The organism is Thiorhodococcus minor, from assembly GCF_010820565.1.
GTDB lineage: Bacteria > Pseudomonadota > Gammaproteobacteria > Chromatiales > Chromatiaceae > Thiorhodococcus > Thiorhodococcus minor.
The window spans coordinates 1-56744 of sequence record NZ_JAAIJQ010000030.1 but is presented as its reverse complement, the minus strand read 5'-3'; the positions used below and the strand labels follow the sequence as shown (position 1 = coordinate 56744).

Below are 56744 nucleotides of genomic sequence, written 5' to 3'. Positions count from 1 at the left end.
CCCTCAACCCCGGCTCCTGATAGCCGGTCTTCCCCGGCGAGTGTGCGCCCGGATTGCCCGAGGCTTCCGCGCTCCTTGCATCCTTCTGAAGCCCTGATTCGGGGATAATCCCGAGAAATTGCGCTTGAGCCGATAGCGTCGAGGTCAAGGGCGCCCCTGGCCTCGACGCTCGGGTCTTTGCGGTGCGAATTGCCGATGCTAGCTCAGGAGGTCCAGCTCACCAGATGACAGAGATTGGGGTCCCAGACCGGCGCCAGGACGCGGCGCAGCCCCTCTCCGCCCGCTCCGAAGGTCGCGAAGACGAGGGCGCGGCCAGCGAGCTTCCATCTCAGGAGTCTCCGGTCGAGGGCGAGAAGACCAATGCCAGGAAGGCGGCTTCTCCGCCACCAACCTGGGCCGCCATCGGCCGCCCTCTGTTGAGCTGGCTGTCGGCAGTCTTCGTCGCCCTCGTTCTGGGGAGCGCCATGCTCGTGGCCGTCATCCGCTGGGTCGATCCGCCGGCCTCGGCCTTCATGGCGCAGCACGCGCTGAACGTTTGGCGGCTGGATCAGACGCCGCCCTACTATCGGCACCAGTGGATCGAATGGGCGCGGATCCCGCAGAGCATTCAGCTCGCGGCCATCGCGGGAGAGGATCAGAGATTTCCCAGCCATCTCGGCTTCGACCTGATCGAGATTCGCCATGCGGTCGCGGACTACCTCAGGGGCGGTCATCTACGGGGTGCGAGCACCATCACTCAGCAAACGGCGAAGAACCTCTTTCTTTGGCCTGGATCTGGATGGTGGCGCAAGCTCGCGGAGGGCTGGCTGACGCTCCTGATGGAGACGCTGTGGCCGAAGGAGCGTATCCTGGAGGTCTATCTGAACATCGCGCAGTTCAGTCCGAGCACCTATGGAATCGAGGCGAGCGCGCAGCGCTACTTCCATCACTCGGCGAGCGATCTGACGCCCGAGGAGGCCGCTCTCTTGATCGCAGTCCTGCCGGCGCCGGGCAACTTCTCGCTGGAGCACCCCTCGGAGCGGCTGCTGCGGCGCGCGGCCTGGATTCGGGATCAAAGCAGCAGACTGGGGGGGGCGCGGTATCTCGGACGGCTGTGATCTGGGCCACCACGCGCGACCTTGGATGCGAATGCGGCTGGGCTTCCGTGTCCCCGACGCTTGGCCGTCAACGGCGGCAGCCGGTTGCTCCGGGCTCAGTCGCAATACTGGTCGACCAGTGCCTGATGGTGCTCGAGCTTGTTCTCGTTGTAGACCTTTTCGGTGCGCTCATGGTAGCCATTCAGGAGCTTCTGCTTCCATTTGGCGACTTCGGCACGATGCTTCGCGCATTTCGACCGATTGGGGGTCTTGCTCGGGCTCCCGGTCACGCGCCTTGCCGCGGCTGCGGCCCGAGCCCTAGCCTGTCGACGGGCCTTGCTCAGGCGCTCGCGCTGGGTGCGCATCGCCTTGGCTTGACTGCCAACCGAGTAATCTCTCGAGGATTTCCCGGACTTGGAGCCGTCCGGTCCGCGGATATCGACCTCGAATGGATCGACGTCCGCATGACCGCCGCAAGCCGTCTGCTGGTAGATCACGCGGCCATCCGGCTGTTTGCACTTGAAGAGCCCGGCATGAGCGTCCGCGGCGATCAGCAGTGCGAGGCTTAGCGCAGTGGCCGACGCCGGGACCTGAAGTAGGCGCGAAGTATCCATGGCCTGTCTCCTCCCCGTGCTCGATCATCGAGAGAAAACGCCTTTGAGATGCACTTCAATAGGCGTTATCCGAGGATTGGACCATAGCGCAAAACACGTTTAGTGTTCAAGCGGCGGGCTGCTCAGCAGCACTCGCGGCGTCTTGCGCATGCCTGAGCGAGCTCGCGAAGAACGGGCTCGGTATCGTCCCAGCCCAGGCAGGCATCGGTAATGCTCTGACCGAAGATGAGGTCGTCCGGGGCCCCGGCGTTCTGCCGTCCGCCCACCAAGTGACTCTCGATCATGGTGCCGATGATGCGTCGATCGCCGCGGGCGATCTGGCCGGAGACGTCCTGCGAGATGCGCACCTGTTTCTCCGGCTTCTTGCCGCTGTTGGCATGGCTGAAGTCGATCATGATCTTCGGCGTGAGGCCGGAGTCGGCGATCTGCTCCGCCGCGATGCTCACGCTCTCCGTATCATAGTTGGGGCGCTGGCCGCCGCGCAGGATGACATGCGTATCCACGTTGCCCGTGGTGCTGAAGATCGCGGAGCGTCCCGCCTTGGTCACGGACATGAAGACATGTGGGCGGGCCGCGGCATGGATGGCGTCGATGGCCACTTTGACGTCTCCATTGGTCGCGTTCTTGAAGCCGATCGGGCAGGACAGGCCGGACGTCAGCTCACGATGGCCCTGGCTCTCCGTGGTGCGGGCGCCGATTGCACCCCAGCTCACTTGGTCTGCGATGTATTGCGGGCTGATGAGGTCTAGGAACTCGGTGCCTGAAGGCATGCCCATTTCGTTGAGATCCAGCAACAGCTTGCGGGCGATGCTCAGACCCTTGTTGATCTCGAAGCTGCCGTCGAGGCTGGGGTCATTGATGAGCCCTTTCCAGCCAACCGTCGTTCGCGGTTTTTCGAAATAGACGCGCATCACCAGCAGCAGTTCAGGACTCAGCTCTTCGCGCAGCGGCTGGAGACGCTTTGCATATTCCAGCGCCGCCTCGGGATCGTGCACCGAGCAGGGGCCGACCACGACCAGCAGCCGATCGTCGCTGCCATGCAGGATGCGCTGGATCTCATGGCGCGTGTTGTAGACCGTATCGGCCGCTGCCTCGGACAGCGGAGACTCACGATGGAGCTCTTCGGGTGAGCGAACTTCGGTGATTTCGCGGATGCGCAGGTCGTCGGTTCGATGCATGGAGTGGCGCCGCAGCGTGTCGGAAAACCGAAAAGTATAAACGAACTACCGAGCTTTCTGGTCAGCCGGGAGGGAGGCCGATTCGCCGGATCTCCTGGGCTCACCTCAGGCGTCGCCGGTTGACGAACTCGACCCCAGGGCCGAAGCCGTCGTCTCGCACGCGACTGAGGCCGGCATAGTCGATGCGCATCCGGTACCAGGCGCTCGGCTTGGCCCCGAGGACATGGCCGATCAGGGCGCGCGTGACGCCCGCGTGGCAAACGATGAGCAGGCGCCGACCAGGATAGGCCGCCATCTGTCGATCAAAGGCGGTCGCGATGCGCGCCGAGAAGGCATTCAGGGGCTCAGCTCCCGGCGGGCGGTGGCCGACCGGGTCGCGGTAGAAGGCCGCGAAGGCCTCCGGCTCCCTGGCTGCGACCTCGGCGTGGGCGCGGCCCTCCCAGGCACCCATGCCGATCTCCACGAAGCCGGGGTCGGCCGCCAAGGGGAGTGCGTGACGCCCGGCGAGCGCGCGCGCGAAGGCCAGGCAGCGTTGCATCGGCGAGCTGATGATCTGGTCCCAGTCGCCCTCATTGCCGATGGCTGCCCACATCTGCCGCCAGCCGGCCTCGGAAAGCGGGTCGTCGATGCCGCCACCGCGATATCGCCGGCCGCCGACGGGCTCGCCATGACGGATGATGTCGAATTGCGTCTGTCTCATGGTGCTTTCTGCTTGAGCCTGGGCTGAAACGCCTGTATTAAACTGAGCCAATGATCGCCCAACAAGTCACAGCCATGGCCAAGTCGCTATCGATCTGGAGCAAGTCATCCGCATGAAACCGAAAATCTACGAGGGCATCCACAAGCAGGAAAAGGGCGGGATGACGCCGACCGCCAACATCATCCGGGATGCCTGGGTGTTTGGCATCATTCCCGAGGACGAGACCTGCGAGGGCTGGACGATACAGGGCATCGACGCCCTCTACGACAAGGTCAGTGCGGCCTGGGAGCCCTACGGCCAACTGGCGTCGAAGCTTCCGCCGGAGCTGCGCGAGCGCCATGCGCGCATCTATGCCGAGGCCGTCGAGCGCGCCCGCGCTCAGGGCTGGAGCCCCGAGCTTGGAGACGACGACTAAGGCCCGAGAGCGGTTGAGCGGCGTTCGGCGTCAATCCACCATCATCTGTCCGCTGCGGCTGGCGGGTCCGTGTCGTGGCGCAGGGCACGGGGCGCGTCATGGTTAGCTACCACGTCAAAGAGACCTTCTTCCGTCCTGATCGCGAGGAGGTGCGCGAGTCGAGCAGCATCTCGGCGGATCTCTACAATCGGCTGCAGCGGCTGCTGCGTGCCGCTGGCGGCGTCAGCGTCTTCCTCCCCGTCCGCTCCATGCAGTATCTCGCCGTGGTGGAGCGCCAGGAGATCGTCTTCGTCGACGGGCAAGGCGGCTATGCCCATCAAAACGGCGAGGGCGGGCGCCTCATCCGTCTCGCCTGGCAGCCGGCGGGCAGCCGGGATTCTCTCAGCGCCCCAGTTCCCTGTGAAATGGTCTACTATTTTAGGGATCTGCGTGGGGTGCAGTTGAGGCTCCTCGCGGAGATCGGACCGGCACTGGACCGCATGCTGGAACGGCAGCGCGATCAAGGTATCCAGCCATGGGTGGGTCGCGTGCTTCCCTTCCGGCAACCGCCAGGGTCGAGATAGCCCATCTCGATACCCTGCCTCGGAGCTCGGCGGGCTGCCGCCAGCGACCAAGCCGTCCAGGAGCCACTGAAGAACATCGAGCGCAAGGCCGCGCCTTTCTGTCTGACCGAGCCAGCCCGGCACCCGAGCGGGTGTCAAAACCAGAATCATCGGACCGCAAGAGTCCGGGAGATGGAGGATTTCATGCCCAAGTTATTGACCTGGCGCGAGGATTGGTCTCTCCGTATCGAGGCATTGGATAGAGACCACCGCGCTCTGATCGATCAGCTCGCCGATATTTGTATCCGGTTCTGCCCGGAGGCGTCGAGCGGCCGATCCGGAGATGCCAACGCCCTCATCGACGCCCTGACGCAGCTCGGGGAGTCGATGCGCGAGCATTTCCGTCGCGAGGAAGACTTCATGAGGGCGTTCGACTACGAGGGCATCGGCGAGCATCAGAGCGAGCATGCCCTTCTGATGGCCGAATTCACGGCAATGCTGCGTGAGTGGCGCGCCAACGGGCTGCATGTCTTCGACGAGGCGACTCAAGGCCTGGTGCGCGATTGGCTCCTGGCCCACATCTTGGGTGCGGATCGCGCCTTCGCCGAGACCTATTTCAGGCTCTGCGGCCGCGAGGAGGACGCCGATCAGCAGCGGGTCATGTCGCTCTATCAGTCCAGCTATCGCACCTCGTTGGGGCGGCGCTGACGCATCGCTGCCGCGAGGCTCGGCCTGCCGCTATCCTTGCTCCATCGAGTGAGTCGCGACGCTTCCATTGGCCGAGCGGCTGATGGATAGCGGGGCGCAGCGTCCCACCATCTCGTCAGCGGACTGGCTGCTTCAACTACCCAAGCAAGTCCCTCAGCGCCTGAAGCGTCGCCTGCCGGCCCAGCTCCCCAATCGCGCTCGTCAGCGGGATCGCCTTCGGGCAGACCCTCACGCAGTTCTGCGCGTTTCCGCAATCGCTCAATCCGCCCTCGGCCACGATGGCGTGGAGCCGATCGGCCTTGTCGTAGCGGCCGGTGGGGTGGGCGTTCATCAAGCGGACCTGGGCCAGTGGCGCTGGGCCCATGAAGTCCGCGTGCGGGCCGAATTGCGGGCAGGCGGCCATGCAGCAGCCGCAGCTCATGCAGCGGCTGTAGAGGTAGCTCTCCGACCACTGACGCTGCGAGATGCGCGGCGCGCCTTCGTGAATGTCCCAAGGGCCGTCGATGTCGATCCAGGCCTTGACGCGCCGGAATCCGTCGTCGATGCGTGAGCGATCGACGATCAAGTCCCGCACCACCGGGAATTTCGGCAGGGGCTCCAGCACGATGGGCTGCGCGAGCTGGTCCACCAGGGCCGAGCACGCGGGTTTGGGAACGCCATTGATGAGCATGGCGCAAGCGCCGCAGACCTCCTCCATGCAGTTGTGCTCCCAGGCGACCGGCTCGACGCGCGCACCAGCGACCGTGACCGGGTCGGCGCGCAAGGCCAGCAGCGCCGAGACGACATTGTGGTCCGGCTCGTAGCCAAGCTTGAAGTCTTGCCAATAGTGCGTGCTGTCGGGCCTGTCCTGACGGCGGATCCTCAGATGGATGGCCTTCGCGGCCGGCGTATTGCCTGGGATGGCGCTCATCGGTAGTCGCGTGGGTTGACGGGGGGGTAGAGGCTGGTGTCCACGGGCTCGAAGTCGATCTTGGGACCTTCGGGGCGATGCTCGGCGATGGTCGTCTTCAGCCAGCGCGCGTTGTTCGCCTGCCAGCGGGCGCGGTAGTCCTCGAACTCGGGATCGCCCGGAAACTTGCCCTCGGGGATGCTGAGCTTGAACTCTGGCTTGTAGTGCGCGCCGCGGCACTCGTCGCGTGCGAGCGCGCTCTGCGTCACGACCGTCCCGAGCCGGATCATGTCGCGCAGCTGCCGGGCGAAGGACAGGGGCTGATTGGCCCAATCCTTGGTGTCTCCGAGCCGGATCCGACCGAGGCGCGCGTCGAGCTCCCTCAGCTCTTCCAGGGCGACCTCGAGCTCCGGATTGGCGCGCACCACACCCACCTTGGCCGTCATCAGCTCGCCGAGCGCGCGGTGGATCTCGAAAGGGCTCTCTGGGCCGTCGCTGCGCATGAGTCGCTCATTCTGCGACGCCTGGCGTGCGATCGCTCGGTCGATGTCGTGCTGTCTCAGCCTCGCATGGCCAGACCCGAGGCCACGCAGATAGCAGACCGCGGAGGTGCCCGCGACACGCCCCGAGAAGCTGGCCGAGAGGAGCGAGTTGGCGCCCAGGCGATTGGCGCCGTGATAGGCGTAGTCGCACTCGCCGCAGGCGTAGAGGCCGGGGATGCTCGTCGCGTGGTTGCGCGGGCTTTCGGACACCATGCCGCCGTCTGGGTCGCGCTCGAAGTCCACCCAGAGTCCCCCCATGGGATAGTGGGCCGCGGGGAAGATCTCCATGGGCTCGTCGAGCGGGTCCACGCCGGCGAACTTGCGGTAGATGTCCAGAATGGCCCCGAGCCGCGTCGAGACTAAGGCGCGATCCAGATGGGTCAGGTCGAGGTAGACCCTGTCGGTGCCGCGCAGGCCCAGTCCCATCTGCCTGGTAACGCGCCAGATGGCGCGCGAGGCCTCGTCGCGTGCCACGGTGTTGCCATAGGAGGGAAACATCTCTTCGAGGAAATAGAAGCGCTCAGCCTCCGGAATGCGCCTGGCGGCACGCTGGTCGTCCGGGGTGCGCGGTACCCAGATGCGCCCGCCCTCGCCGCGTGCGGCCTCGCTCATGAGACGGGTCTTGTCGCGCCCGATCATCGCGGTCGGATGGAACTGGAAGAGCTCGGCGTTGGCGAAGCGCGCGCCCTGCTGGTAACAGCGGCTCGCGGCGGCGCCCGTGCAGTTGGTGGACGTGGTGGTGTTGGGGGCGTAGATCTGGCCGAAGCCCCCCGTGGCCAGCACGACGACTTCGGCCGCAAAGGCGCGGACTTCCAAACTGCGGAGGTTCATGGCGAGGATGCCGCGGCAGCAGCCCGCGTCGTCCTTGAGCAGCTCGAGAAACTCCCACCACTCGCGCTTGGTGACCTGGCCGAGGGACTCCAGCCGGCGCACCTGCTGATCCACCCCGTAGAGCAATTGCTGGCCCGTGCTGGCGCCGGCGAAGCAGGTCCGCTTGTTCTTGACCCCGCCGAAGAGGCGCTGGTCCAGGAGACCTTCCGCCGTGCGCGAGAAGGTCACGCCCATGCGGTCGAAGGTGCGGATGAGTCCGGGTGCGCTCTCGCACATGCTCTTGATCGGTGGCTGATTGGCCAGGTACTCGCCGCCCTTGATGGTGTCGATGATGTGCTGTTGGACCGAGTCGTGCTGCCCCTTGGTGTCGAGCACGGCATTGATGCCGCCCTGGGCGCAGACCGAATGGCTGCGGCGCACCTCGAAGAGCGAGAACAGCTGCACCGGGAAACTGGCGTTCGCAATGGTCAGCGTCGCCCAGAGGCCGCCGAGCCCGCCGCCGATGACGATGGCACCGCCGCGCTCCGTCATGGCAGGAACCCCAGCAGGCCCTGGATCCCGATCACGGCGAGCAGCACGCCAAGACCGGCGCAGACGTAGCCGAAACGCCGTTGCGCCTCGGCCGAGGCGGTCAGCCCCCAGACGATCCCCATGGTGGCGAGGCCGTTTGCGAGGTGGAAGACGGAGAGCAGGAGTCCGATCAGGTAGAGCCAGAAGATCGCGGGCTGTGTGAGCAGGTGCTGCATGTGTCCATAGAGGTCGGCGCGAACCGTCGGCTCCCACAGCCCTTGGACGCGTGTCATGCCGACGTGCAGGACGAGAAAGAGCAGGATGCCGATGCCGGAGATGCGCTGCAGTCCGTAGGCCCAGTTTCTGAGGTAGGCATGGCGCCTGGGCGCCCAGCGCATTTGGGTCGAGATCAGCAGCCCGTACCCGGCATGAAGGACGAGCGGCAAGGCGATGACGACGATCTCGATGACCGTCAGATAGTTCGTGCCCTGCAGAAAGGCGACGACTTCGCCGTTGTAATGCGATGCGCCGAGCCGGGACTGGGAGTTCTCCCAAAGGTGGAAGCTCAGGAAGGCGCCGATCGGCAACAGGCCGAGCAGCGAGTGCAGTCTACGCAGCAAAAAATGCGAATTCTGGATCGACTCGGCCATGGCTCACTACTCGCCGTGCGATTCCTCCAGCATAGACCGGGCTCCAAGCCCTGTCCGTGATCCTGCTCATTCGCGCGGGTGATGGTGAGTCAGGCATCTGGGCGCTCAGGATCTGGCCGCCTGCGGAGCTCACGCACGCATGACTTGTCCGAAACATCAACCATACTTGATACTTGGCCGAAACATAGGGTGCCTCGCCTCAGCCGGCTCTTGGCGATTCGAGGCGTACCGCGCCAGATGTTTCGGCATCTGCTGGCCGACGAGTCTTCCGACGAGCTGGTGATTGAACAGTGGCATCACGCGGCAACAATATCCTGTCTTCCGAGGAGCTGGAGTACATCCAGCAGCTCTTCGCTCAGCCCGAGCAGGAGTCCGAGGACGAGGTCGGCGGCTGGCTTCGTGTCTCGGAGGACGCCGCCGGTCTGCTCGAGGCATTCTCGGAGAGCCCTCGCATCGAGCTGCAGGCGGGCTGGCAAGGCCATCGGCTGCGCTTCCCGCTGAAGCCGCGCGCGCGCATGGATACCGGCGAGATGACGCTCGAGGTGGGAGTGCCTGAGATCCTGGAGGGGGGCGAGCGCTCGCGCAGCTGGCGGGTGCCCTTGGAGAGCGAGCAGGAGATGCGGCTCGTCGACCAGAGCGGGCGCCTCGAGCGGCCGCGGGTGGTCAACCTCTCCTACACAGGCATGGCCATCGAGCAGTCCGCGGAGCACCTGCCCGAGCTGGACCAGCCCCTCACAGATCTGCGTCTGGTGCTCCCCGGCGAGGCGGAGTTCGTGCGTTTGCTCGGCTATGTCGTGAGACACACCCGGCTCGACGACAAAAAGGTCCAGCTCGGTATTCGTTTCGAGCCCCTGGAGGATGAGACGCGCGACATGCTCGGCCGCTACATCCTGCGTCGGCACAAAGAGCTGCAGGCTTCGACGCGATAGGCAAGGCGCCCAGCTCTCGCTTAGGTAAAGGCGGCGGCGATCATCTCCCGCAACCTTGCCTCCTTCCGCTCGATGTCCGCGGCCAAGGCGAGCTGGATCTCTGCCTTGCGCAGATTCTGCTCGGGAAACTCGACGCGAAAGTAGCGGTTTCCCTCGAGGTAATCCGTCAAGAAGCGGATTCCCAGCTCGAGCGGGATAAGGGCGATCGCCGCGTAGAGCGTTTCCACCTCCGCCGGGGACAGCACTCCCCCCATCTGCTCTGCGTACCCGGCGAGGATGGCCTCGCAGGTCTCGAGATCGAAGCAGGCCGTCCCGGCCTCGCCGCTCCTGTTGCAGCAGGAGCGCAGGCAGTCGCCGAGATCGTGCTGAACCAGGCCAGGCTGTACCGTGTCCAGGTCGATGATGGCGACGGCCTTGGCTCCGTCTTGGGCAAAGAGGATGTTGTCCAGCTTGGGATCCCCATGGGTGATCCTTGTTGTGGCGCGGCCATCGCGCCTTGCGGACTCCAGCGCTTCCACCAGGTGCTCGCGCTGACCGATCAGCTTGACCAGCGTCTCGACGGCAGCGCAGCGCGCGGCCTCATGGGCGGCAAGGGCTCGGCGCAGCCGCTCCAGATAGCTCCCAGTCTCATGGAGCCCGGGCAGCGAAAGCCCGAACTGCTCCAGCGGCAGCCTGGCGGCAGTTCTGTGGAATGTCCCCAGGACGTGCCCGACCGCTTCGGCCTCTTCGGCAGTCTCCAATCTGGTCAGCGTCTTGGTGTTGGTAATCAGCTCCATCATCCGCCATGGCTCGCCAGTCTCGTCGCGCGTCAAGGGGGCGCCATCCCAAGTCAGGATGAGGCGGGGGATGCGGACATCCGAGCCGTCGGCTTGGTCCAGGAGCTCGGTCAGGGCGAGCAGATTCGCCATGATCTGCTCGGGACGCGGGAAGACATGGGTGTTGATGCGCTGCAGAACGTAGCCTTGGCGAGACGTCAGGACCGCGAAGGTGTCGTTGATCAGACCGCGTCCCAAGGGGCGAATCGCGAGCACCTCGGCTTCGATCTCGAAGCGACGCGCAATCCTCTCCGGCGCGGATGCTGGCAGTCCTCGCGATGTGCTCATGGCCGCCGTGCCCTCACAGTGACCGTCGCACGCTCAGCACCTCCGGCAGCTGTTGCAGCTTGCCCGTGAGACGCGCGACTTGCCGCATATCCCTGACCTCGATGGTGAAACGCATGGACGCGGTGTCCGTGCTGCGCTCGGAGTGGGTGTTGACACCCAACACATCCACATCGTCGTCGGAGAAGATCGAGGTGACATCGCGCAACAGGCCTTTGCGGTCGGAGGCGATGACCAGCAGATCGACGGGGTAGGTCGTTTCCGCCGGTTGGTCCGCCCAGCGGACATCGATCAAGCGCTCGGCCTCCTCCGGCGGCAGGTGGCGGACGTTGTTGCAGCTCTTGCGGTGGATGCTCACGCCCCGGCCACGGGTGACGAAGCCGACGATGGGGTCATGGGGCACGGGCTTGCAGCATTGCGCCATGTGCGTCATGAGGTCGTCGACCCCTTCGACGACGACGTCGCCAGTCGGTGACGCCCTGTGCCTGGCTGGCGCGCGCGGCTTGGGCGCGGGCTCCTTGGCCTTTGCCTCTTCGGCCTTGGGCTCGCCGACCTTGCGCGCGACGAGGCCCACGGCCAGATCGCCGCGCCCGATGGCGGCGAGCATGTCCTCGCCACGCTTGAAGTTGAAGCGTGGCGCAAGCTCGTCAGGATGGGGCTTCTCGACGATGCCGAGTCGAGCGATCTCGCGCTCCAAGGCGGTGCGACCGTTCTGCAGGTGCTGGTCGAAGCTCTGCTGCTTGAACCACTGACGCACCCGGTTGCGTGCCCGCGCCGTGGTGAGATAGCCGTGGTGGGGGCTGAGCCAATCGCGGCTCGGTGCGGCGTTCTTCTGCGTCAGAATCTCGACCATGTCGCCGCTATTGAGCCTGTAGTTCAGCGGGACGATGCGGTCGTTGACACGGGCGCCGCGGCAGCGGTTGCCGACCTCCGAGTGGATGGCGTAGGCGAAATCCAGTGGCGTCGACCCCTTGGGAAGCTCGACCACCTTGGACTGGGGCGTGAGCACATAGATATGGACGGGCTCGAGCTCCGCCTTGAAGCGCTCCATGACGTTCGCCACGTTATCGCTCTCGTTCTTGAGCTCGAGCCAGTTGCGCATCCAGACGACGCGCCGCTGGAACTCGGCGTCGTGGCCCTTGGCTTCTTTGTAGGCCCAGTGCGCGGCGACACCGTATTCGGCATGGCGATGCATGTCGTAGGTACGGATCTGCACCTCGAGCGATTTGTCCTCGGGCCCGATGACCGCGGTGTGCAGCGACCGATACATGTTTCCCTTGGGCGTGGCGATGTAGTCGTCGAACTCCTTGGGGATGTGCTTCCAGAGTCCGTGCACCACGCCGAGCGCGGCATAACAGTCGGCCACCGTGTGGACCATGATGCGCACCGCGCGCAAGTCGAAGATCTCGGCGATGTCGACCCCCTTGCGCTGCATCTTCTTCCAGATGCTGAAGATGTGCTTGGGGCGCCCTGTGATCTCGGCCTCGATCTTGGCTTCTGCGAACTTCTCGCGCAGGGTCTGGATGACGCCGGCGATGTATTGCTCGCGCTCCCCGCGGCGCTCGGAAAGGAGCTTGGCAATGCGCTTGTACTCCCCGGGCTGGAGGTAGCGCAGGGTCAAATCCTCCAGCTCCCACTTGATCTGCCAGATACCCAGGCGATTGGCGAGGGGGGCGTAGACGCGCTGGGTGTCGCGCGCGAGCTTGGTCCGGCGGCCCGGCTCCAGGTCCTTGATGGCGCGCATCAGGTGCACGCGCTCGGCCAGGACCACCAGCACGACGCGCACGTCCTCGGCGATGCCGAGCAGGAGCCGACGCAGGTTCTCCTCATGCTGGGGCTGATCCTTCTCCGCGATCACGGCGTCGATGCTCGCAATCTGGCCGATGCGGGCGAGGTCGCCGACCATGCGGGCGATGCCGGGCCCGAAGCGCTCGCCGAGCTGGGCCTCGGTGATGTCTCCGCGGGCCAAACAGCCGTTGAGCAGCGCGGCGATCAGGGTCTCGTCGTCCATGCGCAAGCCGAGCAGGATGTCCGCGGTCGAGACGGCGTGGCGCACATGGGTCTCGCCTGTGTCCACGTGGCGGTCGCCATGGCACTCGGCCATGGCCTGGCAGGCCTCCGCGATCCGCGCGCTCTCCTCCTCCGAGTAGTGCGCCTGGATGCTTCGCAGCCAGTGCGCGATGGCGGTGCCGTCGTCCGCGTCTTGATCCGGGAGGTTGTAGGTGGGCTTGACCATGATGGGGCCTTGCTGGTCGGCCTCTAGCTGCGAGGCCGGTTCGGTTCCGTGCGATTCTTGGCGGTTCTCGGCCCTAGTCGAGGACTAGGCTGACGAGACCGTCGGCGAGCTTGGGCTCGAACCATGTGGACTTGGGTGGCATGACCTCGCCAGCGTCGGCGACTGCCATGAGATCCTCCATGCGCGTCGGATGGAGCGCGAAGGCTACGGCCATTTCACCCGAATCGACACGCGCGGCGAGCCCTTCCAGCCCGCGGATTCCACCCACGAAATCGATGCGGTCGTCGCGCCTGGGGTCGCCGATGTCGAGGATGGGCGCGATCAGGTGCTCCTGCAGCAGACTGACGTCCAGCCTGGCAACCGGATCCTCGGCAGGGATGTGTCGGGGATCCAGTCTCAGCAGGTACCACTGCCCTTTCAGGTACATCCCGAAGTCTGCCGGCGCGGCCGGTTTCACGGGCGTGCCCGAAGGCTTGACCTCGAAGGCGCTGCGGATTCGGTCGAGAAAGTCCGCGACGCTTTGACCATTGAGATCGCGAACGACCCTGTTGTAGTCGAGGATCTGCATCTGGTCGTGCGGGAAGATGACGGCGAGAAAGCCTTGCTCCTGGTCCTTGGCGCGACCCTCCTGCCGACCTTGAGCCGCGACCCGCGAGGCGGCCGCGGAGCGGTGGTGCCCATCGGCCACGTAGAGGGCGTCCAGCGCGTCGAATGCGCGGGTCAGGAGGTCGATCTCCCCCGCATCGGTGAGCGTCCAGAGCTCGTGACGCACCCCGTCTGGCGCAGTGATGTCGACCTCCGGCTCGGCGCCGCTCACGCGGGCAAGGCAGGCGTCGATCTCGGCGTGGGCGCGATAGACCAGAAAGACAGGCCCGGTCTGGGCGCCAAGGGCCTGGATCTGGCGTACGCGGTCATCTTCCTTGGCTGGGCGGGTGTGCTCGTGCTTCTTGATCCGGTCGGTGTCATAGGCCTCCACGGACGCGGCGGCGACCAGCCCGGTTTGCCGATGCCCGCCCATGGTGAGCCGATAGACGTAATAGCTTGGCTGTGGATCGCGGATCAGCAAGCCCTGGTCGAGCATGCGGCCGAGGTTTTCGTGCGCCTTGGCGTAGACCTCGGGCGCGTAGGGGTCTGTCCCGGGCGGGAGATCGACTTCGGGCCGTGAAATGTGCAGGAAGCTCCACGGCCGTCCCTCGACCATTCGTCTTGCTTCGGCCGCGCTCATGACGTCATAGGGCGGGGCGGCGACCTCGCCCGCTTGGTCTGGCGCGGGGCGCAGGCCTGAGAAGGGTTGGATCAGAGTCATCGGAGAGTTGCTCATCTGTGGATGCCTGGAGCGCGTCCGGGGAAGGTGACCGCATGCTTGGAAGCGTCCAGGTGCGGCCCAACCTCACCTGCGATCGGCGCGGGATTTGGTCCGACGGCCATCGCCGCTCGCGCTGAGAAGCCCGATCAGTCCCGATCTCATTGTCGACGACGTGAGCGCCGATGTTACCAGCTTGCCCCGGCGGACCGGAAAACTTTGGCAGCCATCGTCGGCGCGACCCAGTCCGCGCTCGCGGCGCTCAGCGCCTTCCTCAGGGCATGGCTGACCCAAGGATTCATCCTAGAAAGAGCTGCCAGCCACCAGCAGCCAGCTCAAAGCTCTGTTTTGGCGCTGCTTTCAGGTCTTCTTCTGAGTCACCCAAGGGGTGGGCGGCTAGAAAATCCGGCAACTGTATGATTTTCCGCCGCTGGCCGCTGGCCGCTGGCCGCTGGCCGCTCGAACTAGGTTCATGTTCTTCCCAGGAGAAACCTCGATGACCAGCAGCGCTTACCTGAAGGATCTCGTGCTTCTCCGCAACGACCCCGCGATGGTGCCGCGCATTCAAGAGGCCGCCGAGCGCGGCGAGGTGGATGCCCAGTATGCCATGGGCTTGGTGTGCGCCGAGGGGCGGGGCGTCCCCGTCGATCTCGCGCTCGCGCATTATTGGCTCTCGCTCGCCGTCGCGCAGGGAGATCGGGATGCGGAGCGCTTGCGCGAGGTCGTGGGCATGCAGATGACGGACGCGCAGTACGAGACCGCGAAACGGCTGCGCGCGGCCGATCTGCATGCCTCGCGCCCTGCGGCGGCTCGGCATTGAGCATCGCGGCGATGCCCTTGGTCTGAGCCGTGGGCGGCGCGGGGTGCCGCCGACGGCGGTCTCGACGAAGCGTGCCGAGCGCGGACGAGGCGATGTACCCTGGGAAAGAGGTCGGCTGCGCACTTCTCGTGTCCGCGAGGCGCTTCGGGCGGGCTGAGCCGGATTCCAATCCGCGTCCCGCCGACTGCGCCGATCTCGGGCGATCCGCGCCGAGGCGCCTGAGCATCAAAGGCGTCACTGCGCGAATGCGCCAATTCCGATCCGTGCCGGCGGCATGGTGTATCATCCCTCGTCCGGTTGAGACTGGGTCCGATACCCCGAAGACAGCGAGCCGCTGCGCCCCGCATGAGCAGTCCTGGAAACGAGCACAATGGAAGCCTGCCGTCCCTCGCACTGGAGAGCGGTCCCGTTCTGGCGTTGGCGGCACGCCCAGGCGATGAGGTCTGCGCCTGTGGTGGCGTCTTGGCGCGGCACGCAGCGCGTGACCATGATGTCTTCGTCATGGTGCTGCCGGAGCTGGCCGCCGAGGACGATGCGCAGGCGCTTGCGGGCTGGGCGGGGCTAGCGCGCGCCGCTGGCGAATGTCTTGGCTGCAAGGAGGTGCGCCTCAGGTCACGCCTCGAGCAGCCGTTCGGCTATGACGAGGCGAGTGTGCGCTGGCTCATCGATCAGCTCGCCGAGCTGGCGGTCGTGCGCATTTACGCCCCCGCATTCGACGACCCCGACCCAGCGCGCGCGCGGCTCGGGCTGATCGCGCGCGAGGCGGTGCGTCGCTCCCCGGCTGGTCCTGAGCTGGCCACCTACGAGCTGAGTGCGCCCATGGCGCCGACTCACCTGGCCGACATCACGGAGACGGTGGAAGCCAAGTCGCGTGCCATGCAGTGCCTGGCCGAGCTTCCGGACGCGGCCGCGCGGATGCGTCAGGCGAGCGCGATGAGCGTCATCCGTGCCGCCGGGCTGGATGAGGACGTTACGGCCGCGGAAGGCTTTCGTCTCGTCGGCGCGGCGGAGATTCAGGATTGGATCTCAGGTCTCGGCCGGATCCCGAGCGCAGAGGGCTCGGCGGCAGGCGCCGAGTCGGGCTCGCTTGTTTCCGTCATCGTCCGAACGACGGCTAGAGCGACGCTGGATCAGGCGCTGGATTCCATTGCGGCCCAGACCTACAGACGCCTCGAAGTGGTCCTCGTGGATGTCGCCGGTCAGGGGAGCCTCGGCCATCCGAGCCATTGCGGCGAGTTTCCCATGCGCACGGCTTCGACGGGCGCGCAGCTGGGGCGGGGCGCGGCCGCCAACCTCGGGCTCGACCGGGCGCTGGGCGACTATGCCCTTTTTCTGGATGACGATGATTGGCTGCTGCCAGAGCATATCGCCAGCCTGGTCTCGGCGATCGCGGGCAGAGGTGAGGCTCGGGCGGCCTATGCCGGGGTCGCATGTCGTCGCGAGGAGGCGGACGGCGAGTGGAGCACCCTGCACGTCTTCAATGAGCCCTACGACCCGCTGCGCCTGCTGATCGAGAACTATCTGCCCATCCATGCCGTCCTCTTCGCGCGTGATCTGGTTGGCGCCTCGCTGCGATTCGACGAGACCCTGGACGTCTACGAGGATTGGGATTTTTGGATCCAGCTCAGTGCGCTGACACCCCTGGCCCATGTCGATCAGGTGAGTGCGGTCTACCGCATCGCCAGCGAGAGCGGGTTTGGGCTGCGTCAGCAGGACCAGGCCATCGACCCAGGGCTGGCACGGATCTTTGGCAAATGGCGCTCCCGCTGGAGCCTCGAGCAGCTGCTCGGATTGGTGGACTACGCCAAGCATCGCAGCATGTACGAGGAGCTGCGCGAAGAGAGCGCGCGCAAGCATCTGGCGGTCTGGGAGAAGCTGAATGCGGCCAAGCTCGATCTGGAGCAGTGGAAGGTTCGCCACTCGCTCCTGGCTGCCGAGAAGCGCACCGTCGAGCAGGAGGTCGCCACGCTCCACGAGCGTATCCTCGCCGCCGATGCCAGGCAGCGCATCCTGGAGTCGGCGCGCGAGGCGGATCGCGAGCTCCTCGACATCCTCGGAATTCAGAGCCTCACGGACGCGCTCTGGTGCCGGGAAGAGCTGGCGCGCTACCGCTCCTTCCACGGACGCATCCTGAGCACGGTCGCAGTCCTCACCAAGCCGCTGCTGCGGCCATACCGGCAGGGCAAGTCGGTACTGCTGCGCGTCAAGCGTCCCTTGGTGCGCCTTGCCGCTCATGCCGGGCATATCGCCGATACCGCCAAGGCCTATGGCGTGGCTGTGGTCGCGCGCTCGCTGTTGTGTAGGCTACGTCGATCGCGAGCCTGCGCGGAGCCGAGCATCCGGGATCTCTGGCAGGCGCTCGAGCTCTCCTCGATCGATCTCAAGCCGCACCCGCGGCCGCTCGTCATGATCCTCATGGATCCGAGCCGCGTCGCGCCCGATACGATCAGACTCCTCAAGGGCCTCGCGGAGGGGCAGCATGTCCCGCCGTTCGAGCTGCTGCTGCATTACCCGGAGGGCCATCCGATCGCCGGGGTCCTCGAGGCGCGCTTGCCCGCGCTGCGCCGAGTCGCGGTCGGCAGGGAGGTCGACACCCGCAAGCTGCTCGCGGAGGCCCTGAGTCTGGGCGCGGGCGAGTGGCTGCTGCTGCTCTCGGCCATCAATATCCAGCCGAACGATTGGCTGTCGCGGATGGTGCAGTGCGCGCAGGACGCCCGGCTCAGCGGGGCGCCGGCGGGTGCGGTCTGCGTGAAGGTCATGGGCACGGACGGCCGCTTGGTCGCAGCCGGCGGGGTGCGTACTCCAGATGGGCTGGTGCACATGATGGGTGCGGGGCAGGACCCGCTGGCCCCGGAATTCAACTTCTTCCGTGAGGTGGACGCTGGCTCCGACGCCTGCCTCTTGGTAAGCCGGCAGGCGCTCGCTACGCCCGATGTCCCGCAAGGCGGCGAAGGCGGTTTGGAAGGACTCTGCGCGGCGCTTCAGGCGGCCGGCAAGGCCATCCTCTATCAGCCGGAGGTGACGGCAGTGGTGCCGATGGCCGCGTCCGGCCGTGCGCTTAACGGGAATGAATTCAGCCGCTTGCGCCGCCGCGTCCTGGTGGTCGACGCCGTCATGCTGACCCCGGACCAGGATTCCGGATCGCTGCGGATGTTCCATCTGCTGGAGACCTTTCTCGAGCAGGGCTGGCACGTGACCTTCGCGCCCTCGAACCTGGAGTATTGCGAGCCCTATGGTGGGCATCTGCAGCGGCGTGGTGTCGAGGTGCTGCACGCACCGCAAACGGTCTCGATCGCGGATTTCCTCCATCGCCGCGGCGCCGAGTGCGACCTGGTGATCCTGAGTCGCGTCATGGTCGCCAGCGCCCTCTTGGACGATGTGCGCCTGCACGCCCCCCAGGCCTGGCTGTGGTTCGATACCGTGGATCTGCATTTCCTCCGCGAGCAGCGCGAGGCGGACCTGCGCGCCGACCCGGCCGCGTGCAAGCTGGCCGAGCAGCGCAAGCGCCAGGAGCTCGATCTCATGCAGCGCTCGGATTTGACCCTGGTCGTCAGTCACATCGAGCGGGAGATGCTCGCGGTCGAGGCGCCGGAGGTGCGGGTGGAGATCCTGAGCAACATCCACGACCTGCATCCCACGCAGACGCCCTTCGAGGCGCGCGATGCCATCCTCTTCATCGGCGGATTCAATCACGACCCCAATGTGGATGCGGTCCGCTATTACGTCCATGAGGTCTTGCCCCTGGTCTGGGCGGAGATCGGCCAGGTGCCGACCTACATCATCGGCAGTCGGCCGACGCTCGACGTCCTGGCCTTGCACGATCCCGAGCGCAACCTGCATGTCACTGGCTATGTGGAAGAGGTTGCGCCCTACTTCGAGCGTGCCCGCCTGTCCATCGCGCCATTGCGCTATGGTGCCGGCGTGAAGGGAAAGATCAATATGAGCATGGCCTATGGCGTGCCCGTGGTGGCGACCCCCTGCGCGGCGGAGGGCATGTTCCTCGAGGACGGCGCGGACATTCTGATCGGCGATGATCCGGAGGCATTTGCGAAGGCAGTGGTGCGCCTCTACTCCGACCAGGGGATCTGGCAAGACTTGGCTCGGAAGGGTCTGGCGAACATCGAGCGGCACTTTTCGCGGCGAACCGCCCGCGAGACCCTCGACCGGCTGTTGTGCGAGCGCTGGGCATGAAGGTCCTGCTCATCACCCACGGCAAGTATCTGGCGGCGGACGGCGTTGCCTCGGGCAACAGCGTTCGCGCCTATTTTCTGGCGCGCGGTCTCGTGGATGCAGGCATCGAGGTCGTCCATGCCTATCCGTCGGGGCTCGGAGCGCCCACGACGCCAGAGCCGCGCCCGGGCATTCGGGTCCTTGTCTATGATGACGAGGCTGGGCTGGCGAGCTTGATCCAGGAAGAGACGCCGGACGCCCTCATCGTCGGCTACTGGGAGCTCATCGAGGCGCTGCCCCAAGACCTCGATCTACCCATCGTCCTGGACGTCGTTGCGCCCAGGATCCTCGAGGCCATGTATCAGGAGCACCTCGACCTCTCGAGCGAGGTGCGCCGAGCCCTGGCTTGCTATCGCCGCGCGGATCGCTTTCTGGTCGGCAGCCAGCGTCAGGCCAGCTTCCTCCTCTCCTGGCTCATCCTCGCCGGCGCCGAATGCCTTGCCGAATCGCCGATCGACGTCCTCCCGATCTCGGTCGAGCCCGCGGCCGAGGCGCCTCCAGGAGACATCCAAGACGACTGTTTGCGCCTCGTCTCCGGCGGTGTGTTCTGGCCTTGGCGGAGGACCGAGGATTGGTTCGATAGTCTGATCGCCGCACTTCAACGCCACGGGGGTGGCCAGGCGGAGCTCGCCCTCTTCTCGGGCGGCTATGTCTACGCGGCCGATGCGGCCGCGCCGACCCTTTCCGAGCGCGAGGCGGCTTGGCCAGAGCAGCTGGTCAAGCGCTATGGTCTCCTTCCCTACCAAGAGATGCAGACATTCCTGCGCACACGCTGCCGGATCGGTGTCGAGCTCGCGGACGAGAATCCCGAGCGTCGACACAGCCAGTCGTTTCGCGCCATGGAATTCTTGCGCAACGGCTTGCCATTGCTCTGCAACGGTTATACCGAGCTCGCCGAGCAGGTCCGCGCCTATGATGCCGGCTGGGTCGTGGACGGGATGGACGACCTGGATGCGGCCGTTGCCGAGATCCTTGGCAGCCCCGATCTGGTCGCGGTGAAATCGCGCAATGCCTTGCGGCTGGTGGAAGCGCGTTTTCACTATCGCAAGACGACCGCGCCACTGGTGCGTTTCCTGCGCGAGCCGCGTAAGGCGGTCTGGGGCGAGCCCCTCATTTCGCTCCATCCTGGCTCCGAAGCGACCGAGCCGGTCGCAACACTGCCTCCGGCTCAAGAGTCCGAGGCGGTTGCTGGGGGCGCAGAGGCTCCGTCGGGTGGTCGGCGTGCGCCTAGGCAGGTTGTCGCGGCGGTATCAGGACCGCTCAAGACCGCGATTCGGCAGGCGGGGAAGCCGCTGCTCAAAGGGCTCGCGCGAGCGGCCGGGCGCCTGGGGCGCAGCGATGCCGTCATCATGGTGTCGCGCTCGGACATCCGCCCCGCGAACCATGGCGCCGCGGTCAAGATCGACCGCACCGCCTGGGGGCTTTCGCACGCCGTCAGCGCCGTCTATCTGGTCAGCGACGACCGCAGGCATTATTGGGAGGTGCGTGAGGGTGTCTTTCGGCAGCGCAGCTTCCCGCGCTGGCTCGCGCGGCTCGGACCGGAGCCGGAGCGCGTCAGGCGCTTCCTCATCGAGTCCGGGATGCCGGCCGACGACGCCTTCCTCTACACCCCAGTCGCCGATTGGAGCTTCCTGCTCCGAGCCCTCTACCTTGCACTCAAGTCCGGTGCGCGCCTCTATCAGGCGGAGTTTCCCGCCTATGGTCGCGCGACTGTGTGGGCGCGCGACCTCCTCGGTGGCCGCGCGCTGCTCGTCGAGCACAATGTCGAGTATCAGCGCCTTGCCGATCAGGTCGACGATCTTCCGCATCATGGCTACGAGATGCTCCGCAAGGTGGAGCTTGGCTGGTGTCGTCGTTCCGATGCGGTGATCACGGTCTCGGAGGCCGACCGGCAGCGGCTGGTCGAGGATGGCGTCGACTCGGCGCGCGTCCATGTGATTCCGCATGGCGTGGATCTCGAGCAGTTCGAGCGCGCGGAGCCCCTGGATCTGCACGCCCGCTACGGCATTCCGCGAGAGCGGTCGGTGCTGGTCTACCACGGCATCTACATGTATCCGCCAAACCTCGAGGCCATGCAGGTCATGGCGCGCGAGATTCTGCCGCGCCTCGAGCGGGCAGGCGTCAGCGCGACCCTGCTCGCCATCGGCGCCTATCCGCCCGAGCAGTCCTTGCATCCGAATCTCGTCTTCACGGGGCCGGTCGAGTCGGTCGCGCCCTACTTGAAGGCGGCCGATCTCGCGGTCGTTCCGCTTCAGAAGGGCGGTGGCACCCGGATGAAGATCCTGGACTATTTTGCCGCGGGCCTGGCCGTGGTCAGCACTGCCAAGGGCGCTGAGGGCATTCCCATTCAGTCAGGTGTCCAGGCCATGGTCGTCGAAGGGCAGGATGCCTTTGCCGAGGCGGTTGCGGCGCTGCTGCGGGATCCAGATGCACGCGAGCGGCTTGGGCGGGCGGCGCGCACCTTCGTCGAGCCACTGGACTGGAGGGCCATCGCAGCCCGCTATCTGGAGCTCGTCTAGGCCGCCTCGGAACGGGCCGGCTTGCGGTCCTAAGGGTGCGACTTGGGGAGGTGGCGCCGGTCTCTCGCGATGATGAAGTCCGAGGCGCTGCTTGCGACTCCAGACGCGACCGAGCCCGATCGAAACCGCCTTCCGGGCGAGTGGAATCGTCGCCTCACTTGGCCTAGCCTAGACGCGCCAAGAAACCCCAGCCAATAAGGATGCCTCCCCATGCGCACAGCCTTGGGCGCGCTCGCGCTGCTCGTCTCCGCAAATGCCTGGAGCGCGATTCCCGCGACTCCGGTGATGACGGTCTACAAGTTCAATGGGCCGATGGAAGTGCCCTATTACGATGCCGATCGCTTCGCTCGCTCCGGCACGACGGCGCGAGCGGGAGCCCTGGTCCAAGGGACCTCCGTCATCCCCTGTTTGGTGGTTCGCAACGGCAAGCCGCTGACGGATGCCAAGGGGACGCCCTACGTCGGTTTCGAGATCGTCGTCGATCCGCGGCGCGCAACGCCCGCGGCGACGGACGTCTTCAAGCGCGCCGTTGCCAAGCGCAAGGGCCTGAAGGTGCGTAATCACCATTGTCCGGCGGGCACTCGAAACGTCATCAATGTGCGCAATCTCTACGCCCTGGAGAAGGCGCCTTTCTTCGATCCTCCGGCCTCGGGGCGGCGCTCGCCCGATTCCGGGCAGACCCAGCTCGACCGGATCGTACGTGCCTTTCATGCCTCCAGCGAGTGCGCGGACGTCAACCGACGCCTCATGCGGCGCCGTCAGGCCTTGGAGCAGGCCTGGGACAGGTTCATTCGCAAGCGCTCCGATCTCGGCTCGCCGACCACCTTGGCCCGCGCAAAGCATTTGGACTATGCCATGCGGACCGCGCTCTACGAAGGTCACCTGGGGCGCGGATGCAGCGCCTATGGTGCCTGCGAGCGCAACGTCGTGGTGCTCTCCATTCGCAATCGCGCCGTCGGGCAGTGCCAGCGCGGGCAGGGGTGCGGCTTTCCGGGCGATTTCCAGGGCGTCTCGTCTGCCGTCTCTCAGTACAACATCTGGGACGAGTACCTGGCCCAGATCTCGGGTCTGACCTCCTGCTATCTGCGGCCCGACCTCGCGAGCAACGACTACTACGCCAAGATTCAGACGATGTACGCACAGACGGCCCCGGACGCCGAGCGGATTCTCTATGGCGGCGATGCCGGTCTGCGCGCGGTGTTCCCAGGCAACAGCCTGTCCGACCTGACCGAGACGCGGCATTACTATCATGCGCCGGCGATGGGCAAGTGCTTTCCCAAGCACAACCGGGTCGAGTACATGACGGGCGCCGTGGCGCGGAATGGCAGTGACTATGCCCTCATTGCCAATACCCGGATCCAGGTCGGCGCCAAGTCGGGAAGCGGCTATGCCTTCGAAGAGTTCTTGTTCGAGGAGGCGCCCGATCGAGACATTGTCAGTATCCGCGAAAATTACCCCGGCTTCCTGGTCGACGCGCGCAAGGTCTCCCTGCGCAAGCCTGGGTATTGCCCCGCATACGGCATACCCGTTGGCTGCCGATCCGCGGGCAGCGGGCGCTATCGCAAGGTGCCGAGCTGGCTGAGCGCCGGCAAGCCGGTCGAGATCCGCTGCCGCGTCGTCGATCGCGGCGAGTCCTGCCGCGGGGGCGGCTCCAAGCGGTCGGTGAGCGTTGGCGGCACCTGCGATAAGGAGATGCGTCCGGTGGCGCGCGTTCCCTGAGCGCCGTCTTCGATCGAGGCTCGGGAATTCGAGCCGTAAGGCGATTTCCGAGAATCTTCGTACCAAAGGTGCTTCGAGACGCGTCGCCTGGCGGGCCTTGCGTGGGAGCGCCGCCCCGCGGGGCGAAGCCCGCTTCGACCGCCCCGGTTGCGGCTGGGCGCCGCTCCCACGGGTCGAGCCCCTGACCCGGGACCGCCGGTTTTCCGGTCGGCCTCACATGCAGGTGGCTCCTTGCCCCGTGACTGTGATCTACGCCGGCTCTGCCATGCTCGAGCGCTCGGTGGCATGCTAACGGCGAGCCGGCTAGAAAGCCGGCGCTCCCAGTGTGGGCTGTCATTGCCTTGGTGCTTCGATCACGCCGCGTCAGGCAGGTCTTGCGTGGGAGCGCCGCCCCCGGCGCGACGAAGCCTGCTCCGACCGCGCTAGTCGCGGCTGGGCGCCGCTCCGACGGATCGAGCCTGTTTCTGGTACGCGCATTCCTGGAAATCGTCTAAAGGCGCGAAGGACGCGAAGCGAAATCAGGGCTTGCTCAGCATGCGCCCTTCACTCGCTCAGGTGGAGGGCGCTGCCTGGCTAGCCTCTTGGCAGGCTCGGCGCTCCGTGCCGCCTATGCTGAGGTGGCGCCGAAACAATGCTCGTCAAATGCTCGCCCTCCGTTGGTATGTATTCTGCTTGAGGGTCGGCTCCGTGCGACACATCCAGCTTGCAACTTGGGAAATCTCCGCGAATCAGCGAGATAGCTGAACGCCAGGGAAGGTGTCTCTGTCGAGATGCGCGCAGTTCGGATAAGGGTGTCGGCTCCCTGACAATCCAGCGTTTGAAAGAGGTGTGAGAAGTGCCCTGCAATGCCGCGAAAACCGACCGCTACCTGAGCTTCGAGGGTATCGAGTGTGATGCCTATGCCGAGCGTGTCGTCGGCTATATCCGTGACTGTATCGGCGATGTTGAAAACCCATCGGACTGGCAGTCCTACTTCGAGCGCAAGCTCGTCGAGAATGCGGGCATGGGCCAGGACGACCTCTTCCTCGTCGGTAGCCAGATCAACTATATCCGTATGCTCTTCGAGCACTACGAGCACTACGAGCACTACGAGCACGGTGCGGGCCTGGAGCTGCTCGATCAGATCGAGGAAGACTGCTGCTGAGCCTGGTCCGGGGCACTCTCTCAGGGGTGTGCGGGGTCGTCGATCTGGCGTGATGGCTCGAGGTCGAGCGCGGCGCTCAATGTCCTCGCCATGGCGCTGCCCGCCTCCGCGACCGAGATGCTCGAGATGAAGCTCGACAGCTGCGTCATGGCGAGCCCGGCGTAGCCGCAGGGATTGATGCGCTGGAAGGGCTCCAGGTCCATCGCCACGTTGAGGGCGAGGCCGTGATAACAGCAGCCATTGCGCACGCGCAGCCCCAGTGACGCGATCTTGGCGCCGTCGACGTAGACGCCTGGGGCGTCCGTGCGCCGTGTCGCCTGGATGCCGTAGCTGTCGAGCAGGTCGATGACGGCCTGCTCCAGTAGGCTGACGAGGCGCTTGATGCCGATGCCGAAGCGGCGCAGGTCGAGCAGCAGATAGGCGATCAGCTGGCCGGGGCCGTGGTAGGTCACCTGGCCGCCCCGATCGACGTGAACCACCGGGATGTCTCCCGGGTCGAGCAGGTGCTCGCGCCGTCCCGCTTGGCCGAGGGTGAAGACCGGAGGGTGCTCCAATAGCCACAGCTCGTCCGGGGTGTCTTGCCCGCGGCGATCAGTGAAGGCGCGCATCGCCTCCAGAGTGGGGAGGTAATCCTGCAGCCCCGAAAAGCTGCGCAGCAGCAAGGGGCGCAATTCTGCGGCGCACTCGGTGCTCACAGCGCCCAGGCGATCAGCTTATGGGCGCTGAGGTCGCGATAGATGGCGTCCAGCTGGGGCTTGCTCTGCGCCTCGATCACGACGGTGACCGAGATCCACTTGCCGCCGCGGCTCGGCCGCACGCTGACGGCGCCCGCATGGACCCCTGGCGCATGGCGCTCGACGATCTCGACGACCAGGGTCTCGAGTCCGTCCTCGGCGCGCCCCATGGCCTTGATCGGAAAGCGGCAAGGGAACTCGAGCAGGGTCTCTTGCGTGTCAGACATCGCCGTTTCTCACCTTTTCCTTATGGGCCTGGTAGAGCCGGTCCATGTGCTGCCAGAGCGGGCCTGGGCGGCCGTCGCCGACGGGCGCCCCGTCGAGACGGGTTACGGGGAGCACCTCGCGGGTCGAGCTGCTGAGCCAGATCTCGTCGGCGTTGCGAAGGGTCTCCAATGGAACCGGCTCCTCCAAATAGCGAATGCCGTGCTCTTCGGCGAGCAGCAGCGTGAGCTCGCGCGTGATTCCCGGCAGCAGCAGGTGGCTGTTCGGTGGCGTCATGATGGTGTTGGATGCGACCATGAGCACATTGGATACCGCCCCCTCGGTCACCACGCCATCGCGATGCATGATGGTCTCCAAGGCGCTGGCGTCCTCGGCTTCTCTGCGCATCATCACCGCCGCGATGAGCGAGGTCGACTTGATCTCGCAGTGCAGCCAGCGAATGTCCGGACGCGTAATGCAGGCGACACCCTCCGTGGCGATCTCCGGGCGCCGGGGCTTGATCGGGCTCGCGCAGGCGAAGACCGTGGGCGCGACGTCGGCCGGGCAGAGGTGGTCGCGGCTCGCCGGGGCGCCCCGGGTGACCTGCAGATAGACGGACTGGTCGGGTGCGGGCGGCGCGCCGACGAGACGACGCAGCACGCTGCGCCATTCGTCGCGGGCCAGCGGATTGTCCAAACGGATGGCCGCGAGGCTGGCGTCCAGTCGGTCGAGGTGCTGCTCGAGCCGGAGGAAATAGCCGCCATAGCTGGGGATGACCTCGTAGACGCCGTCGCCGAAGATGAAGCCCCGATCCATGACCGACACCCTGGCCTCGGTCATGGGGACGAAGGCGCCGTTCAGATAGGCCTCGCTCAATGCGGACTCCAGGATCGATCGGTGAGGGGGGTGTCGAGCGGCAGCATGCTCAGAATATCTGCAGGAGGCTGTCCTTCGCCTTGCGCCACAGTCCTCCCTCGGGGACGTCCTGCAGGGCGACCAGCGGAGCCCGGGTGACTTCCTCGTCGCCCATGGTGACGATGACGTCGCCGAGGCGCGCTCCCTTGGCGATCGGGGCCGTCAGGTCCGAGGTCTTCTCCAATCGAGCGCTCAGCTTGTCATAAGTTCCGCGCGGGATGGTCGCGACCACGTCGATGCTCGGTCCGACCGGCAAGTTTTCTTGCTCGCCATACCAGACACGCAGGCTCTCGATGGGCTGGTCGGCGGCGAATAGCTGATGGCTTTCATAGAAGCGGAATCCCCAGTTCAGGAGGGCGAGGCTGGCCTCGGCGCGGGCGCTCGGGCTCGCCGCACCCATGACCACAGAAATGAGCCGCATGTCATCGCGCTTGGCCGAGCCGACGAGACAGTAGCCGGCCGCCTTGGTGTGCCCCGTCTTGACGCCGTCCGCTGTCGCGTCACGCTTGAGCAGCGGGTTGCGATTGGCTTGGGTGATGTCGTTGTAGGTGAACTCCGTCTGCCCGTACCACTTGTAGTATTCCGGGAACTCCCGGATCAGGGCTACGGTGAGGCGTGCCATATCGCGTGCGGTCGTGTATAGCTCGGGGTCGGGCAGGCCGTTGGGATTGGTGAAATGCGTGCTCGACATCCCGAGTCGCTTGGCGTTGGCGTTCATCATGTTGGCGAACGAGTCCAGGCTGCCGGCGACGTATTCGGCCAAGGCGACGCTGGCGTCGTTCCCTGACTGGATGATCATGCCCTTGAGCAGGTCCTCGACGCTGACCTGGCTGCCGACCTCGATGAACATGCGCGAGCCGCCGGTTCGCCAGGCCTTCTCGCTCACAGTGACGATGTCGCTCAGGGCGATGTGGCCAGCGGTCAGCTCTCGAAAGACCACGTAGGCGGTCATGATCTTGGTGAGACTGGCAGGCTCCAGGGGCTCGTCGGCGTTCTTTTCGGTCAGGGCCGTGCCGCTGTTGAAGTCGACCAGCAGGAATCCCTTTGCCCCAAGCTCAGGGGCGGCCGGGATCGGCTGCGCCGCCATGGACAGGAGCGGGGCGGCGCAGAGCAGGAGCCACAGGAGCGATAGCTTCAATGCAGACTTCATGAGGGGAGCTCCAGGAGGTCGAGATGAGGGGGCAGGATTACCCTCATTCTAACCCTCTTGTTTTCGATTTGGCAGCGGGTCTCAGTTCCACACTCGGTGTGGAGTGCCGACCCCGAGACCGGCGATCTCCCGGGAGATGCGCTCCGCATCCTGGTCCGACGCGAGCGGGCCCACGCGGACCTTGTAGAGCGGTGGGGCGGCGGCGTCCGCGTCCGGCTGGAGGATGCTCACCCGTCCTTGCTCGATGCGATTGCTGAGGCGCTCACGCAGCTGCTCGGCATTTGCCGGGCTGCCAAAGGCGCCGACCTGCAGATAGAGCCTGCGTCCCGAAGCCTGCGCGTGCCGGTTCGTGCCCTGCGCCTGGGGCGGGCGCGCCGCCGGCGCCGTCTCCGCGAGGCGCTGCGGCTGCTGCAGTCGCGTCTCGTCGCCCTTGGTCGGGCTGTGCGCGACGGTTGCTCGACTGGAGGCGGAGCTTGCCGAGGGCGGTCTCGGCGTGGCGCCGGCGGACGAGCCAGTACCCGTAGCGGCACCGGCTAGGAAGGGTCCTGGGTCGGAGCCGCGCCCTTTGGTGGGGTCGATCGCCCGCACCTCGACTGCCGCCGTCCCCTTCCTGTGCACGCCGAGCTTGACTGCGGCCGTGTAGGACAGATCGATGATTCGCGGGCCGTGGAAGGGGCCGCGGTCGTTGACGCGGACGACGACGCTGCGCCCGTTCTCCAGGTTGGTGACGCGCGCGTAAGTGGGTAGCGGCAGCGTTTTGTGTGCGGCCGTCATGGCATGCATGTCGTAGATATCGCCCGAGCTGGTCTTGCGGCCGTGGAAGGGCTCGCCGTACCAGGAGGCCAATCCGCGCTCGACATGGCCGCGGCTGCTCTTCTTCGGGTAATAGCGCTTGCCGAAGACGACGTAGGAATCGGGGTTGCCGGACCTCGATAGCGGCTCGACCTTGGGCGCCGCGTCCGGGATGCGTGCGATCTCGGGCGGGATCTCATCGCCGTCGACCAGGTGCTTCTGACTGGCGCAGCCGGTCAGCAGGAGCAGCACGCTGGCGATCACCGGCCAGCACGGGCAGTGCATTCCGAGCATGGATCGGCCCAGGGCGCACTTCGGCAGTTCGGTCCGAGCATCTGAGCTGCGCATCTGCAATGCCTCCTACCAGGCAATCCTGTGACCAGGCAATCCTGGGGCTCAGCCAGCCTCGGCGAAGGCCGCGCGAATGGCCTCGCTCAATTGGTAGACAGCCATGGCGTATAGATTGCTGTGGTTGTATCTGGTGATGACGTAGAAGTTGTCGAGGCCGACCCAGTATTCGTCCTCGACGCCGTCGAGGCGGAGCAAGCTCGCGGGCGTTGCCGAGTCGAGCGCGCGCGGTGCCCAGCTCACGCCGGCCTCCTGCAGTGCCTCCAGGGTGAGCCGGGGCTCGATCGGCCGCTTCTCGGCGACCTCCAAGCCATTGATGCGAGCGGCCGCCATCTCGGCCGGGAAGGCGACGGGGACGCCGGGGCGCCAGCCGTGCTCTTGGAAGTAGTTGGCCACGCTACCGATCACATCGGCCTTGCTGCCCCAGAGGTCGCGCCGTCCGTCGGCATCGAAGTCGACGGCGTAGGCGCGATAGCTGGATGGGATGAACTGGGGCAGGCCCATTGCGCCCGCGTAGGATCCGCGCAGCTCGGCCGGCTCGATGTCCTCCTCGCGTGCCAGCAGGAGCAGCTCCGCGAGCTGGGCGCGGAAGAAGTCTGCGCGCCGCGGATAGGAGAATCCGAGCGTCGTCAGGGCGTCGAGCACGGGATAGCTGCCCAAGTTGGCGCCATAGCTGGTCTCGACGCCAACGATGGCCGCGATGACCTCCGGCTTGACGCCGAAGCCGGCCTCCGCTCGCGCCAGGGTCTCGCGGTTGGCGCGCCAGAAGGCCACGCCGCCGCGGATGCGCTCGGGCGTGAGGAAGAGCTTGCGGTAATCGCGCCAGGGCTTGGCCTCATAGGGGCGATTCATGGCGTCGATGATGCTCTGGCGGTAGCTCGCCTGTGCCAGCAGCGACTCCAGGGCGCTGGCTTCGAAGCCATGCCGCTCGACCATGTCGGCGATGAATTGCTGACTTCCGTCCCGATAGGAGTCCGGCTCGGCGGTGGCCGCCGAAGCGGCGAGCACAAGGGCGGCGAGAAAGGGGCGAAGGGGCGGCATTGCGGCTCCGCAGATGAGGCTGAATCTCAGGAGTTACCTGCAGTCTATGTCCAAAGCGACTAAGTTTCCAGGCTATTTCTTGCGCCTGTGCGTCTCGATCGCCATGAGTATCCCGAAGCCTGCCATGAGCGTCACCATGGAGGTTCCGCCATAACTGATGAGCGGCAAGGGCACGCCGACGACCGGCAGCAGCCCCGTGACCATGCCGGTGTTGACGAAGAGATAGACGAAGAAGACCAGCGTCAGCCCGCCGGCGAGGAGTCGGTCATAGTTGCTCTCGGCGCGCGCGGCGATCATGAGGCCGCGGACGATGATGAAGAGATAGAGGCCGAGGAGGGCGACGATGCCGGTGAAGCCGAGCTCTTCGCCGATGACGGCGAAGATGAAGTCCGTGTGGCGCTCCGGTAGGAACTCGAGATGGGACTGGGTGCCGTTCAGCCAGCCCTTGCCCGAGATACCGCCCGAGCCGATGGCGATCTGCGACTGGATGATATGGTAGCCGGTCCCGAGCGGGTCCGACTCGGGATTGAGAAAGGTCATGACGCGGGCGCGCTGGTAATCGTGCATCCCCATCCACAGCAGGGGGGCGAGCGCGGCGGCGGCGGCGGCCAGGCCGATGATCATGCGCCAGCTGAGTCCGGCGATGAAGAGCACCAGGATGCCGGCGCTGGCGACTAGCAGCGAGGTCCCGAGATCGGGCTGCTTGGCGATAAGCACTACCGGGATGAGGGTCAGCGTCATCGCCAGCAGAATACTGAGCAGGCTCGGCGGCAGCGGGCGTCGCGAGAGCAGCCAGGCGACCGTCATGGGGACGGCGAGCTTGAGCAGCTCCGAGGGCTGGAAGCGCACGACGCCGAGGTCGAGCCAGCGCTGCGCGCCCTTGCCGATCTCGCCGATGACGAGTACGGCGATCAGCATCAAGACGCCGGCCCCGTAGATCCCGAGCGACCACCGCCGCAGGCTCGCCGGCGGGACTTGGGCGATGGCGAGCATGAATCCGAAGGCGATGCCCAGCCGGACGAGCTGGCGCTTCACCGTGGCGATGTCCTGGTCGCCCGCGCTGTAGAGCATCACGAGCCCGAAGCCGCAGAGCACCAAGAGGCCCAGCAGCAGGGGGACATCGATGTGGATGCGCCGCAGCCAGCCGGGCTCGGCCGGCCTCACCTCCCAGTCGAGGTGCGTCCAAAAGGGGCTAGTTGCCATGCGGGTCCTCCCCGTCTTGACTCAGCTGGGCCCCGCCGAGGTGCGCGTCGATGACCCGGCGCGCCACGGGCGCGGCCGTCGAGCCGCCGTGGCCGCCATTCTCCACGATGACGGCAACCGCGATGCGCGGGTCCTCCACCGGCGCGAAGGCGACGAAGAGGGCGTGATCGCGCATGCGCTCCGGGGTCGTCGCGGCGTTGTAGGTCTCCTTCTGGCCGACGCTGAAGACCTGTGCGGTGCCCGTCTTGCCCGCGATGCGGTAGTCCTTGGAGCGAATGCGCTTGGCGGTTCCGCGCGCACCCTCGACGACTTGCGCCATGTCTTCCACGATGGTGTCCCAATAGCTCGCGTTGCCGACATCGAGCGTGCGGCTGACCATCGGGAGCTTGTGCGCCGTCGGCGCGCCCGGGACCCTGCTGGCATAGCCCAGGCGCGGCTGGATGAAGTGCCCGCGGTTGGCCGCAGCAGCCGTGGCTGCGGCCAGCTGGATCGGCGTGGCGAGGAAGGAGCCCTGCCCGATGCCGACGATCAAGGTCTCTCCGGGGTACCAGGGCTGCTTGCGCACGCGCTCCTTCCACTCCCGCGAGGGCAGCAGTCCGGGCAGCTCGCCGGAGATGTCGACCCCGGTGCGCGCGCCAAAGCCGAAGGTCGCCATGAAATCGTGGAGCTTTTCGATGCCCATCTGGTTGGCGAGCGAGTAGAAGTAGACATCGCAGGACTGCACGATGGCCTGGCGCATGTTGACCGTGCCGTGCCCGCCGCGCCGCCAGCAGCGGAAGCGATGACTTTGGCCCGGAAGGCTGAAATAGCCCGGGCAGTAGATCCCCTTGCGGCTGTTGATCGTGCCGGTCGCCAGGCCGCCGAGGGCGATGAAGGGCTTGACCGTCGATCCGGGCGGATACTGGCCGCGGACCGCGCGGTTGTAGAGCGGCTTGTCCGGGGAGTAGAGCAGGGCGTCGTAGTCGGTCTGGCTGATACCCTCGACGAAGAGGTTGGGGTCGAAGCTCGGTTGGCTGACCAGCGCCAGGACGCCGCCGTTGCGCGGATCGATGGCCACCACGGCGCCGCGGCGATCGCCGAGCGCCTCCGTGGCGGCCTGCTGCACGGCGACGTCGAGGTAGAGGTAGAGGTCTTGGCCGGGCTCGGGCGGTGTGCTTTCCAGCGTGCGGAGGATGCGGCCACGGGCGTTGACCTCCACTTGCTGGTAGCCGACGCGCCCGTGGAGCAGATCCTCGTGCGCCTTTTCGACGCCCCCCTTGCCGATGAAGTTGGTCCCCGCGTAGTTGCCCTTGTCGATGCTCGCCAGCTCGCGCTCGTTGATGCGGCCGACGTAGCCCAGCACATGCGCCGTCAGCGCTGCCTTGGGGTAGGTCCTGATGAGCTCGGCATGCACGTCGACGCCTGGGAAGCGATAGCCGTCTACCGCGAAGCGTGCGACCTCGGCGGCGGTCAGGTTGAGCCGAATCGGAACGGCCTGGAAGCGCATCCGCTGCCGTTTGAGCCGCGCGAAGCGGGCGCGGTCCTTCTCCGTGATCGGGATTAGCTTGGCGAGCTCGGCGATGGTCGCCTCGAGATCGTCGATCTTCTCGATCGTCAGCTCGAGCGAGAACGACGGGTGGTTCTCCGCCAGCAGCAGGCCCTTGGCGTCGTAGATGAGTCCGCGGGTCGGCGGGACCGGCTGGATCTTGACGCGGTTGTCCTGGGAGAGCACGGAGAAGTGCTCGTGCATCTCGACCTGGAGGTGGGCGAGCCGGATCAGGATGAGACCGAGCCCAAGCAGGACGAAGCCGGCCGCGACGATGGCCCGCACGGTGACCAGGCGCTGCTCTCGCCGGCGGTCTTCGAGACTGTCCTCCAACATGGCTCAGCGCGGTCCTACGCGGCGCTCCATTGGGGTCAGGAGCAAGGACATGAAGGGCCAGAGGAAGAGGCCGATGAGCGATGGGGTCCAGTAGGTGAGCGGCGGCATGGGCTGACCGGTGGCGCCGATGGCCCAGAGCGTGAGCAGGCGCTCCACCAGCAAGATGAGCCAGACGAAGAAGGTCTGCTGCCAGAGCGGAAAGATCCGGATGCGCGCGCGTAGCATGATGGCCAGATAGGCCGTCACCGACAGGCTGAGGGCGTGCTGGCCGAGCAGGGCGCCGGTCAGCACGTCCACCATGAGTCCGACGCAGAAGCCGACCAGCACCCCGACGCGGCTGGGTGCGGCGAAGCACCAGAACAGCAGGGCGAGCACGACCCAGGGCGGCTGATAGTCGAATGGCCAGCCTGGGATTGGCAGAATGGTCAGGTACATGGCGAGCACCAAGGTCAGCAGCGCGAGCCAGAGGGAGCCGCCGCGCCGGCGTTGCGCCGAGCTGAGCCTGGATGGCCTCACTGGCTGCCTCGCGCCTTGGTCGCGTCGCCAGCGAGCGCCTGCTGACGCGATGTCTCGCTCAGATTCCAGACCAGCAGCACCTCGCGGCTACGGTCGAGTCGGGCCGTGGGGGCGGCGATGACCGTCGTGAAGGGATTGTCCGGATCCTGGCGGACCGTCGTCACCCGGGCGACCGGGTAGCCGGCCGGGAAGCGCCCATCCATGCCGGAGGTCACGAGCAGGTCGCCAGCCCGCACGTCCGCGTTCTTCGGGATGTAGAGCAGCTCGAGCTCCTGGCTCAGCCCGGTGCCCGCGGCGATGGTCCTGAGTCCGTTGCGGTTGATCTCGACCGGCAGTGCGTGATCGGCGTCCGTGATGAGCAGCACCACGGACGAGAATGGGCTGGCGCGCACCACTTGGCCCATGACGGCGTTGGCGTCGAGCACGGGCTGTCCGATGAAGACGCCCGACTTGGTTCCCTTGTTGACCATGACCTGCTGACGGTAGGGAGCCAGCTCGATCGACATGATCTCGGCGATGACGACGCGCTCGCCGAGGTCGAGCGAGGATCCGAGCAGGTCGCGCAGACGGATGTTCTCCGCCTCTAGGGCCTCAAACTGCTGCAGCCTCGCCTTCAGGAGCAGGTTCTCGCGATGGAGCTCTGCATTCTCCACGCGCAGCTCATGGGTGCTGGCGAGCTGCTCGCGTGTGGTGCGCACCAGCTCGGTGGGCTGATTGGCCGCGTACTGGACCGGATAGGTGAGAAATGCGAGCGCGGAGCGGACCATCTCCAAGTGCTGGTGGCGATGATCCGCGACGATGAGTCCCAGCGCCGTGAGGGCGGCGAAGAAGACGCGGAAGGTGGGCGAGGGTCCACGTGCGAACAGGGGTTTGATAGCGGCGCTCCTCAGCAAGATCTTGGCAGCGAGTGGATCTCGTGAGACCGCATAGGGTCACGAGTCGGCGCCGAGCGACGGCGCGGTCATTCCGTCGTGAAGAGCCCGATCTCCTGGGCGTCCAGCGTCTCCAGCGCCTTGCCGCCACCGCGCGCGACACAGGTGAGCGGATCTTCGGCGACGATGACCGGCAGGCCGGTCTCTTCCTCGATGAGTCGGTCGAAGTCCCGCAGCAGCGATCCGCCGCCGGTGAGAACGATGCCGCGCTCGGCAACGTCCGCCCCGAGCTCGGGCGGGGTCTGCTCCAGGGCCATCTTCACCGCCTGGACGATCATCGCGAGCGGCTCCTGAAGCGCCTCTAGGATCTCGTTGCTGTTGAGCGTGAAGCTCCTCGGGACACCCTCGGCGAGGCTACGTCCCTTGATGTCGATCTCCAGCACCTCGCTGCCCGGGAAGGCCGAGCCGATGTGATGCTTGATCCGCTCGGCAGTGACCTCGCCGATCTGGGTGCCATAGTTGCGCCGCACATAGTTGACGATGGCGTCGTCGAAGGTGTCTCCGCCGACCCGCACGGACTCCGCGTAGACGATGCCGTTGAGCGAGATGACGGCCACTTCCGAAGTCCCGCCGCCAATGTCGATCACCATGCACCCGCGCGGCTCGTGGACGGCCAGGCCAGCCCCGATCGCCGCCGAGATGGGCTCCTCGATCAAATAGACCTCGCGGGCGCCCGCGCCGGCCGCCGACTCCTTGATAGCGCGCCGCTCGACCTGAGTCGAGCCGCAGGGCACGCAGACCAGCACGCGCGGGCTCGGCTTGAAGACGCTCGTCTCATGCACCTTGTGGATGAAGTATTGAAGCATCTTTTCCGTGACCGTAAAGTCGGCGATGACGCCGTCCTTCAGCGGGCGGATTGCGGTGACGTTCTGAGGCGTGCGGCCAAGCATCAGCTTGGCCTCCTCGCCGACCGCGACCACCGACTTGCCGCCGCCGCTCTTCTCGTGGCGAATGGCCACCACAGAAGGCTCGTTGAGGACGATTCCCTGGCCGCTGACGTAGATCAGGGTGTTGGCGGTCCCGAGATCGATCGAGAGATCGTTGGAGAACATCCCGCGAATGCTTCTGAACATCGAAATAGCTACCTTCCGGGTGGTACGGAGCGCCAAGGGTTAGGGAGGTCCAGGGGAGGGGGCCGGCGCGAAGTCCGGTGGAGCGGTCCCTGAATGATTGGGCGGCTAATCTAGCAACGCCTTGGTTAATCGGCAAGGTTTGGGGGGTTAGGCCTCGATTCGCACGACTTTAGGCGGGTGCGGCGAGTTTCACCGCACGCGCCCCTATGCTATTTTTCGCCGCTTTAACCTCACGGCGGATAGGCAATGTCACTGGACTCCTCCGATGTCGAAAAGATCGCTCACCTCGCCAGGCTAGCGATCGCGCCTGAGCAGACCGAGCGCTATGCCGCTGATCTCTCCAACATCCTGGACCTGGTCGCGCAGATGGACGCGGTGGATACCACTGACGTCGAGCCCATGGCCCATCCGCTGCATATGGCGCAGCGCCTGCGCGCGGATGCGCCCAGCGAGCCGAATCAGCGTGAGCGCTTCCAGGCGAACGCCCCCCTGGCCGAGGCCGGGCTCTACCTGGTCCCCAAGGTCATCGAATAATGCAGAACAAATCCATTGCCCAGCTCGCGGCCGATCTGCGGTTGCGTACCTATTCCAGCGTCGAGCTGACCAAGCACTATCTGGAGCGGATCGCGCGGCTCGACCCCGGGCTCAACAGTTTCATCACGGTCGCCGAAGAATCCGCGCTGGCCGCCGCCGCGCGCGCCGACCAGGCCTTGAAGGCCGGTGATGCCGGTCCCCTGACCGGCATTCCGATCGCGCACAAGGACATCTTCTGCACCCAGGGAGTCAAGACGACCTGTGGCTCCCGCATGCTCGAGAATTTCGTCGCCCCCTACGACGCGACCGTCGTCGAGAAGCTGGCGGCCGCCGGGGCCGTGGTGCTCGGCAAGACCAACATGGACGAGTTCGCCATGGGGTCGAGCAACGAGACCAGCTACTACGGCGCGGTGAAGAACCCCTGGAATCCCGACCTGGTGCCTGGCGGCTCCTCCGGCGGCTCGGCCGCGGCCGTGGCCGCGCGTCTCTGCGCCGCCGCCACTGGGACGGACACCGGGGGCTCCATCCGGCAGCCGGCGGCGCTGTGCGGCATCACCGGGATCAAGCCGACCTACGGGCGCTGCTCGCGCTGGGGCATGATCGCCTTCGCATCGTCATTGGATCAGGCCGGCGTTATGGCGCGCTCGGCGGCCGATGCGGCCTTCGTGCTCGACGAGATGGCAGGCTTCGACCGGCGTGACTCGACCAGCGCCGACGTGCCGGTTCCGGACTATGTCGACGCCCTCGACAACGACCTCAAGGGGCTGAGGATCGGTCTGCCCAAGGAATACTTCGGCGAGGGCTTGGATGCGGGTGTCGCGCGCTCCATCCAGGCGGCCATCGATGAGTATCGGCGCCTCGGTGCCGAGATCGTCGAGATCAGTCTCCCCAACAGCCCCTTGTCCGTGCCCGTCTACTATGTGGTCGCTCCGGCGGAGTGCTCGTCCAATCTGGCGCGCTTCGATGGGGTGCGCTACGGACACCGTTGCGCGGAGCCCAAGGATCTCGAGGATCTCTACAAGCGCAGCCGCGCCGAAGGCTTCGGCCCCGAGGTGCGGCGCCGCATCATGATCGGGACCTATGTCCTCTCCGCCGGCTATTATGACGCCTACTACCTGAAGGCGCAGAAGATCCGTCAGCTCATCGCCGACGACTTCAAGCGCGCCTTCGAGCAGGTCGACGTCATCATGGGGCCGACCGCCCCGGCCACCGCCTTCCCGCTCGGCGCCAAGATGGACGATCCGGTGTCCATGTACCTGAACGACATCTACACCATCGCGACCAACCTGGCGGGCCTGCCCGGCATCTCGGTTCCGGTTGCCCCGGTCGACGGGCTCCCGGTCGGGCTGCAGATCATCGGCAACTATTTCGAGGAGGCCCGCTTGCTCAACGTGGCCCATATGCTCCAGCACGTGACCCACTGGCACCAGGCGGCGCCCGTGGGATTCGAATGACTTGATTCTTGACGCGCCAAACGGTTGGTTGCCGCCTCGTGCGCGATTGGCTATGCCTGATCAGCCATCCTGTTGGCGTCGATGTCACGGTAGAGTATCGGGACGCGGCTGATACTCAGGACTTTGGCTTCGTGCTACAAGGAGTTTCGAGCACATGATTCGCGGTCGACTCCAGCGCTGGAATGACGACAAGGGTTTCGGCTTCATTCGGCCGTTGAATGCGAGCGGAGATGTCTTCGTGCATATTTCGGCATTCAAGGGAATGCCAAGACGCCCGGTTGTCGGCGACGTCATCAACTACTCGCTCGAGACCGATCGGGAGGGGCGCAGCCGGGCGATCAAAGCAACGATTGAGGGCTCGGGGCCAGTGCGACCTCGGCGTGGCCCTTCGGGGTCTGTGAGTCGAGCTCGACGGCGAAGCGGGAGCAGGCTGAAACCGGTTTTCGTTACGACAGTCTTCGTGATTGCAGTCGCGTCTGTCGCTCTTTCTCAAGACTGGTCTGGAATCGCCCAGTTTTTCGGCGTTCGGCTGAGTGAGAAGACTGATTCGTATTCCGACATGTCTGTGCCTTCGGCTAGGTCTGATAGCCCGCTGAGCTATCGCTGCGAGGGTAAGGTCTATTGCTCGGAGATGCGCTCATGCGAAGAGGCTCGGTTCTACTTGCGAAATTGCCCTGGTACAAAAATGGACGGTGATCGCGATGGCCTGCCATGCGAGCGGCAGTGGTGCGGCTGGTAGCGGAGGTAGCGCTTCAATCGACTGAATACCGGCTTGCTTGCGGCCCATCTGCCAAAGAATTGCTCAGGCGTAGATCATCAAGTTCTGTCAGAGGCCCGTCGTCCCCCGTTTTTTGGGGCTGTAAATTATATCTTCGAGCCCTTCGTGCCTTTGCGGTTCACATTCACGTAATTCAGTAGGCCCACTATGCAATGGGAAACCGTCATCGGTCTCGAGATCCATACCCAGCTCGCGACCCAGTCCAAGATCTTTTCAGGCGCGCCGACGGCGTTTGGCGCCGAGCCGAATACCCAGGCGTGCGCCATCGATCTGGGCCTGCCAGGTGTGCTGCCGGTGCTCAATGCCGAGGTGGTCCGGCTGGCCGTGCGCTTCGCCAAGGCGATCCAGGCGGAGATCGCGCCGCGCTCGGTCTTCGCGCGCAAGAACTACTTCTATCCGGATCTGCCGAAGGGCTATCAGATCAGCCAGTATGAGCTGCCGGTGGTGGGCAAAGGGCAGGTCGAGGTCGTTCTGGAAGAGGGCGCGGTCAAGACCATTGGTGTCACGCGGGCGCACCTCGAAGAAGACGCGGGCAAGTCGCTTCACGAGGATTTTCACGGCTTCACCGGCATCGATCTGAACCGGGCCGGCACGCCCCTGCTCGAGATCGTCTCTGAGCCGGACATGCGCTCGCCGCAGGAGGCCGTGGCCTACGCCAAGAAGATCCACCAGATCGTCCGCTACATCGGCATCAGCGACGGCAACATGCAGGAAGGCTCGTTTCGCATGGATGCCAACGTCTCTGTGCGTCCGGTCGGCCAGGAGGCCTTCGGCACGCGCACCGAGATCAAGAACGTCAACTCTTTCCGGTTTCTGGAAAAGGCCATTCAGTTCGAGGTCGAGCGCCAGATCGATGTCATCGAGGGCGGTGGCTCGGTCGTGCAGGAGACCCGGCTCTACGACGCGGCCAAGGACGAGACGCGCTCTATGCGGACCAAGGAGGAGGCCAACGACTATCGTTACTTCCCCGATCCCGATCTGCTCCCGGTGGAGATCGACGCCGCCTTCATCGAGGAGGCGACCGCGGACCTGCCCGAGCTTCCGGATGCCAAGCGCGCGCGCTTCCACACCCAGTACGGGCTCTCGGAGTACGATGCCAATCTGCTCACCGGCAGCCGCGATCTTGCCGACTATTTCGAGGCGGTCGCCGCGGCGAGCGGCGAGCCCAAGCTGGCTGCGAATTGGGTCAGTGGCGAGCTGATGGCGGCCTTGAACAAGGCCGAGAAAGAGATTGCGCAGAGCCCTGTCTCCGCACCGCTGCTCGCCGGGCTCATCCAGCGCATCAAGGACGGCACCATCTCGGGCAAGATCGCCAAGCAGGTCTTCGAGGCGATGTGGGCTGGCGAGGGTGACGCCGACCAAGTCATCGAGTCGCGCGGCCTGAAGCAGATCACGGATACGGGCGCCATCGAGGTGATGATCGAGGAGATCATCGCGGCCAATCCGGCGCAGGTCGAGCAATACCGGGCCGGCAAGGAAAAGGTCTTTGGCTTCTTCGTCGGTCAGGCCATGAAGGCAAGCAAGGGCAAGGCCAACCCTCAGCAGGTCAACGAGATCCTCAAGCGCAAGCTCCAGGGGTAGGGGTTCCGGCTCGTGGCGGCGACCGAGCGATGCGGTCTAGAAAACAGGGCTGCACCGCAAAGGCGCGAAGACCGCAAAGGCTTTCAATGCGCTCTTTTCCGGGGAATGCCTGGTTGAGGGGCGAGAGCAGGTTGCACAGCAAGTGACGCGCTTCGTCCCTCGCCTTTCTCTGCTTGCGGCGCTCGCTTGAGCATTCAGCGGCAAGGCTGGCTGCGCTGACCAGCGATGATCGAAGCTAACCTGCCACCTGCCACCTGCCACCTGCCACCTGCCACCTGCCACCTGCCACCTGCCACCTGCCTAGGGCGCAAACCTGTAAAGGATGTCGGTGACGCGGCCCCGCCAATAGGGCTGCGGACCGTCCGGCAGGAGCCAGGCGGCCTCTGCCTGGGTGGGGATCCGCATCCCGCTCCTGGGCTCGTAGTCTTGAAACCGCCCCTCCCAGGGCGTTGCGGCGAGCCTATCCCCCAGCATTCGGCCACGATCCTCCGAGCGAACGGAGCGGATCATGCCTTCCTCGTCGAAGCCGAATACGGCGGAAACCTCCAGGTCGCCATCGCGCAGTGTGGCACGCGCGGAGTGGTCGTCGATCGCCGTCCATCGCACGCCCTGGCTCGGGAGCAGCTTGGTGGGATACCAGGGGGCTTCGGCGAGGAAGCGCGCCAGCTCCGCCCGCCCCATCGTCTCGCCCGAGGCTTGACGGGCGACTGGCAGCAGGCCGAAGAGTGCCGCCTCTAGCGCGCCCTGGCCGGCGATGTAGCTATCCCGGACGAACACCTGAATGCCCGGCGAGCGTCGAAGCCGCGCATCCCAGGCGAATCCGGGCCGCTCCGTGAGCGTGGTTTGCTCTGCCGCCATGCCTGCCCAGCGCTCCCGCTCGAGATCGAGGCGCATTGCGCCGCTTTGCCCGATCTCGGCGACCGCGACGATCGGCTGGCCCGGCGTCAGAACCGACTGGAAGTAACGCTTCACTGGCTCGGGGAGGGCTTCGATCTCCTCCGCGTCGAAGATCCGCACGTCGATCTGGGCGCGCGCTGCGCCCAGGTGACGATGGGTCTCCGCGGTCTGGCTCTGCCACCGCGTGATCCCGTAGAGCAGGATCACGATCGGCACGATGGTGACCAGAAAGATGAGCGGCAAGGCCACGACCAGCAGCATGATTGCTCCAAATTCCACGGGAAATCAGGGAATGCGAGTGTACTGCATCCCCTGTTGCCGCAGAAACCTGGCTCAGTGCAGCACGCGGGCCGCGCCGCCGCGTTAAAACCAAGCTGCATGCTCCGATATTTGTCAATGCGCCACCTTGTCGTGACGACATAGACTGCTTGGGAAATCAAACCTCAATCGTCAGGCTTTCCCGGTCGTGCCTTCGCTCGATCACGACTGGACATTGGGTTAGCCGTTTCCGTGTCTATTCGGAGCTCACATGACAACAGCAACGCAATCGATGGGGCGTGTCGCCTTCTTTCCCATCTCATTCTTTGCCATGGTGATGGGGATGTCCGGGCTCACGATCGGCTGGGAGAAGGCTCAGGCCATCTTGCAGCTCGATCTCGGCATCAGTCCCTGGCTGGTGGGGGTCACCTCCACGCTCTTCGTGGTGCTGGCGACCCTCTATGGCACCAAATTGCTTCTCTATCGGGAATTCGTGCTCAAGGAGATCCGGCACCCGGTCAAGCTCAACTTCTTCCCAACCATCTCCATCAGCCTCCTGCTGCTGGCCATCGCCTTTCTCGGGCTGATGCCTCAGGTCAGTCGCCTGCTATGGATATCCGGCGCGCTGCTGCACCTGGCCTTCACGCTCTACGTCGTCAGCGTGTGGATCCACCACGAGCATTTTCAGATCCACCACATGAACCCGGCGTGGTTCATTCCGGCGGTCGGCAATGTGCTGGTCCCGGTTGCCGGCGTGCCCCTGGGCTATCCCGAGATCTCCTGGTTCTTCTTCAGCGTGGGCATGCTCTTCTGGCTCATTCTGATGACCATCATCTTCTACCGCGTGCTCTTTCATCACCCGATCGAAGCGCGCCTGATGCCGACGCTGTTCATCCTGATCGCCCCTCCGGCGGTCGGCTTCATTGCCTACATGCGCCTCACGGGTGAGCTGGATACCCTGGCGCGCGTGCTCTATTTCAGTGCCTTCTTCCTGACGCTGCTGCTCTTCACGCAAGCGGGGCGGTTCTTGAAGCTGAAGTTCTTCCTTTCCTGGTGGGCCTATTCCTTTCCGTTGGCCGCCTTCAGCATCGCCAGCATGCTGATGTTCGAGCACACAGGCTCGGTGTTCTACGGCTATGTCGGCGTCGGCATGCTGACCATGCTGACCGGAATCGTGCTGCTGCTGCTGACGGCGACCGGCATGGCCGTGCGCAAGCACAACATCTGTCTTCCCGATCATTGAGGCGCGAGGAGCTGTAGAGATGTCACAAGAACCGACGGAAACCAAGACTCCGGCCGCTCCTGCGCCGCGCTCACGCTCGGTCATGGCGGTCGCCTATCTCGCGACCATGTTTGCGGCGGGCCTCGGACTCGTCTATGTGGTCGAGGGTGGTCGCCCCAGCGCGGCCGCGGATGCTCAGGCAGCGTCCGCGCCTGCGGGCGAGCCGATGAAGCCGGCCCAGCCGCAAGCGGACTTGACCGAGGTCGCGGCTGCGAGTGGCGAGCAGATCGCCGCGCTCGAGGACAAGACCCAAGGCCTGGTGGCCGAGCTCTCGAGCGTCCAGGCCAGCATCCAATCCCTGGAGGCGTCGCTGGCCTCCATCAAGGAGGACCAGGTCGCCATGCTGGAGGTCGAGCGCAATCGCATCGCGTCTGAGCTGCAGGCGCTGGCGAGCCGTCAGGACGAGCAAGCCGCGGAAGTCGACGGGGGCGCCGAGGGGCTGCCCGATGCCTATTTGGAGGGCGCGCTCGCCGCGCTGGGAGCGGTATCGACGCCGGACGGACTCAGTGTGACGATGGCCGAATCACAGCTGCGGTTTCCTCCTGGCAAGGCCGAGCCGGATGCTGCGGCGGCATCTGCCGCCCTCGCCGGGATCGCCAGGGTGCTCAAGGATCAGCCCGGACTGCGGGTCGTGCTGCGCGGGCATACCGACAGCTCGGGTGACGCCGAGATGAATCGGGCGCTCTCCCAGCGGCGCGCGCTCGCCGTGCGCGACGCCTTCATCGCGCTCGGCATCCATGGGGGGCGGATCCGGGCCGAAGGGCTCGGGGAGGCTCAGCCGGTCGCCGACAACGAGACGCCCGAGGGACGAAGCCGCAACCGTCGCGTCGAGGTCCTTCTGCTCGAGGTCAGAGGCAGCGCCGAGGGCTGAGTCCAGGAGGCGCCGCCAGCGACCAGCCTCCAGTCGTCTTGCCGCGCTATTCGCTTCCCCGCGGGCTCACCGACTGGCTGAGCCCGGGCAAGTGCCATCGGCCGGTCCGCTGCCAGCCCTTGCGCCCAGCATCCGTCAGCGGCGCGGCCGCTCTCAACCGTGAATCAGCGCCCGCCTGCCGAGCGGAATTGCGTGGGAGGCTGCCTAGCCTCCCCGGAATTCGTGCCCTTTCCTTATGAATCAGGCCGCTACTGTGTTTTAATTCGCTGTTTAGGGCAGCAAGCGAAAACGAGATGGCTCTCGAGACCCACCGTCGCCGCGTCGAGGTCGAGCGCAACACGCTCGAGACTCAGATTCGGATCGCGCTCGACCTCGATGGCGTCGGGCGCTCCAGCTTCCAAACGGGCGTTCCCTTCCTCGAGCACATGCTCGACCAGGTGGCGCGTCACGGTCTGATCGACCTGGAGATCCACGCCCAGGGTGATCTGCACATCGATGCCCACCACACGGTGGAGGACATCGGCATCACCTTGGGTCAGGCGTTGAGCAAGGCGCTTGGCGACAAGCGCGGCATTCGTCGCTACGGCCATGCCTATGTCCCGCTCGACGAGGCCCTGTCGCGGGTCGTGGTCGACCTGTCTGGGCGTCCTGGCCTGGTCTACGGGGTCGACTATACCCGGGCGCAGATCGGTGCCTTCGATGTCGATCTCTTCCAGGAATTCTTCCAGGGCCTGGTCAACCACGCGGCCATGACGCTCCATATCGACAATCTGCGTGGCACCAATGCCCACCATCAGGCCGAGACCATCTTCAAGGCCTTCGGCCGGGCCCTGCGCATGGCGGTCGAGCCGGATCAGCGCATGTCCGGGATCACGCCTTCCACCAAGGGCGCCCTCTAGGCCGAAGCCCGCGCTGCTCTTCGCCCATTCACCGACGACCCGAGAGAGTACTGACAGGTGCTATTGATTCCTGCTATCGATCTGAAGGACGGCCGCTGCGTGCGACTGCGCCAGGGGCGCATGGATGACGAGACCGTCTTCTCCGACGATCCGGTCGACATGGCCGGCCGCTGGGTGCGCGCGGGCGCGCGCCGACTCCACTTGGTCGACCTCAACGGGGCCTTCGCCGGAGAGCCGGTGAATGGCGATGCCATTCGCGGCATCGCGGCGGCCTATCCGGACCTGCCGATCCAGGTCGGCGGCGGGATTCGCGACGAAGCGACCATCGCGGCCTACCTCGATGCGGGCGTCAGCTTCTGCATCATCGGTACCCAGGCGGTCAAGGAGCCCGAGCTCGTCGGGCGGGCCTGCAAGTCGTTTCCGGGCCACATCATGGTCGGGCTCGACGCCAAGGACGGCCAGGTCGCCATCAAGGGCTGGGCGGAGATCACGCCCTATCGCGTCGATGAGCTGGCGAAGCGTTTCGAGGGGTACGGGGTCTCGGCGATCGTCTACACGGACATCGGCCGCGACGGCATGCTCAGCGGCCCCAATGTCGAAGCGACCGCGGCGCTCGCATCCGCCATCGCGACTCCGGTCATCGCCTCGGGCGGCATCACCGGCATCGACGACATCCGCGCGCTTGCCGAGGTTGCGGACTGCGGCATCTCCGGCGCCATCACGGGGCGCGCCATCTACGAGGGCACGCTCGATTTCGCCGCCGGTCAGCAGCTCGCCGACAGCCGACTTCAGGCCGGCTGAGCTCGCACCCGCCCCACTGATTCGACACTGGTATCCCGATATGAGCGACGCATGGCTCGACGCCATCAAATGGGACGCGGATGGGCTGGTGCCCGCAATCGCGCAGGAAAAGGACACGGGCGTCATCCTGATGATGGCCTGGATGAATCGCGAGGCCCTGGGGCTGACGCGCGAGACGGGGCATGCGGTCTATTGGTCGCGGTCCCGGGGAAAGCTCTGGCACAAGGGCGAGGAGTCCGGGCATCAGCAGGTGGTTCATGCGCTGCGGATCGACTGTGATGCCGACGTGGTTCTCATGGAGGTCGAGCAGAAGGGAGGTATCGCCTGTCACACCGGGCGCCACAACTGCTTCTACCGCGAGCTGGATGCCAAAGGACACTGGGTCGAGGTCGCCCCGGTCCTGAAGGATCCGGGCGCGATCTACGGGAAAGGCTGAGGTTCTCTCATGAGCGATACACTCGAGCGGCTCGCTGAGGTCTTGGAGGCGCGCAAGCGCGCGGACCCGGATAGCTCCTATGTCGCCAAGCTCTATGCCAAGGGCCTTGATGCCATTCTCAAGAAGATCGGCGAGGAAGCGACCGAGACCGTGATGGCGGCCAAAGACGGTGCGCCGGACAAGATCGTCTACGAGGTGGCCGATCTCTGGTTCCATTCGATGGTGCTCTTGGCCCACCAAGGTCTCGGGCCGGAGCGCGTGCTTGCGGAGCTCGAGCGGCGATTCGGACTCTCCGGTCTCGAGGAGAAGGCGCGTCGAGGGAGTCAGTAGGTGACGGCGCTCACCGTCCTTGCAGGTCGTGCCCCCTTCGGCGTCCCCTCGGGGCTCGACCCCGTCCCTACTGAGATTGGGGGCAATAGGGTATTATTACCTAGTTTTGGTGGCGCCTGGATGCTGAGGCCGAGGGAGGAGATGGGCAGGGCGATGCGTTCTCAGTCCTCGAGCGCAGCCTACCTCGGCCGGACTGGATCAGCCGGCGGCGCGCGCTGCAGGCAATGACGACCTGCGTTGAGAGTGGCTCGCGGCGTGCGCCGGGCGGTGAGCTGGAATTGATCGAAACACCCATGATGAGCGGCTCTGAGCATGTCTTCCACTAAGATGCAGTCTGACGACCCGGGAGCCGAGCAGCCCTTCATTTCGCATCTGATCGAGCTGCGCGATCGGCTGATTCGCATGCTGATCGCGATCGGCATCGTCGTCCTGGTGCTCTTTCCCTTCGCAAACGGCCTCTACACCTATATTGCAGCCCCGCTCTTGGCGCACCTGCCGGAGGGGAGCACCATGATCGCCACCCAGGTGGCATCGCCCTTCCTGACGCCCTTCAAGCTCGCCCTGATTGCGGCGATCTTCATCGCCATGCCGTTTCTGCTGTATCAGCTCTGGGCCTTCGTTGCGCCTGGGCTTTACCAGCACGAGAAGCGGCTGGCCGTGCCCTTGCTCCTCGCGAGCATCCTCCTCTTCTATCTCGGCATGGCCTTCGCGTATTACGTCGTCTTCCCGCTCGTCTTCGCCTTTCTGACGGGCACGACGCCAGAAGGCGTCGAGATGATGACGGACATCTCGGCCTACCTGGACTTCGTGCTGACCCTCTTCTTTGCCTTCGGCGTCGCCTTTCAGATCCCGATCGCCACCATTCTCCTGGTGCTCATCGGGGCCACTTCGCCGGCGGCGCTGGCCAGGAAGCGCCCCTATGTGATCGTCGGGGTCTTCGTCGTCGGCATGTTCCTCACGCCGCCGGATGTCATTTCGCAAACCCTGCTTGCGCTGCCCATGTGGCTGCTGTTCGAGATTGGCATCCTGCTGTCCAAGCTGCTCTTGCGTCAGCGTCGCCCGGATGTCGGCGACACGATGGCGGCTGTCGCCCCAGCGCCGTCCGAAGCGCAGGGCGGGGCTGGTGCTGAGGCTGGCGATTCCGACAGGTGGCGGCCGATGACCGACGAGGAAATGGAGGCCGAGCTGGACTTGATGGACGAGGAAGATGCTCGCGAGTCGCGGGCGACTCCGTCGCAAGACGCCGCCCCGGCGATCGACCCTGTCGAGGACAAGATCGTGCGCGCGAACAAGCTACGTGACCTCGGCAATGATTTCGCGGCACGTCAATTGCTTTACGAGGTCCTGGAGGAGGGGAGCGACGACCAAAGGCGCGTCGCCAGAAATATCCTTGGGCAGTTGGACGACTGACGATTGTGAGCCGCTTGGCAAACCCTGAGGAATGTTGTCATCTTCTTGTCTCGATGGGGGAGATATTGTCTCCATCAATGACTATTATGTGTGACTCGTGATTGGCTCGATGGTGTAGGACAAGAAGACCGTGGGCTCAGGATCCCAAATCCACTATAAGCAAAACCGTCTGAAGCAGCTGCGGGCCTTCTGCCATGCCGCCAGGACAGGTAGTGTGAGCGCGGCGGCGGAGAAGATCTTTCTCAGTCAGCCGACGGTCTCGCTGCAGATTCAGGCGTTGGAGCGGGAGTTCGGCACCGTCTTGTTCGAGCGGCGTGGTCCCAAGATCAAGCTCACGCCCGAAGGCGATCTGCTCTTCCAGATGGCCGAGCCCCTCGTGGACGGTATGGACAAGCTCCACGAGACCTTTGCGACGCAATGCGGTCGCGTGGATCAGGGGGTTTTGAACATCGCTGCGGGCGAATCGACCATCCTCTATATCCTGCCGGACCCGGTCAGCGCCTTCGTGGAGCAGTATCCGGGCATCGAGCTCAAGCTGCACAATGTGACGGGGCGCGATGGTCTCGCCATGCTGCGGGCGGACGAGGTCGATCTGGCGGTAGGGTCGATGCTGGAGGTGCCCGATGACATCACCTATCGGCCCTTCGTGACCTATCAGCCGGCCTTGATCACACCCAAGGATCATCCGCTTGCGGACAACAAGTCGGTGACGCTGGAGGAGATCGCGCCCTATGGGCTGATTCTGCCGCCGCGGCATCTGAGCACCTGGCGTCTCGTCGACCTCGTCTTCAAGCAGCACAATCTCGGCTACCGGGTCACCATGGAGGCCGGTGGCTGGGAAGTCATCAAGAAGTATGTCGAGCTAGGGCTCGGTATCTCGATTGTGACCGACGTCTGTCTTACGGGGAAAGAGAACCTGGGTGTCATCCCGATCGGGCAGTATTTCCCGAAACGCAGCTACGGAATCGTGCAGCGTCGTGGGAAGTTTCTTTCCCCTCAAACCAAGTGCTTCATCAAGACGCTCGACCGCGTGTTCGCCGATCGGGTCGTCGAGGCGCCACCTCAGACTGTCGGCGATGCCGAATGGGAAGATGCTTACCTAGGCTAGCTTTGCCGGTAAGCATATCTGGATAGCCAGCCCCCGCGAGCGCTGAGACGTCTCGCGCAGGAGGGCTCGGCGGTACGCGAGCTTCCGCATCACGGATGTGTGAGCGTTCCTTGTCTGGGGCGCGCTCCCGTATTGCCTATGCGACAGGACTTTTTTAAATCTCAACGAATGGGCTTATCAACTGAAGATCACGACTATGGATCTCACCAAACGCATCGGTCAACGCCTGCGCGCGGCCCGGCAAGAGCAGAAGCTCAGTCTCTCTGATCTCTCCGCCCGTACCAACGCGCTCTCGAAATCCCGGATCAGCAACTACGAGCAGGGAATTCGCAGAATGGGGCTGGAAGAGGCGCAAGAGCTCGCGATGGCGCTGGGAACCGTCACGCCGACCTATCTGCTCTGCCTCGACGACAAAGATCCGCTTTCGCCGCAGGAGCGGCAGCTGGTGGACTACTTCCGGCTCACGGACGGGCGCGGCCAGCAGACGATCTTGAAGCTCGCCGTGGCGGAAACCGAGATTGGGAAGGCGGTGGATACCGCGGAGGCGGTCCAGGAGGATTGAGGCGATTTCCCTCAATTCTCATACTATCTGGCTTGTCTTGACGCCCGCCTTCTGTGTTGCGCCGACAGTCACATAGCCCAGCTATGCGCCTGTCGGCGCACTTTGAAGGCGGACCTCGATCAGGCGCCACCTGGTAGATGAATTTCCGGCAATCGCCTAAGGCGGAAGCGCGCGGTGCTCCCGCGAGTGCCGGCGTGCCCGAGCGAGGTGGAGGTGGATACGAGGGGCGCCTGCGCGGCGCCCCTCGAACGACTGTCTGCCGTTACTTGTAGGCGCCGACGCCGCAGAAGGAGCCTTCGTCGTTGGTCATGACGTAGCTCGTCTTGTCGCGGATCTCATCGCTGCCCGGATAGGGCCACTTGTAGTCGACCCAGCCCTCGCTAGATGCCTTTGCGACCTCGATCATCTCCTTGAACAGCTCGTCGCCATACTTGTTGAAGTCGAGCAGATTCTTGCCGACCAGCTCCGGCTTCATGGCGTGCGAGAGCATGACGCCGTCCATGTCCATGCAGAAGACGTAGAGGTCCTTCTCCTTGAATCCGCCGTCGTCCGCCGCAAAAGCGACGAAGGCCGTCTCGCTGCCCATCTCGTTGACCGCGGCCTGGGCCTTTTGCGACATGGCCTTGGCCTCATCGGGCGTCGCCATCTCGGACGCAACGGCCATCCCCATAGTGGCTCCCAACAGTGCCGCAAGCGCGGAGTTTACTAGCGTTCTTGTCATTCCAGGGTCCTCGTCTTGTTTCTAGTCGTGCTTGGGAGCCGAGACGATAGTACAAAAGCGGCCGCAAGATCCACAGGGGGACTCCAACTTGTCTCTCAGCCGTTCCTGTCTTTCAGACGTCCCGGCAAGATCAGCAGATGCGTGGTAGCTGCTCGCCCGCCAGCCAATCGACGATGCGGCTCCCTCCGAAGCGCGTCTCCATCTGCACGAAGCGGAGCTCATCTTCGACGACTGCTCCGATGATGGCGGCGTCCTCGCCTCTGGGATGCATGCGCATCGCCGTCAGCAAATCCTCGGCACGCTCCCCGGGGCAGATGGCGATCAGCTTGCCTTCATTGGCGACGTACAAGGGATCTAGCCCCAAGAGCTCGCAGGCGGCAGTGACCTCCGGGCGCACCGGGATGGCCTCCTCGCGGATCTGCATGCCGACACCTGATTGATGGGCGATCTCGTTCAGCGTGGTCGCGAGCCCGCCACGCGTCGGATCGCGCAGGCAATGGATCTCGGGCACCGCCGTGACCATGTCGGCCACCAGACCATGCAGGGCGGCGGAGTCCGATCGGATCTCCGTCTCGAATCCCAGATTCTCCCGCTTGGATAGGATGGCGACACCGTGATCGCCGATATGTCCGCTGACCAGGATGGCATCGCCCGGTCGGGCGAGGTCGCCGGAGATGTGAATGCCCTCAGGAACCACGCCGACTCCGGTCGTCGTGATGAAGACGCCGTCGCCCTTGCCTCGCTCGACGACCTTGGTGTCGCCGGTCACCACGGGGACACAGGCCTGATTGGCCGCGCTTGCCATGCTTGCGACGATCCGTGCGAGGTCGGCGAGCGGAAATCCCTCTTCCAGGATAAAGGCCGCGGCCAGGTAGAGCGGTCGGGCGCCCGCCATGGCGACGTCATTGAGGGTGCCGTGCACCGCCAGTGAGCCGATGTCGCCGCCCGGGAAGAACAGCGGCGAAATGACATGACCGTCGGTGCTCATCACCATGCGTCCGGGCGGTGGACTGAAGAGTGCCTGATCGTTGCCTTGGGCAAGGAGCGCATTGTCCAGGTGGCGGTGAAAGAGCTCGGCGATGAGCTGCGCCATGGCGCGCCCGCCAGAGCCATGGCTCATGTCCACCGTGCCCTGCTTGAGATCGAGTCGAACGGGAAAGCGTCGGTCTTGAGTCATGCGGTCGTCCTGGAATAAGCGCGATGGTGCCTCGCTGGCACACGCAAGCATGCTGGAAATCGGTATCGTGGCGGCGCGCAATGCGCCAAGAAGAAACTGCTCTTGAGCGGCGCGCACTGGGTCGCGCCAACGCGGCTAGACGGTCTCTGCCTGAGCTGCCGGGGCGCGATGCCGGCCATAGCTCCAATAGGCGGCACAGGCCCCCTCCGAGGAGACCATGCAGGAGCCCATGGGGTTCTCCGGCGTGCAGACGCTCCCGAAGAGCTTGCAGTCCGTCGGCTGCTTCACGCCGCGCAGGATCGCCGGGCACTCGCAGCCCTTCACCTCCTTGACCTCCCCGATCTCCACAGGGAAGCGTTGCTCGGCGTCGAGGTCTGCGTAGTCGTCCGCGAGCGCCAGGGCGCTCTCGGGAAGGAAGCCGAGGCCGCGCCATTCGAAGCGGTCGCGCGTCTGGAAGACCTCTGCCATCAGGGCCTGGGCCTTGAGGTTGCCGGCTTCGGTCACGGCCCGGGTGTACTGATTCTCGACCTCGCAGCGTCCCTCGTTCAGTTGGCGCACCAGCATCAGCGTCGCCTGCATGACGTCGAGCGGCTCGAAGCCGGCGATCACGACCGGCGTCTGAAACTCCTCGGGGACGAAGGCGTAGGGCTTGCTGCCGATGAGGGTGCTGACGTGCGATGGCCCGAGGATGCCGTCGAGCTGCACGCCGTCCGGACCCGCCGTGGCCAGGATGGTGCGCAGCGCGGAGGGGGTTAGGACGTGATTGCAGAAGACCGAGAGATTCGTCAGCCCTTCCGCCCGGGCGGCCTTGATGGCGACCGCCGTGGGTGGTGTCGTCGTCTCGAAGCCGATGGCGAAGAAGACGACCTGGCGGTCGGGCTCCTCGCGGGCGATGCGCAGCACGTCCAGGGTGGAGTAGATCATGCGGATGTCGGCGCCATCCGCCTTGGCCTTGAGCAGGCTGCGGCGGCCGCTCGCGGGAACCCGCATGAGGTCGCCATAGGTGCAGAGCGTCACCTCGTGCTCCAGCGCCATGGCGATCGCCTGGTCGATGCGCGCCATGGGCAGGACGCAGACCGGGCAGCCTGGGCCGTGGATGAAGCGCAGGTTTGGCGGCATGAGGTGCTGGACGCCATAGCGAAAGATGGCATGGGTATGACCGCCGCAGAACTCCATGAGCCGGTACTGGCGTGCCGGGTCGGCCTCCGCGGCGATGGCGCTCGCCAGTTGTCTGGCGAGCTTCTGATCGCGAAACTCGTCGACGTACTTCATGCCTCGCCTCCAGGCGTGGCGGCGTTGTGCGTCGCCTCCTCCTCCAGCAGGCCCATCTCGCGTATCAGCGCCAATGTCTTTTCGGCCTCTTCCTCGCTCAGCTTGTTCAGTGCATAGCCGACGTGGATGAGGACGTAGTCGCCCACTCGGGCATCGTTGACCAAGGCGAGCGAGACTTCCTTGCGGACTCCGCCCAGCGAGACCTGGGCGATGTCGGTGGCGGCGTCGATCTCGACGATGCGGGCGGGGATAGCGAGACACATAGTGGAACCTCGGCGGAATCATCGGGTGGGGCGTGGCCGCTCCGGGCGCACGCTCGCTAACATGCTGATTATTGCAGCGTGCTGGGTCTTGTATCCTGCCCCTCAGCCAGTGGCGCAAGCCGCTTCCGAGCTGGGGCGAGATCGAGATCGTAGGCGACACAGGGATCGATGGCCATGATCAGCAGCTCCGCGCGTCTGCGCAGCCTGGCGTCCTCGTCGTCCGGCAGCGCCGCGATGCCCATTGCGACGGGGCCTTCGGGGTGAAAGTTCCACTCGGTGGGCGCCAAGATCCGGTAGTCCAGGACGCGGTCGGCGGCGAGCCGCGCGAGGTGCACCAGGCGTCCCCGCGCTGCCTCCACCTCGGCGAGACCCAGGCCCGGCTCGGGCGAGCCAAAGCTGCTCGAAGCCGCTTGATCCGCCTCTCCCGGCTGTCTGAGCAAGCTCGCCAGCTGTGCGACTTCCAGGATCTGCGCGCTCAGGCGCGTGAGCAGGCCCTTTCCGGTTGACTTCTCGAGGGCACGGATGAGTGCGGACCCTCGACGGCGGCTGAGCGGGCCCGTCTCTCGAGCCGCGCCCTCCCAGCGTGGCTCGGCGACGAAGGCCGTTGCATCCTCGGCCGTCAAGCGCGCGGCCAAGGCGGCGTGCTCGATATCTTCGAGGGGAGTCACGGAGCAGTCCCCGAGTGCCGACTCGCCGGCTTGGATCAGGGATCTCAGCAGGCGTGCGGGCTCGGTGGCGGTCGATTCCGCCCAAGCCCGGAGGCTGTCATGGCCGACGACCTCTGCGAGCCAGGCGTCGATTGGCCGACCGAGCACCTGCTCGACGACGAGGGATTGGACGGCGCCGCAGCCCTGCAGCCAAGCGCTCGCGTCGAAGTCCGCGGTATCCCCGCCTGGCTTGAAGAGTGCTCCGGAAGGGTCGGCGAGCCCGAAGAGGGCGCGCGTCTGCGCGATCAGTCCGGCAAGTGCCTCGCGCCTGGGCGTGCCATCACAGAGCCGCGGCCAATCCAGCAGCATGCGCCAGATGTGCTCGCGCAGGGTCTCGAGTGTGAGCGTGAGCTGGCGCCTGTGGTTGGCTCCTGGGGCGGGTGCGGCAGCCAATGCCGATTCGAGCGCGCCGACGCAGGCATAGGACTGGGCCTTGGCGCAGATGGAGTAGAGCAAGGGCAGCAGGGTCGCCACCTCAGCGCTGGAGCGCCCCTTGAGCATCGATGACGCAGTGACCGGGCGCGTCGAGCGGATGGTGCACCGGACTCCGGTGGTCGATCGCTGGATCTGGATCTTGAGCCTGCCGGCTGGATCGGACATGCTGTGCGTTTGGGCTTGCGCGCGGAGTGCAAAGCCGCCAGTTTACCCGATCCCTCGCTCCTCCAACCCTGCCGATCTTGGGCCCGTCTCGGACGGGTCGCTGGCACCAGGCTCCCATCATGCTCACACCCGAACAGCTCGCCAATCTGCGTCGCGACATCCTTTTCAATGCCGAGCTTGGCGGCCGCACGCTCAGTCTGCAAAGCACCTGGGGCCTGTTCTCGCCGCGCGAGATCGACGAGGGGACGCGGCTGCTGCTCGATTACGTCGCGGTCGAGGCCGGCGACGACTGCCTGGATCTTGGCTGCGGCTATGGTCCCATCGGTCTGGCGCTCGCCGCCATGGCCCCCGAGGGGCGCATCCTGCTCGTCGACAAGGACTTCGTGGCTGTCGAGTACGCCAACCGCAATGCCAGGCGCAATGGACTGAGCAATGCTGAGGCCCAGCTCAGCAACGGCTTCGGTCAGGTCGCGCCGGATCGCATGTTCGATGTGATCGCCAGCAATGTGCCGGCGAAGGTGGGCAAGGAGCTGCTCGCCATTCTGCTGCACGACGCCTATGCGCGGCTGAAGCCTGGCGGGCGTCTCTATCTGGTGACGATCAACGGGCTGCGCCAATACATGAAGCGGAATCTCGGCGAGGTCTTCGGCAACTACGACAAGCTCAAGCAGGGCGCGCACTATACCGTGGCGCTAGCCTATCGCTGATGCTGCGCTGACCCGGCGCCTTGGAGCTGGCGCCGTCTGGATGCTCGTTCGCGTCAGGGAAATCTGTCGTGCAATCCGGCTAGCTGGCGGCCGCCGTTATCGCTCTGCCAGCATCCCCAAGAGACGGACCGCTTCCTTGCCGATGTCGCTCTCGGGATCGAGATCGCGCGCCCGCTCCAGGGCCGCTTTCGCTTGAGCGTCCTTGCCCTCCTGGAGGCTGAGGAAGCCCAGCGTCAGCCAGGGACGCTGCAGGTCGGGGGCCTTGCCAACGGCGATTCTCAGCTGCGCGATGGCGGCGCTGGTATCCCCCGTGTAGTGCAGCGCGAGTCCGAGGTCGTTGTGGGCCTCGGCGTCCTCCGGATTCAGCTCCAGGATGCGGCGGTAGACGCGCACCGCCTCCGGGAAGCGGCGCTCGACGAAGAGCGCGTCCGCTTGCTGATGCAAGAGCACCGGATTGGACTCGGTGATGCTCTCCGGAATGGCGCTGGTGCTCGGGCTGGGCACCTTGGCCCGGGGTGTGTCGCCCGCCGAGGCCGTGCTCGTCGTGGCCACAGGTGGGGCGGGGTGGCGCAGATAGTAGTCGCGCGTCAGCGCGAAGACGGTGAAACCGTAGAAGACCAGGAAGGCGACGAGGGCGATCCAATGCAGGGCGGAGAGTTTGGGCATGGTGGGCCGGGAAGAGGCGAAAGACGAGAGCGGGATGCTAGAAAGCCCGCGACCCAGTGTCAAACCGTCATGTTCGGCTGGTTCAAACGCCCAAGAAACGGCGGTCTTCACGACGATTCAGACGCTTGCGTGCCAAGAAAGGAGGTTCCGTGAGGTCTGATATTGAGTAAACTCTCCGTGGAGCTGTGCTGCCCGGTTAGCTCCGTGCCGACCGAAGCCGCATTGTTGCGGCACAGTAGCCGTTCAGAGACCCCTTGACCGCTGCCCCCCAGCGAGATGAGGATAAGCGCCCATCCGCAACCCGATGAGACCGCGCCCCTGACCGATGCACCTGAGCGACCACAGCCTCAGCCAGCTTGATGAAGCCTACGTCCTGGCCTTGGACGAGGGGCGGCTGCGTGGTCTGTCACTGCGGCTGCTGGAGGATCTGAAGGAAGCGCGCGAACGGTTGCGGCAGAATCCGACCAACAGTTCTCGCCCGCCCAGCAGCCGTGCGCCCTGGGAGCGCCCCTCGGCGGGTGACGAGCAGGCGCCGGACAAGGCGGAGGACGACGCGGCACCGCACGAGGTCGACGCGGACGCGAGCACATCCCCGGAGGATCCGCCGCGCGACGCGACCGGTGCCAAGAAGCCCAAACCCAAACGCAAAGCCGGCAAGCAACCTGGCGCGCCCGGCTTCGGGCGCACCCAGGTCCTGCGGGCGCAGGAGACGCGGCACCATCATCCCAGCGCCTGCGAGGCCTGCGCCGAGGCGCTGCCGGCCGGCGCGCCCAGTGTCGCCTATGCCGGCTTTCAGTCGGTCGATCTCGTGTGGGGCAACCCAGAGCAACCGGGCATGCACGTGCAGGTCACCGATCATCGTCTCTATGAAACGGGCTGCGCCTGCGGTCATCACAGGCGCGCACGCCCCGGCGAAGGGCTGGTCGAGGATCCGACCTTGGAACCGGTGGCTTTGAGCGAATGGCGTCTGGTCGGGCCGGGCCTGGCGACCCTGATCGTCGCCCTGCATCTGCGCTTTCGGATGTCGCGCCGACGGATGCGGGAGTTTCTCCACGACTGGCTCGGATTGACGCTGAGCGTCGGCACCCTGGATCGCACCCTGCGCGAGGCCGCCGCAGCGGCGGCACCGCTGGAAAAAGACTTGATCGAGGCGGTGGTGGCCAGCGACCTGCTGCACGCCGATGAGACCTCTTGGCCGCAAGGCGCCGAGTTGCTGTGGTTGTGGGTCTTCACCAGTGCCACCGTCACCCTGTTCGTGGTCGGCAAGCGCGGGCGCGAGGTCCTCGATCGCATCCTGCCGGGCTTCAGCGGCTGGCTGATGAGCGACGGCTGGCAGGTCTATCGCCATCTGCCCCAGCGGCTGCGCTGCTGGGCGCACCTCACGCGCAAGGCGCAGGGATTGATTGACAGCTACGATCGCGAGGCCCAAGCCTTCGGGCATCAGGTCCAAAACGCCTTCGACACGCTGATTGGCGCCATCCATGCCGCGCGTGACGGCCCGCCGGTCGATTTGCCCTCCCTCCATGCCGCGTTGCTCGACGATCTGCATGCCGCCTGCGTGCGTCTGCTCGGGCACCGCCACGCCAAGACGCGCGCCTTGGCCGTCGAACTCTGGAATGACTGGGAGGCCATCTTTCGGGTGCTGGATAATCCCCAGTGGCCGATCACCAACAACGAAGCCGAACGGGCGCTGCGCCATTGGGTGATCGCGCGACGCATCATGATGGGCACGCGCTGTGAGGCCGGATCGCGCACCTTCACCTTGCTCGCCAGCGTGATCGACACCTGTCGCAAACGCGGTCATGTGCCTTGGCCCTATCTGGCCGGTGTGATCGCTGAGCGCCGCGCCGGTCGCGCGGCCACTGCCATGGACTTAAGCCGCCCGGCAGTAAGCCGGGTGGAATCCAGGCTTGAGCTTGCCGGGATTGCGGCGTGGAAATTGTCGGTCTGGCCGTACCGCCTCGACGGCATCGGAAAGCGCGAGGACGGCCTGTGTCAGCAGGGTG

53 protein-coding genes (1 of these 53 running past the window's edge) are annotated in these 56744 nt (G+C 65.5%); 26 read left to right on the top strand and 27 right to left on the bottom strand.

Going from position 1 to position 56744, the window contains the following annotated elements:
- Both G3446_RS11880 and mtgA read left to right on the top strand, forming a co-directional pair.
- Nucleotides 1–20, top strand: the final stretch of a protein-coding gene (locus tag G3446_RS11880) for a BatD family protein (protein WP_164453046.1). Its footprint begins 1705 nt before the window's first position; only the last 20 of its 1725 coding nucleotides appear in the window; its start codon lies off the left edge, out of view; it ends in the stop codon at nt 18–20.
- 204 nt (nt 21–224) lie between these two features.
- Entirely contained in the window at nt 225–1097 is an 873-nt protein-coding gene (mtgA, locus tag G3446_RS11875) for a monofunctional biosynthetic peptidoglycan transglycosylase (RefSeq protein ID WP_164453045.1), read from the top strand.
- 95 nt (nt 1098–1192) lie between these two features.
- On the opposite strand, the gene G3446_RS11870 is transcribed toward mtgA, so the two are convergent.
- From G3446_RS11870 to G3446_RS11860, 3 genes are all read right to left on the bottom strand, one after another.
- Nucleotides 1193–1690, bottom strand: coding sequence for a DUF4124 domain-containing protein (locus G3446_RS11870; protein ID WP_164453044.1), 498 nt, complete (start codon nt 1688–1690; stop codon nt 1193–1195).
- Between the two features lie 122 nt (nt 1691–1812).
- Complete coding sequence (locus G3446_RS11865; protein ID WP_164453043.1) at nt 1813–2868, bottom strand: 3-deoxy-7-phosphoheptulonate synthase; 1056 nt, start codon at nt 2866–2868, stop codon at nt 1813–1815.
- 100 nt (nt 2869–2968) lie between these two features.
- Nucleotides 2969–3568, bottom strand: coding sequence for a histidine phosphatase family protein (locus G3446_RS11860; RefSeq protein ID WP_164453042.1), 600 nt, complete (start codon nt 3566–3568; stop codon nt 2969–2971).
- Between the two features lie 112 nt (nt 3569–3680).
- Here G3446_RS11860 and G3446_RS11855 point away from each other — a divergent pair, with 112 nt between their 5' ends.
- From G3446_RS11855 to G3446_RS11845, 3 genes are all read left to right on the top strand, one after another.
- Nucleotides 3681–3983 (top strand): hypothetical protein, encoded by a 303-nt coding sequence (locus G3446_RS11855; protein ID WP_164453041.1) that lies wholly within the window; start codon nt 3681–3683, stop codon nt 3981–3983.
- A 98-nt stretch (nt 3984–4081) separates the two neighbouring features.
- Nucleotides 4082–4546: a hypothetical protein gene (locus tag G3446_RS11850; RefSeq protein WP_164453040.1), complete on the top strand. Its 465-nt coding sequence runs from the start codon at nt 4082–4084 to the stop codon at nt 4544–4546.
- A 183-nt stretch (nt 4547–4729) separates the two neighbouring features.
- The gene (locus G3446_RS11845) at nt 4730–5233 is read left to right on the top strand and encodes a bacteriohemerythrin (protein ID WP_164453039.1); all 504 of its coding nucleotides are present in this window, start codon (nt 4730–4732) and stop codon (nt 5231–5233) included.
- 136 nt (nt 5234–5369) lie between these two features.
- Here the strand turns inward: G3446_RS11845 and sdhB are convergent, their stop codons facing one another.
- Genes sdhB through G3446_RS11830 form a run of 3 tightly spaced genes read right to left on the bottom strand, consistent with a single transcriptional unit; the run spans nt 5370 to nt 8655 of the window.
- Nucleotides 5370–6143: a succinate dehydrogenase iron-sulfur subunit gene (sdhB, locus tag G3446_RS11840; protein ID WP_164453038.1), complete on the bottom strand. Its 774-nt coding sequence runs from the start codon at nt 6141–6143 to the stop codon at nt 5370–5372.
- A complete protein-coding gene (sdhA, locus tag G3446_RS11835) occupies nt 6140–8026 on the bottom strand; it encodes a succinate dehydrogenase (quinone) flavoprotein subunit (protein WP_164453037.1) in 1887 nt (628 codons plus the stop codon). Before sdhA ends, sdhB begins: the two co-directional genes overlap by 4 nt.
- On the bottom strand, nt 8023–8655 hold the full coding sequence (locus G3446_RS11830) for a succinate dehydrogenase/fumarate reductase transmembrane subunit (RefSeq protein ID WP_164453036.1): 633 nt from the start codon (nt 8653–8655) through the stop codon (nt 8023–8025). Before G3446_RS11830 ends, sdhA begins: the two co-directional genes overlap by 4 nt.
- A 290-nt stretch (nt 8656–8945) precedes the next feature.
- On the opposite strand from G3446_RS11830, the gene G3446_RS11825 reads away from it, so the two are divergent.
- A complete protein-coding gene (locus G3446_RS11825) occupies nt 8946–9584 on the top strand; it encodes a PilZ domain-containing protein (RefSeq protein WP_164453035.1) in 639 nt (212 codons plus the stop codon).
- Between the two features lie 20 nt (nt 9585–9604).
- Here G3446_RS11825 and G3446_RS11820 read toward each other — a convergent pair whose 3' ends face one another.
- The 3 genes from G3446_RS11820 to G3446_RS11810 form a co-directional block, all read right to left on the bottom strand.
- Nucleotides 9605–10687, bottom strand: a complete 1083-nt coding sequence (locus G3446_RS11820) for a phosphotransferase enzyme family protein (protein WP_164453034.1) — start codon at nt 10685–10687, stop codon at nt 9605–9607.
- 13 nt (nt 10688–10700) lie between these two features.
- Nucleotides 10701–12920, bottom strand: coding sequence for a RelA/SpoT family protein (locus G3446_RS11815; RefSeq protein ID WP_164453033.1), 2220 nt, complete (start codon nt 12918–12920; stop codon nt 10701–10703).
- Between the two features lie 73 nt (nt 12921–12993).
- Nucleotides 12994–14226, bottom strand: a complete 1233-nt coding sequence (locus tag G3446_RS11810) for a DUF1015 domain-containing protein (protein WP_164453032.1) — start codon at nt 14224–14226, stop codon at nt 12994–12996.
- A gap of 493 nt (nt 14227–14719) precedes the next feature.
- Here G3446_RS11810 and G3446_RS11805 point away from each other — a divergent pair, with 493 nt between their 5' ends.
- The 5 genes from G3446_RS11805 (at nt 14720) to cowN (ending at nt 24655) form a co-directional block, all read left to right on the top strand.
- Nucleotides 14720–15043 (top strand): SEL1-like repeat protein, encoded by a 324-nt coding sequence (locus G3446_RS11805; protein WP_164453031.1) that lies wholly within the window; start codon nt 14720–14722, stop codon nt 15041–15043.
- A 345-nt stretch (nt 15044–15388) separates the two neighbouring features.
- Nucleotides 15389–19234 carry a glycosyltransferase gene (locus tag G3446_RS11800; RefSeq protein WP_164453030.1) on the top strand — a complete coding sequence of 1282 codons (3846 nt, stop codon included), beginning with the start codon at nt 15389–15391 and terminating at the stop codon, nt 19232–19234.
- A complete protein-coding gene (locus G3446_RS11795) occupies nt 19231–21792 on the top strand; it encodes a glycosyltransferase (RefSeq protein WP_164453029.1) in 2562 nt (853 codons plus the stop codon). Before G3446_RS11800 ends, G3446_RS11795 begins: the two co-directional genes overlap by 4 nt.
- A 210-nt stretch (nt 21793–22002) precedes the next feature.
- Nucleotides 22003–23511: a hypothetical protein gene (locus tag G3446_RS11790; protein WP_164453028.1), complete on the top strand. Its 1509-nt coding sequence runs from the start codon at nt 22003–22005 to the stop codon at nt 23509–23511.
- A gap of 835 nt (nt 23512–24346) precedes the next feature.
- Complete coding sequence (gene cowN, locus G3446_RS11785; RefSeq protein WP_164453027.1) at nt 24347–24655, top strand: N(2)-fixation sustaining protein CowN; 309 nt, start codon at nt 24347–24349, stop codon at nt 24653–24655.
- Between the two features lie 20 nt (nt 24656–24675).
- Here cowN and lipB read toward each other — a convergent pair whose 3' ends face one another.
- The 11 genes from lipB to G3446_RS11730 all read right to left on the bottom strand — a co-directional run bounded on the left by lipB (nt 24676) and on the right by G3446_RS11730 (nt 35424).
- Nucleotides 24676–25359: a lipoyl(octanoyl) transferase LipB gene (gene lipB / locus G3446_RS11780; protein ID WP_425338395.1), complete on the bottom strand. Its 684-nt coding sequence runs from the start codon at nt 25357–25359 to the stop codon at nt 24676–24678.
- Nucleotides 25347–25616: a YbeD family protein gene (locus tag G3446_RS11775; RefSeq protein WP_164453026.1), complete on the bottom strand. Its 270-nt coding sequence runs from the start codon at nt 25614–25616 to the stop codon at nt 25347–25349. Before G3446_RS11775 ends, lipB begins: the two co-directional genes overlap by 13 nt.
- A complete protein-coding gene (locus G3446_RS11770; protein ID WP_209262372.1) occupies nt 25609–26469 on the bottom strand; it encodes a D-amino acid aminotransferase in 861 nt (286 codons plus the stop codon). The genes G3446_RS11775 and G3446_RS11770 overlap by 8 nt, the downstream gene beginning before the upstream one ends.
- 49 nt (nt 26470–26518) lie before the next feature.
- Nucleotides 26519–27658 carry a D-alanyl-D-alanine carboxypeptidase family protein gene (locus tag G3446_RS11765; RefSeq protein ID WP_164453025.1) on the bottom strand — a complete coding sequence of 380 codons (1140 nt, stop codon included), beginning with the start codon at nt 27656–27658 and terminating at the stop codon, nt 26519–26521.
- Between the two features lie 81 nt (nt 27659–27739).
- On the bottom strand, nt 27740–28798 hold the full coding sequence (locus tag G3446_RS11760; protein ID WP_280818811.1) for a septal ring lytic transglycosylase RlpA family protein: 1059 nt from the start codon (nt 28796–28798) through the stop codon (nt 27740–27742).
- A gap of 48 nt (nt 28799–28846) precedes the next feature.
- On the bottom strand, nt 28847–29839 hold the full coding sequence (gene mltB / locus G3446_RS11755) for a lytic murein transglycosylase B (protein ID WP_164453024.1): 993 nt from the start codon (nt 29837–29839) through the stop codon (nt 28847–28849).
- Nucleotides 29840–29911: 72 nt separating this feature from the next.
- The gene (rodA, locus tag G3446_RS11750) at nt 29912–31042 is read right to left on the bottom strand and encodes a rod shape-determining protein RodA (protein WP_164453023.1); all 1131 of its coding nucleotides are present in this window, start codon (nt 31040–31042) and stop codon (nt 29912–29914) included.
- Nucleotides 31032–32903 (bottom strand): penicillin-binding protein 2, encoded by a 1872-nt coding sequence (mrdA, locus tag G3446_RS11745; protein WP_164453022.1) that lies wholly within the window; start codon nt 32901–32903, stop codon nt 31032–31034. The genes rodA and mrdA overlap by 11 nt, the downstream gene beginning before the upstream one ends.
- A 3-nt stretch (nt 32904–32906) precedes the next feature.
- Entirely contained in the window at nt 32907–33419 is a 513-nt protein-coding gene (mreD, locus tag G3446_RS11740) for a rod shape-determining protein MreD (RefSeq protein ID WP_342450103.1), read from the bottom strand.
- Nucleotides 33416–34312, bottom strand: a complete 897-nt coding sequence (mreC, locus tag G3446_RS11735; protein WP_209262371.1) for a rod shape-determining protein MreC — start codon at nt 34310–34312, stop codon at nt 33416–33418. Before mreC ends, mreD begins: the two co-directional genes overlap by 4 nt.
- A gap of 68 nt (nt 34313–34380) precedes the next feature.
- Nucleotides 34381–35424, bottom strand: a complete 1044-nt coding sequence (locus G3446_RS11730) for a rod shape-determining protein (protein ID WP_164453021.1) — start codon at nt 35422–35424, stop codon at nt 34381–34383.
- A gap of 246 nt (nt 35425–35670) precedes the next feature.
- Here G3446_RS11730 and gatC point away from each other — a divergent pair, with 246 nt between their 5' ends.
- From gatC to gatB, 4 genes are all read left to right on the top strand, one after another.
- Entirely contained in the window at nt 35671–35958 is a 288-nt protein-coding gene (gene gatC, locus G3446_RS11725; RefSeq protein ID WP_164453020.1) for an Asp-tRNA(Asn)/Glu-tRNA(Gln) amidotransferase subunit GatC, read from the top strand.
- On the top strand, nt 35958–37412 hold the full coding sequence (gene gatA / locus G3446_RS11720; protein WP_164453019.1) for an Asp-tRNA(Asn)/Glu-tRNA(Gln) amidotransferase subunit GatA: 1455 nt from the start codon (nt 35958–35960) through the stop codon (nt 37410–37412). The genes gatC and gatA overlap by 1 nt, the downstream gene beginning before the upstream one ends.
- Before the next feature lie 154 nt (nt 37413–37566).
- The gene (locus tag G3446_RS28965) at nt 37567–38151 is read left to right on the top strand and encodes an excalibur calcium-binding domain-containing protein (RefSeq protein WP_164453018.1); all 585 of its coding nucleotides are present in this window, start codon (nt 37567–37569) and stop codon (nt 38149–38151) included.
- A gap of 186 nt (nt 38152–38337) precedes the next feature.
- On the top strand, nt 38338–39771 hold the full coding sequence (gatB, locus tag G3446_RS11710; RefSeq protein ID WP_164453017.1) for an Asp-tRNA(Asn)/Glu-tRNA(Gln) amidotransferase subunit GatB: 1434 nt from the start codon (nt 38338–38340) through the stop codon (nt 39769–39771).
- Between the two features lie 300 nt (nt 39772–40071).
- Here gatB and G3446_RS11705 read toward each other — a convergent pair whose 3' ends face one another.
- Nucleotides 40072–40929: a DUF6920 family protein gene (locus tag G3446_RS11705; protein WP_164453016.1), complete on the bottom strand. Its 858-nt coding sequence runs from the start codon at nt 40927–40929 to the stop codon at nt 40072–40074.
- Between the two features lie 268 nt (nt 40930–41197).
- Here G3446_RS11705 and G3446_RS11700 point away from each other — a divergent pair, with 268 nt between their 5' ends.
- From G3446_RS11700 to G3446_RS11660, 9 genes are all read left to right on the top strand, one after another.
- Complete coding sequence (locus G3446_RS11700; protein WP_164453015.1) at nt 41198–42169, top strand: SLAC1 anion channel family protein; 972 nt, start codon at nt 41198–41200, stop codon at nt 42167–42169.
- Between the two features lie 19 nt (nt 42170–42188).
- Nucleotides 42189–43079 (top strand): OmpA family protein, encoded by an 891-nt coding sequence (locus G3446_RS11695; protein WP_164453014.1) that lies wholly within the window; start codon nt 42189–42191, stop codon nt 43077–43079.
- A gap of 293 nt (nt 43080–43372) precedes the next feature.
- A complete protein-coding gene (gene hisB / locus G3446_RS11690) occupies nt 43373–43978 on the top strand; it encodes an imidazoleglycerol-phosphate dehydratase HisB (protein WP_164453013.1) in 606 nt (201 codons plus the stop codon).
- 57 nt (nt 43979–44035) lie between these two features.
- Nucleotides 44036–44779 carry a 1-(5-phosphoribosyl)-5-[(5-phosphoribosylamino)methylideneamino]imidazole-4-carboxamide isomerase gene (hisA, locus tag G3446_RS11685; RefSeq protein WP_164453012.1) on the top strand — a complete coding sequence of 248 codons (744 nt, stop codon included), beginning with the start codon at nt 44036–44038 and terminating at the stop codon, nt 44777–44779.
- A gap of 40 nt (nt 44780–44819) precedes the next feature.
- On the top strand, nt 44820–45215 hold the full coding sequence (gene hisI / locus G3446_RS11680) for a phosphoribosyl-AMP cyclohydrolase (protein WP_164453011.1): 396 nt from the start codon (nt 44820–44822) through the stop codon (nt 45213–45215).
- A gap of 9 nt (nt 45216–45224) precedes the next feature.
- Complete coding sequence (locus G3446_RS11675; RefSeq protein WP_164453010.1) at nt 45225–45545, top strand: phosphoribosyl-ATP diphosphatase; 321 nt, start codon at nt 45225–45227, stop codon at nt 45543–45545.
- A gap of 312 nt (nt 45546–45857) precedes the next feature.
- Entirely contained in the window at nt 45858–46955 is a 1098-nt protein-coding gene (gene tatC, locus G3446_RS11670) for a twin-arginine translocase subunit TatC (RefSeq protein ID WP_209262370.1), read from the top strand.
- A 130-nt stretch (nt 46956–47085) separates the two neighbouring features.
- A complete protein-coding gene (locus tag G3446_RS11665) occupies nt 47086–48063 on the top strand; it encodes a LysR substrate-binding domain-containing protein (protein ID WP_164453009.1) in 978 nt (325 codons plus the stop codon).
- 196 nt (nt 48064–48259) lie between these two features.
- Nucleotides 48260–48625 carry a helix-turn-helix domain-containing protein gene (locus tag G3446_RS11660; protein ID WP_164453008.1) on the top strand — a complete coding sequence of 122 codons (366 nt, stop codon included), beginning with the start codon at nt 48260–48262 and terminating at the stop codon, nt 48623–48625.
- 262 nt (nt 48626–48887) lie between these two features.
- Here the strand turns inward: G3446_RS11660 and G3446_RS11655 are convergent, their stop codons facing one another.
- From G3446_RS11655 to G3446_RS11635, 5 genes are all read right to left on the bottom strand, one after another.
- The gene (locus G3446_RS11655) at nt 48888–49289 is read right to left on the bottom strand and encodes a cache domain-containing protein (protein ID WP_425338394.1); all 402 of its coding nucleotides are present in this window, start codon (nt 49287–49289) and stop codon (nt 48888–48890) included.
- A gap of 187 nt (nt 49290–49476) precedes the next feature.
- A complete protein-coding gene (gene hypE, locus G3446_RS11650; RefSeq protein WP_164453006.1) occupies nt 49477–50523 on the bottom strand; it encodes a hydrogenase expression/formation protein HypE in 1047 nt (348 codons plus the stop codon).
- Between the two features lie 135 nt (nt 50524–50658).
- Nucleotides 50659–51795: a hydrogenase formation protein HypD gene (hypD, locus tag G3446_RS11645; protein ID WP_164453005.1), complete on the bottom strand. Its 1137-nt coding sequence runs from the start codon at nt 51793–51795 to the stop codon at nt 50659–50661.
- Entirely contained in the window at nt 51792–52058 is a 267-nt protein-coding gene (locus tag G3446_RS11640; RefSeq protein ID WP_164453004.1) for a HypC/HybG/HupF family hydrogenase formation chaperone, read from the bottom strand. The genes hypD and G3446_RS11640 overlap by 4 nt, the downstream gene beginning before the upstream one ends.
- Before the next feature lie 68 nt (nt 52059–52126).
- On the bottom strand, nt 52127–53365 hold the full coding sequence (locus tag G3446_RS11635) for a Ni,Fe-hydrogenase I large subunit (RefSeq protein WP_164453003.1): 1239 nt from the start codon (nt 53363–53365) through the stop codon (nt 52127–52129).
- Between the two features lie 119 nt (nt 53366–53484).
- Between G3446_RS11635 and G3446_RS11630 the strand changes: the two genes are divergently transcribed.
- Nucleotides 53485–54072, top strand: coding sequence for a class I SAM-dependent methyltransferase (locus G3446_RS11630; protein ID WP_164453002.1), 588 nt, complete (start codon nt 53485–53487; stop codon nt 54070–54072).
- Nucleotides 54073–54168: 96 nt separating this feature from the next.
- On the opposite strand, the gene G3446_RS11625 is transcribed toward G3446_RS11630, so the two are convergent.
- Nucleotides 54169–54738 carry a tetratricopeptide repeat protein gene (locus G3446_RS11625; RefSeq protein WP_164453001.1) on the bottom strand — a complete coding sequence of 190 codons (570 nt, stop codon included), beginning with the start codon at nt 54736–54738 and terminating at the stop codon, nt 54169–54171.
- 325 nt (nt 54739–55063) lie between these two features.
- Between G3446_RS11625 and tnpC the strand changes: the two genes are divergently transcribed.
- Nucleotides 55064–56744, top strand: a 1681-nt coding sequence (gene tnpC, locus G3446_RS11620; RefSeq protein ID WP_209262369.1) for an IS66 family transposase, incomplete at its 3' end; no start/stop codon positions are given.

Coding starts and splice junctions, on each gene's coding strand:
- mtgA (WP_164453045.1), top strand. CDS start 225: ATGACAGAGATTGGGGTCCCAGACCGGCGCCAGGACGCGGCGCAGCCC.
- G3446_RS11870 (WP_164453044.1), bottom strand. CDS start 1,690: ATGGATACTTCGCGCCTACTTCAGGTCCCGGCGTCGGCCACTGCGCTA.
- G3446_RS11865 (WP_164453043.1), bottom strand. CDS start 2,868: ATGCATCGAACCGACGACCTGCGCATCCGCGAAATCACCGAAGTTCGC.
- G3446_RS11860 (WP_164453042.1), bottom strand. CDS start 3,568: ATGAGACAGACGCAATTCGACATCATCCGTCATGGCGAGCCCGTCGGC.
- G3446_RS11855 (WP_164453041.1), top strand. CDS start 3,681: ATGAAACCGAAAATCTACGAGGGCATCCACAAGCAGGAAAAGGGCGGG.
- G3446_RS11850 (WP_164453040.1), top strand. CDS start 4,082: ATGGTTAGCTACCACGTCAAAGAGACCTTCTTCCGTCCTGATCGCGAG.
- G3446_RS11845 (WP_164453039.1), top strand. CDS start 4,730: ATGCCCAAGTTATTGACCTGGCGCGAGGATTGGTCTCTCCGTATCGAG.
- sdhB (WP_164453038.1), bottom strand. CDS start 6,143: ATGAGCGCCATCCCAGGCAATACGCCGGCCGCGAAGGCCATCCATCTG.
- sdhA (WP_164453037.1), bottom strand. CDS start 8,026: ATGACGGAGCGCGGCGGTGCCATCGTCATCGGCGGCGGGCTCGGCGGC.
- G3446_RS11830 (WP_164453036.1), bottom strand. CDS start 8,655: ATGGCCGAGTCGATCCAGAATTCGCATTTTTTGCTGCGTAGACTGCAC.
- G3446_RS11820 (WP_164453034.1), bottom strand. CDS start 10,687: ATGAGCACATCGCGAGGACTGCCAGCATCCGCGCCGGAGAGGATTGCG.
- G3446_RS11815 (WP_164453033.1), bottom strand. CDS start 12,920: ATGGTCAAGCCCACCTACAACCTCCCGGATCAAGACGCGGACGACGGC.
- G3446_RS11810 (WP_164453032.1), bottom strand. CDS start 14,226: ATGACTCTGATCCAACCCTTCTCAGGCCTGCGCCCCGCGCCAGACCAA.
- G3446_RS11805 (WP_164453031.1), top strand. CDS start 14,720: ATGACCAGCAGCGCTTACCTGAAGGATCTCGTGCTTCTCCGCAACGAC.
- G3446_RS11800 (WP_164453030.1), top strand. CDS start 15,389: ATGAGCAGTCCTGGAAACGAGCACAATGGAAGCCTGCCGTCCCTCGCA.
- G3446_RS11795 (WP_164453029.1), top strand. CDS start 19,231: ATGAAGGTCCTGCTCATCACCCACGGCAAGTATCTGGCGGCGGACGGC.
- G3446_RS11790 (WP_164453028.1), top strand. CDS start 22,003: ATGCGCACAGCCTTGGGCGCGCTCGCGCTGCTCGTCTCCGCAAATGCC.
- G3446_RS11775 (WP_164453026.1), bottom strand. CDS start 25,616: ATGTCTGACACGCAAGAGACCCTGCTCGAGTTCCCTTGCCGCTTTCCG.
- G3446_RS11765 (WP_164453025.1), bottom strand. CDS start 27,658: ATGAAGTCTGCATTGAAGCTATCGCTCCTGTGGCTCCTGCTCTGCGCC.
- G3446_RS11760 (WP_280818811.1), bottom strand. CDS start 28,798: ATGCGCAGCTCAGATGCTCGGACCGAACTGCCGAAGTGCGCCCTGGGC.
- mltB (WP_164453024.1), bottom strand. CDS start 29,839: ATGCCGCCCCTTCGCCCCTTTCTCGCCGCCCTTGTGCTCGCCGCTTCG.
- rodA (WP_164453023.1), bottom strand. CDS start 31,042: ATGGCAACTAGCCCCTTTTGGACGCACCTCGACTGGGAGGTGAGGCCG.
- mrdA (WP_164453022.1), bottom strand. CDS start 32,903: ATGTTGGAGGACAGTCTCGAAGACCGCCGGCGAGAGCAGCGCCTGGTC.
- G3446_RS11730 (WP_164453021.1), bottom strand. CDS start 35,424: ATGTTCAGAAGCATTCGCGGGATGTTCTCCAACGATCTCTCGATCGAT.
- gatC (WP_164453020.1), top strand. CDS start 35,671: ATGTCACTGGACTCCTCCGATGTCGAAAAGATCGCTCACCTCGCCAGG.
- gatA (WP_164453019.1), top strand. CDS start 35,958: ATGCAGAACAAATCCATTGCCCAGCTCGCGGCCGATCTGCGGTTGCGT.
- G3446_RS28965 (WP_164453018.1), top strand. CDS start 37,567: ATGATTCGCGGTCGACTCCAGCGCTGGAATGACGACAAGGGTTTCGGC.
- gatB (WP_164453017.1), top strand. CDS start 38,338: ATGCAATGGGAAACCGTCATCGGTCTCGAGATCCATACCCAGCTCGCG.
- G3446_RS11705 (WP_164453016.1), bottom strand. CDS start 40,929: ATGCTGCTGGTCGTGGCCTTGCCGCTCATCTTTCTGGTCACCATCGTG.
- G3446_RS11700 (WP_164453015.1), top strand. CDS start 41,198: ATGACAACAGCAACGCAATCGATGGGGCGTGTCGCCTTCTTTCCCATC.
- G3446_RS11695 (WP_164453014.1), top strand. CDS start 42,189: ATGTCACAAGAACCGACGGAAACCAAGACTCCGGCCGCTCCTGCGCCG.
- hisB (WP_164453013.1), top strand. CDS start 43,373: ATGGCTCTCGAGACCCACCGTCGCCGCGTCGAGGTCGAGCGCAACACG.
- hisI (WP_164453011.1), top strand. CDS start 44,820: ATGAGCGACGCATGGCTCGACGCCATCAAATGGGACGCGGATGGGCTG.
- G3446_RS11675 (WP_164453010.1), top strand. CDS start 45,225: ATGAGCGATACACTCGAGCGGCTCGCTGAGGTCTTGGAGGCGCGCAAG.
- tatC (WP_209262370.1), top strand. CDS start 45,858: ATGTCTTCCACTAAGATGCAGTCTGACGACCCGGGAGCCGAGCAGCCC.
- G3446_RS11660 (WP_164453008.1), top strand. CDS start 48,260: ATGGATCTCACCAAACGCATCGGTCAACGCCTGCGCGCGGCCCGGCAA.
- G3446_RS11655 (WP_425338394.1), bottom strand. CDS start 49,289: ATGGCCGTTGCGTCCGAGATGGCGACGCCCGATGAGGCCAAGGCCATG.
- hypE (WP_164453006.1), bottom strand. CDS start 50,523: ATGACTCAAGACCGACGCTTTCCCGTTCGACTCGATCTCAAGCAGGGC.
- hypD (WP_164453005.1), bottom strand. CDS start 51,795: ATGAAGTACGTCGACGAGTTTCGCGATCAGAAGCTCGCCAGACAACTG.
- G3446_RS11640 (WP_164453004.1), bottom strand. CDS start 52,058: ATGTGTCTCGCTATCCCCGCCCGCATCGTCGAGATCGACGCCGCCACC.
- G3446_RS11635 (WP_164453003.1), bottom strand. CDS start 53,365: ATGTCCGATCCAGCCGGCAGGCTCAAGATCCAGATCCAGCGATCGACC.
- G3446_RS11630 (WP_164453002.1), top strand. CDS start 53,485: ATGCTCACACCCGAACAGCTCGCCAATCTGCGTCGCGACATCCTTTTC.
- G3446_RS11625 (WP_164453001.1), bottom strand. CDS start 54,738: ATGCCCAAACTCTCCGCCCTGCATTGGATCGCCCTCGTCGCCTTCCTG.